We start from the raw sequence: 54,550 nt of genomic DNA on the forward strand, positions 1-54,550 counted from the left end.
ATCGATCACTTTGGCGCAGGGTTTGCCGGGCTGCAGCTGCTGGCGCAGTTCCAGCCGGACAGAATTAAGATTAATCGGGATTTGATAGCCAACGTGCACAAAAGCGGCCCGCGCCAGGCGATTGTACAAGCCATCATCAAATGCTGCGCGTCCCTGGAAATCCAGTTCTGCGCGGTGGGGGTAGAGCTGGCTGAGGAGTGGATGTGGCTGGAATCCGCCGGGATTTCGCAGTTTCAGGGGCATCTGTTCGCCAGCCCGCGTCTGGGCGGGATCCCGGCTGTTGCCTGGCCTGAGAAAAAGAACGATTTCTAAAACCTGTACATGACTTAAAGAGTTAACTGTACGAAGAGAGAAATTTGGACAACAATAGATTAACAAGTGAAAGGATTTGACCCCTTTCACTTGTCTCATAACGGGGAGTTGGTTATACAAATGCGTTGTACAATCTGATAAGGTTGGTGCGGTTAGGTATGAAGGTTTTGAGCGTGAGGGAGTTAATGGCCTATTACAGTATCGGCGAAGTCGCCGAACGATGCGGTATCAACCCCGTTACGCTGCGTGCCTGGCAACGCCGTTATGGTTTGTTGAAGCCGCAACGCAGCGAAGGGGGCCATCGTCAGTTTGACGATGAGGATATCCTGCGTATCGAAGAGATCAAGCGCCTGATGAAAACCGGCGTCTCGGTCGGAAAAGTCAAAGCGTTACTGGAAAACAAAGAAGAGCTGACGCAGGGCAACTGGATCTCTTTCCAGGAAGAGATGATGACGGTTCTGCGTTACGCCAGCCCAAGTAAACTGCGCGCCAAAATCGGCGAGTTCCGCCGCGATCACGCGATGGATGCGCTGATCGATAACATTATTTCTCCGGTCAGACAGCGAATGAACCAGGACCAAAACACCGTGCGTCACATGGCGAGTCTTTTTGACGGCGTACTGATCGAATTCGCGGTTGCGAGCCTCGCGGAATCCCGCAAGAAAGCCGGTAAAGATGCTCTCCTGATCGGCTGGGAATGCGACGACCGAACGCATCTTTGGCTTGAAGCCGCGCGTCTGGCACAGAAGGGCTGGCATATTGACGTGCTGGCTGAACCCATCGATTCACCGCGTCCTGAACTGTTCCCGGGGCAAAAAATCTTCGTCTGGACGGGGAAATCCCCCACACCTCGCCAGCAGGAACAACTCGATCACTGGCGTGAACAGGGATTTGCTGTTTCATTTCATCACCGATCGTAAGAGGCCTTGAGGGCCTTTTTTGTTTTTGTCACTTCCTGAGCAAAAGTTAACTGTGCCTGTTTAATGGACAGAGGCTTCATCAGGAGCGTGAAAGCATGAGCACCATTACCAGATAATTCACAAAAGAATAGGCGGCGGTGCTCCTTATTATTACTCAGCTTGTATGGCGCTCATTCCATGCATCTGAAAATTGAATATTACCGTCAATAATTCTCCAGGTGATTTTTTCATATTGAATGCTGACACTTTCAATATGATTCATTTTATCGTTGCCCGCCAGCTTAACATTTGGAACACTACAGTGGACGCCCGTTAATTTCACATTCTCCATAAGAACGGTGTAGTAGCAAACCTCCTGACCTGCATCATTGATGTGATAAAACCTGATTTCTGCGCTTTTCAACGTCTGCCCGGTTGCTGCAGCCTTGTAAAGATATGGTGTAGAGCTATCAACTTCTTTTTCAATCATCATGGATGAGTGCTGGCGGGTGCCGGTGATTTTGCCGTTTGCGCTGTCAACGGGCAAGTTTATGCCGTGGCTAAGGCCGATAATTTCATTACTTCCTTCACGATCTTTTATGTCAACAGATCCTTTGATATCTGCACCGCCATCGTCTTTAAGCCACATATAGGGAGGTATAGGCATTTATTTGTTCCTTATTTTTTTGATTAAATTCATTGTTATAATATAAAAAGGGATGATGATAATTAGCATTATAAGCCAGTCAATAAATGAGTAGGCGTCATACATTGATTCCGCACTCTCATTTCCGGTGATAATCATTGCTGTTGTTCTGGCTAAATCATAGTTAATATATATCTCAGGGCCTGGTAGCATATGACCTACAGTGAGTAATAAAATGAGAAAATAAATAATTTTACATGCCCTACGAGCAAGGTTTTTTAATGTAGCCACCCGCTACGACCTCCACCCATCCCCGCGCCATTAATGACCGCATGCATGGGACCTGAATAAGCGATGTATTCATTAGCGCGTTATGAATCATCGCAAAATCAGACATGTTGGCGATAGTTATGCAACCTTTTGAAACCGTGCCTGGATGGAGCCGGAAATTCCCACGTTTTACGCTTTCTACCCATGTGTAATCATCAATACCCCAGTCATCACGCCACAAAGCAAACCAGTCCGATTTACCAAAAGCATTTCTGCCAATAAATCTGTTAGCTCCATCGTGAATTTCCTCTTTTTTTTGCGAAAACCAGTTACCCTCCCTGCGATCTACAATCCAGTATTTCCCTAAGGGAATAGGACCCGTGTTGGCGACATGTCCGCAACTGGCATTGTTTCTGCTGGCCCCCAACCCGGAGTGCGCCATGAACACGCCCACCCCATACAAATCGAAAGGCGCGTAATCTGCGCCGTTCAGAATCATCTTTCCCTGTAACGCCATATGACACCTATTTTCCATTAAATGTGTATGGTTAATGCTACAGCGATTGATAATGTGATCCAGAGGGACTGCATGATTTTCAGAAAAAGACTCTGATTATCCGGTTGTTTGCGGCTGGGGTAGCACTTGTTTCTGTGCGCCTAAGCGCATTCGTTTGACTATGTTTACGACTATTAAAGAAGCTATCTTAAAAATAGGCATTTCCGATGCATATTTTACTTTTCTCCTGTCCGCCACAAATGCCGCGGAGAAATACATTATTTATCAATGTATTGAACAATTAAATCCATCCTGCCTGCATCCTTCCACAGGGTCTATGCTTAATAAAAGTAACCAAAAAGGGCGGTTTACCCAGATGCCCCTACTGACAGGGGGTTGAAGTGATAATCGTTATCACTAACATGGTGTTATGCCCTGATGGCTATTCAGACGAGGTGGACCTATGGAACTGCATTCAGAAACCTTTAATCCGGCCGATTTTGCCTGGCGTGGTTTAACGCTCACGCCAGCGGCGGCGGCACACATTCACGAGCTGGTGGCGAAAAAGCCCGAGATCCTCGGCGTGCGTTTAGGCGTCAAACAGACCGGATGCGCAGGTTTTGGTTACGTGCTTGATACCGTCACCGAACCCGAGAAAGATGACCTGGTCTTCGAAACCGATGGCGCGAAACTGTTCGTGGCGCTGCAGGCGATGCCCTTTATCGACGGCACCGAAGTGGACTACGTCCGCGAAGGCTTAAACCAGTTATTCAAATTTCATAACCCGAAAGCCCAGAACGAATGCGGCTGCGGCGAAAGCTTTGGGGTATAGGCGGTACTATGTCTCGTAATACTGAAGCAACGAGTGATGTGAACACCTGGAGCGGCGGACACCTGAATTATAAAGAAGGGTTCTTCACGCAGCTGCAGACCGATGAGCTGGCGAAAGGTATCAACGAAGATGTCGTGCGGGCGATCTCGGCCAAACGTAATGAACCTGAGTGGATGCTGGAATTTCGTCTGAGCGCCTTCCGCGCCTGGCTGGAAATGGAAGAGCCGCACTGGCTGAAAGCGCACTACGACAAGCTGAACTATCAGGATTACAGCTACTACTCCGCGCCCTCCTGCGGCAGCTGTGACGACACCTGCGCCTCGCAGCCGGGTGCGGTACAGCAAACCGGCGCAGAAAACAGCTTCCTGAGCAAAGAAGTTGAAGAAGCCTTTAATCAGCTTGGCGTGCCCGTTCGCGAAGGGAGAGAGGTGGCGGTGGACGCCATTTTCGACTCCGTCTCGGTGGCGACTACCTACCGCGAGAAGCTGGCAGAGCAGGGGATCATTTTCTGCTCCTTCGGCGAAGCGATTCACGACCACCCGGAACTGGTGAAAAAGTACATTGGGACAGTGGTGCCCTCTAACGATAATTTCTTCGCGGCGCTCAACGCGGCGGTGGCCTCCGACGGTACCTTTATTTACGTACCAAAAGGCGTACGTTGCCCGATGGAGTTGTCGACTTATTTCCGTATCAACGCGGAAAAAACCGGCCAGTTTGAACGTACCATTCTGGTGGCCGATGAAGGCAGCTACGTCAGCTATATCGAAGGCTGTTCCGCGCCGGTACGCGACAGCTATCAGCTGCACGCGGCGGTGGTGGAGGTCATTATCCACAAAGACGCTGAGGTGAAATACTCCACGGTGCAAAACTGGTTCCCGGGCGACGGCAACACCGGCGGTATTTTGAACTTTGTTACCAAGCGCGCGCTGTGCGAAGGCGAAAACAGCAAGATGTCCTGGACCCAGTCGGAAACCGGCTCGGCGATTACCTGGAAATACCCGAGCTGTATCCTGCGCGGGGATAACTCCATCGGTGAGTTTTACTCGGTGGCGCTGACCAGCGGCCATCAGCAGGCCGATACCGGCACCAAGATGATCCACATTGGTAAAAACACCAAATCCACCATTATCTCGAAAGGGATCTCCGCCGGGCACAGCCAGAACAGCTATCGCGGGCTGGTGAAAATCATGCCGACGGCCACCAACGCGCGTAACTTTACCCAGTGTGACTCGATGCTGATTGGCGCTGACTGCGGCGCGCATACCTTCCCGTACGTCGAGTGCCGTAATAACACGGCCCAGCTTGAGCACGAAGCGACCACGTCGCGCATCGGGGAAGACCAGCTCTTCTACTGCCTGCAGCGCGGGATCAGTGAAGAAGATGCCATTTCAATGATTGTGAACGGCTTCTGTAAGGACGTGTTCTCTGAACTGCCGCTGGAATTCGCCGTTGAAGCACAAAAACTCCTCGCCATTAGTCTTGAACACAGCGTCGGTTAAGGAAAGCACATGTTAAGCATTAAAGATTTACAGGTTAGCGTGGAAGAGAAAGCGATCCTGCGTGGCCTCAATTTTGACGTCAAGCCGGGTGAAGTTCACGCCATCATGGGGCCGAATGGCTCCGGGAAAAGTACGCTTTCCGCGACGCTGGCAGGACGCGAAGATTACGAAGTCACCCACGGCTCCGTCGAGTTTAACGGCAAAGATCTGCTGGAGATGTCGCCGGAAGAGCGGGCTGGGGAGGGCATCTTTATGGCCTTCCAGTACCCGGTAGAAATTCCGGGCGTCAGCAATCAGTTCTTCCTGCAGACGGCGCTGAACGCGGTGCGCAAATATCGCGGTCTCGACGCGCTGGACCGCTTCGACTTCCAGGATCTGATGGAAGAGAAGATCAAGCTGCTGAAAATGCCGGAAGACCTGCTGACCCGTTCGGTTAACGTCGGCTTCTCCGGCGGTGAGAAAAAGCGTAACGACATTCTGCAGATGGCGGTGCTCGAGCCCGAGCTGTGCATTCTTGATGAGACCGATTCAGGCCTGGACATCGACGCCCTGAAGATTGTCGCAGACGGGGTGAACTCGCTGCGTGACGGTAAGCGCTCGTTTATTATCGTCACTCACTACCAGCGCATTCTTGACTACATTAAACCAGACTACGTCCACGTCCTTTACCAGGGGCGCATTGTGAAATCCGGCGATTTCACGCTGGTTAAACAACTGGAGGAGCAGGGTTATGGCTGGCTTACCGAACAGCAGTAATGCACTCCAGCAGTGGCACCGGCTGTTTGAAACGCAGGGGCAATCGCGTTCTGAACAGGCCCAGCAGCACCTTCAGCAGATGCTGCGTCTGGGTCTGCCGACCCGTAAGCACGAAAACTGGAAATACACACCGCTTGATGGCCTGCTGAACGGCGAGTTTGTCACGCGCTCGGCGGACGTCACTCCGGCCCAGCGAGACGGGCTGGCGTTACCTGTGGATGCGTTGCGTCTGGTCTTTGTCGACGGCGTGTTTCACCCGGAACTCAGTGACGAGACGCGACACAGCGGCTTCGAAATCGCCGTGAATGACGTTCATCAGAGTCTGGCCGCACCGGTACAGCCGGAGGTCTTTCTGCATCTCACCGAAAGTCTGGCGCAGTCTGTGACGCATATCAGCGTAAAACGTAACCAGCGTCCGGCGAAGCCGCTGCTGCTGATGCACATCACTCAGGGGCTGGACGGTGACGAAATCAACACCGCGCACTATCGCCACCATCTTGAACTGGCGGAGGGGGCAGAGGCCACGGTGATTGAACATTACGTCAGCCTCAACGAGACGCGCCACTTTACCGGCTCGCGTCTGACGATGAATGTGGCGGCCAATGCCCAGCTTCACCACATCAAGCTGGCGTTTGAGAACCCGCAGAGCCACCACTTTGCCCATAACGACATTTTACTTGGGCAAGATGCCGCGGCCTACAGCCATAGCTTCCTGCTCGGCAGCGCGGTGCTGCGCCACAATACCAGCACCCAGCTTAACGGTGAAAATACCACGCTACGCATTAACAGCCTGGCGATGCCGGTCAAATCTGAAGTGTGCGACACGCGCACCTGGCTTGAGCACAACAAAGGCTATTGCAACAGCCGTCAGCTGCATAAAACTGTCGTCAGCGACAAAGGGCGCGCAGTGTTTAACGGCCTGATTAACGTGGCCCAGCACGCCATTAAAACCGACGGACAGATGACCAACAACAACCTGCTGCTGGGGCGTCTGGCGGAAGTGGACACCAAACCGCAGCTGGAGATCTACGCCGATGACGTGAAATGCAGCCACGGGGCGACGGTCGGGCGGATTGACGATGAGCAGATGTTCTACCTGCGCTCCCGCGGTATCGATCGGCAGGCGGCGCAGAAGATGATCATCTACGCGTTTGCCGCCGAGCTGACTGAAGCGCTGCACGATGGCGCGTTAAAACAGCAGGTGCTGGCCCGTATAGGTCAGCGTCTGCCTGGAGGCGAAGCATGAGTTTTCCCGTCGAGAAAGTACGGGCAGATTTTCCCGTTCTGACCCGTGAAGTGAACGGTCTACCGCTGGCCTATCTGGACAGCGCGGCCAGCGCGCAGAAACCGAATCAGGTGGTGGATGCAGAAGCCGAATTCTATCGTCACGGCTACGCCGCCGTGCATCGCGGTATTCATACCCTGAGCGCCGATGCGACCCAGCGCATGGAAAACGTGCGCACGCAGATTGCCGCCTTCCTCAACGCGCAATCGCCTGAAGAGCTGGTCTTCGTGCGCGGCACAACCGAAGGGATCAACCTAGTCGCCAACAGCTGGGGCAACGCGCAGGTGCATGCGGGCGATAACATCGTCATCACGCAAATGGAGCACCACGCCAATATCGTGCCGTGGCAAATGCTCTGTGAGCGCGTTGGCGCGCAGCTGCGGGTGATCCCGTTGAATGCCGACGGGACGCTTCAGCTTGAGCAGCTTGACGCGTTGCTGGATGAGCGCACGCGGCTGGTGGCGGTCACCCAGGTTTCTAACGTCCTGGGGACTGAGAACCCGGTGGCGGAGATTATCGCAAAGGCCCATCAGGCAGGGGCGAAGGTACTGATTGACGGCGCGCAGGCGGTGATGCACCACGCGGTTGATGTCCAGGCGCTGGACTGTGACTTCTACGTTTTTTCAGGCCATAAGCTCTATGGGCCGACCGGGATAGGCGTGCTGTACGTCAAAGAGGCGATCCTGCAGGCGATGCCGCCGTGGGAAGGGGGCGGGTCGATGATCGCCACCGTTAGCCTGTCGGAGGGCACCACCTATGCGCGCGCGCCGTGGCGCTTTGAGGCGGGCACGCCAAACACCGGCGGTATTATTGGTCTGGGGGCGGCCATCTCCTGGGTCTCCTCAATTGGCCTTGACGCCATTCAGGAATACGAACAGGTGCTGATGCACTATGCGCTTGCCCAGCTTGCCAGCGTACCGGATCTAACCTTATACGGCCCGGCTGACCGACAGGGTGTGATTGCGTTTAATCTGGGTAAACATCACGCCTATGACGTGGGCAGTTTTCTGGATAATTATGGCGTGGCGGTCCGTACCGGGCATCACTGCGCCATGCCCCTGATGGCGTTTTACCAGGTGCCGGCAATGTGCCGCGCGTCGCTGGTAATGTACAACACAACGGAAGAGGTCGACAGGCTGGTGGCGGGGCTTAAGCGCATTCACCAGTTGCTGGGCTAACGGAGAGGCGAAAGATGGCAGAACTGCCGGATAAAGATAAATTGCTGCGCAACTTCGGGCGTTGCGCTAACTGGGAAGAAAAATATCTCTATATTATTGAGTTGGGGCAGCGTTTAGCGCCGCTCAGCGAAGAGGCGCATAACCCGGATAATATTATTCAGGGCTGCCAGAGCCAGGTGTGGATTGTGATGAAGCAATCTGACGATGGCACTATCGAATTACACGGCGACAGCGACGCTGCGATTGTGAAAGGGCTTATTGCCGTCGTCTTTATCCTCTATCACCAGATGTCGGCGCAGGACATTGTCGCTTTTGATGTTCGTCCCTGGTTCGAAAAAATGGCGCTCACCCAACATCTCACCCCGTCCCGATCCCAGGGACTGGAAGCGATGATCCGCGGCATTCGCGCCAAAGCTGCAATCCTTAGCTAGACTTACAGAACAGCATTCATTCTGTTTCGCGAGGTGGTTCCCGCCTCGCTGGTTTTTCAGCTTTCTGGCGTTCTGTCAGTGAATAAGGAATCTCAGCATGAAGCGCGCGTCTCTAATAACTCTATTACTCCTTGGTTCGCTCGGTGTGCTTAATTCGGCCCGGGCGGTGGATTATCCGTTGCCGCCCGCAGGCAGCCGTCTGATTGGGCAAAATCAAACCTACACGATTCAGGAAGGCGACAATAAACTGCAGACCATTGCCCGCCGGTTTAATACGGCTGCCCAGCTTATTCTTGAAACCAATAATACCATTGCACCGGTGAACCCCGCGCCGGGGACGGTGATCACCATTCCTTCTCAAATGCTGCTGCCGGATACCCCGCGGGAAGGGATCGTGGTCAACCTGGCTGAGCTTCGGCTTTACTATTTCCCGCCGGGGGAGAATATTGTTCAGGTCTTCCCGCTCGGTATCGGGCAGCTGGGACTGGAAACGCCGGTGACGACCACCCGCGTGAGTCAGAAAATCCCTAATCCAACCTGGACACCGACAGCGGGCATCAGGGCGCGCTCTCTGGCGCAAGGAATTAAATTGCCGCCGGTCGTGCCAGCAGGGCCAAATAATCCGTTAGGACGCTTTGCGCTGCGTTTAGGCGTAGGGAATGGTGAATATCTTATCCACGGCACTAGCGCGCCGGATAGCGTCGGTTTACGGGTCAGTTCAGGCTGTATGCGGATGAACGCGCCGGATATCAAAGCGCTGTTTGGGCAGGTGCGTGTTGGCACGCGGGTCCAGATTATCAATGAGCCGGTGAAGTTTGCCGTCGAGCCGGACGGGAAACGCTACATCGAAGTACACCGTCCGTTAGCACAGGTTGAGGGGGAAAACCCACAGGTTGCGCCCATTAGCCACTCCGAAGATTTCGCGTCCTTCGTGTCTCAATCGGGGAGTGATAAAGCGCTTATCGATAAAGCCCTGTCACGTCGTGCGGGGATCCCGGTGGCAGTATCTGCCGGTAATGGCCCATCCGCCAGCAACAGCGTGTTGTCGGTGCAGAACAGTCGGGTGTCAGCTGCGGTAGCCGAAGAGGAAGGGGAGAGGGTGACGCAGTAGGGGTTTGACGAAGGCAAAAAAAATGGCGCACAATGTGCGCCATTTTATTAACAGGTACTATTACTTACGGTATTTAGTAGCCTGGTTGTCCAGACGCTGGTTAGCGCGAGCTGCGTCGTCTTTAGCAGCCTGAACGTCGGAACGGATTGCGTTCACGTCGTTGCTCAGCTGGTCAACTTTAGCGTTCAGAGTCTGAACGTCAGAAGACAGCTGATCGATTTTAGCGTTGCTGGAGCAACCTGCCAGCAGAGTAGAACCCAGGATTACCGCGCCCAGTACCAGTTTAGTACGATTCATTATTAATACCCTCTAGATTGAGTTAATCTCCATGTAGCGTTACAAGTATTACACAAAGTTTTTTGGGTTGAGAATATTTTTTTGATGGGAATACGCCTATTTTTGATCGTTCGCTCAAAGAAGCAACGAATTTGGCCTTTTTGTCGAAAAAGCCATGTTAAAAAAGGCATTTTTCATCGGATTCATCTTAGATAAATCGCAATTAAATAGAAAAACCCGATTTGCTTTTTGAATAGATAGGGCTAATGACAGGAATAAAAAAAGCGCCCCGAAGGACGCTTTCTATCAAAAAATAATTCGTTCGGGAATTATTACAGTACGTGAACAGATGCAGTGTTAGTGGTACCTGCTGGAACCAGGGCACCAGAAACCATCACCACAACGTCGCCTTTCTGTGCCAGACCGCTTTCCAGCGCCATCGCTTTACCCTGAATGTAGAAATCGTCGGTAGACGCGATCTCTTTCACCAGATGGGCAACCACGCCTTTGCTCAGCACCAGTTGACGCGCGGTGGTTTCATTGGTGGTCAGGGCCAGGATGGTGGCATCCGGGAAGTATTTACGCACTGCACGAGCAGATTTACCGCCCTGGGTCGCTACCACGATCAGCGGTGCGTCCAGTTTCTCAGCGGTTTCAACTGCACCGCGGCACACAGCTTCGGTGATGCGCAGTTTACGGCTGTCGTTGTTGAAGTCCAGACGGCTGGTCATCACGCGGTCAGTACGCTCGCAGATGGTCGCCATGATGCCGACCGCTTCCAGCGGGTATTTACCCTTCGCTGATTCACCGGACAGCATCACTGCATCGGTACCGTCGAGGATGGCGTTCGCCACGTCGCCTGCTTCAGCGCGGGTAGGGCGTGGGTTTTTGATCATGGAGTCCAGCATCTGCGTTGCAGTGATAACCACTTTACGCGCGCGAACGCATTTCTCGATCATCATCTTCTGCGCGAAGATCACTTCTTCAACCGGGATCTCAACACCCAGGTCGCCACGTGCAACCATGATGCCGTCAGACGCTTCGAGAATTTCGTCGAAGTTGTTCAGGCCTTCCTGGTTTTCGATTTTGGAGATGATCTGGATCTTCTCGCCGCCGTGCGCTTTCAGGTGCTCACGGATCTCAACCACGTCAGAACGCTTACGGATGAAGGATGCAGCAACGAAATCAACACCTTGCTCGCAACCAAAGATCAGGTCCTGTTTGTCTTTTTCAGCCAGTGCTGGCAGCGCGATAGAAACGCCCGGCAGGTTAACGCCTTTGTTCTCGCCCAGGTCGCCGTTGTTCAGCACTTTACAGATAACCTTGTTACCTTCGATAGCGGTAACTTCCATACCGATCAGGCCATCGTCCACCAGCACGGTGTTGCCGACGGACAGATCGCTGGTGAAGCCTTCGTAGGTCACTGCAACGATTTCGCTGTTACCAACAACGGATTTGTCGGTGGTGAAGGTGAAGGTCTGGCCCGCTTTCAGAGAAACGTCGTTACCGCCTTCCAGTTTGATGGTACGGATTTCCGGACCTTTGGTATCCAGCAGAATAGCGGCTTTTTTGCCGGTCTTGCTCATCACGTTGCGCAAGTTCTGGATACGCTGGCCGTGCTCTGCATAGTCGCCGTGGGAGAAGTTCAGACGCATCACGTTCATGCCGGCATCCAGCATTTTGCTCAGCATCTCTTCAGATTCGGTTTTCGGGCCGATAGTACAAACAATTTTCGTCTTTTTCATGACAGTCTTAGTCTTTAAGTTGGGAAGGATATGGAAATCTCGCTCCGGGGGCGCACCGCCGCGGAGTCAAACCTGTGTTGCAAAAGAGTATATGACACGCACTAAGGATAGGAGACATCAAATGAGCGTGCAGAAGAAAGTGTGCCTGAGTGTCAGCCCAACGAAGGAGAGGAGAAGTTGTACGTTGTTTTTTGTATTCCAAGCGCTGAAACCATTCACCAGGGATTTGGCGCGCATTATACGCTGATTTTAAGATAAAAGGAAAATGGAAACAGCGTTTCAAAAATAATCTGTGCAGATTCACATAAGTTTGTTATCAAGGCGTTAAGGCATAATGACAACTTATGGCGGCAGGTGCCTGACCTGCCGCGTTTTGCTTATTTTTGCAGCGCCTGGCTGAGGTCGGCAATCAGGTCTTTCGGATCTTCAATTCCGACTGACAGGCGGATCAACTGCGGCACAATACCGTTGGCCAGGCGTTGTTCCAGCGGAATTGACGCGTGGGTCATGCTGTAGGGCTGGCTCACCAGACTCTCCACGCCGCCCAGGCTTTCCGCGAGGGTGAACAACTTCAGGTTGCGGATCACCTCGGTGGCGCGTTGCGCGTTGCCTTTCACCACGACGGAAATCATCCCGCCTGGCAGCGCCATCTGCGTGCGGGCAAGCTGATATTGTGGATGCGATTCCAGACCGGGATAGAAAACGTTTTCCACCAGAGGATGCTGATCGAGCCATTGCGCAATCGCCAGCGCGTTGGTGCTGTGCTTTTCGACGCGCAGCGCAAGGGTGCGAATACCGCGCAGGGTCAGGAAGCTGCTGAACGGATCCAGTACGCCGCCCACCGCGTTTTGCAGATAACCCAGCTTATCCGCCAGTTCCTTGTTGTCCCCGACAATTGCCAGCCCGGCCACCACGTCTGAGTGGCCGTTCAGGTATTTGGTGGCGGAGTGCACCACGATATCGAAACCTGATTCCAGCGGACGGTGGATCACCGGCGACGCGAAGGTGTTATCCGCCACGCTGATGACGTTATGACGACGAGCAATTTGCGCAATGGCCGCCAGATCCGCCAGCTTCAGCAGCGGGTTGGTTGGCGTTTCAACCCACACCATGCGGGTTTCCGGACGAATGGCGGCCTCAAGCCCGGCCAGGTCGTCCGGTTTAACCCAGCTGACCTGCAGACCAGTGCTGCGCTTGCGCACGTTTTCAATCAAGCGATACGTCCCGCCGTAAACGTCATCAATGGCGACAATATGGCTGTCTTTATCCAGCAGTTCGAGCACCGTGGAGATGGCCGCCAGACCGGAGGCAAACGCGTAGCCGCGCGAGCCGCCTTCCAGTTCGGCGATGGCGGTTTCCAGCGCGTGGCGGGTGGGGTTGCCGCTGCGGGAATACTCATAGCCGGTATGCTCACCGGGTGACGGTTGCGCAAACGTCGAGGTAGCGTAAATCGGCGGCATGACGGCGCCGTGCTGGTCGTTGAACTCGCCGCTGTGAACGCTCAGGGTTGCCAGGTTTTTCATCTCTTATTCCTTTATTGTTGTAGACGGTTGCGCCAGGCGGTCAGGACGTCGCTGCGCGTGATCAGACCCAAAAAGCGGTCGTTGTCATTAATAACGGCCACCAGGCCACGGTCGAAAATAGCGTTCAGGGCGCTCTCAGGGGCGTGTTTATCAAGGAACTCCACCTGACGCGTCATGGCTGCCGTCACCGGAAGGGCGAAGCGATCGCCATCGCCGCCGATATGCCGCAGCAGATCCCACTCGTCGATGATGCCCACCACCTTGCCGTTCTCCAGCACCGGAAGCTGGGAGATGTCATACAAACGCATGCGCGCCAGTACGGTTGAAAGCGTGTCGTCTGGGGCGGCGGTGACGGTTGCACCTTCATCGTGACGCAGGGCAATATAGTCGGAGAGATCGCCAGCCTGAGGACGCGTGATGAGCCCTTGCTGACGCATCCAGTCATCGTTGAACATCTTCGAGAGGTATTTATTGCCGCTGTCGCAGGCGAAGGTGACCACGCGTTTCGGCGTGGTCTGCGCCTGACAATATTTCAGCGCCGCCGCCAGCAGCGTGCCGCTGGAGGAGCCTGCCAGAATGCCTTCCGTTTTCAGTAGTTCGCGTGCGGTGGTGAAGGCTTCCCGGTCGGTGATGCGCCAGGCGCGATTCACCCCTTCGATGTGGGCCAGCGGCGGAATAAAGTCTTCTCCAATCCCTTCAACCAGCCATGAGCCAGCATCGTGATAGCGTCCGGTTTCCACCTGGTCGGCCAGAACCGATCCGGCCGGGTCTGCCAGGACAAACTCCGTATCGGGGGAATGTTCCGCAAACCACGCCTGCAATCCCCCCAGCGTGCCGCCAGAGCCCACGCCGACAACAATGGCATCGATCCGCCCATCAAGCTGTTCAAACAGTTCCGGCGCCGTCGTGGTGCGGTGCGCAAGCGGGTTGGCTTCATTATTGAACTGGTCGATGTAAAACGCGCCGGGCAGCTCGTTGGCAAGACGCTGGGCGTAATCCTGGTAATAGGCCGGATGCCCCTTATTCACATCGGAGCGGGTCAACACCACCTGAGCCCCCAGCGCGCGCAGGTGGAAAATCTTTTCGCGGCTCATTTTGTCGGGTACTACCAGGATCAGCGAGTAGCCTTTCTGCGCGGCGATCAGGGCCAGGCCGAGGCCTGTATTGCCCGCCGTCGCTTCTATAATCGTGCCACCCGGCTGCAGCTGCCCGGTGCGCTCCGCTTCGTTGATCATCGACAGCGCAACGCGGTCTTTAATCGAGCCGCCGGGATTTTGGTTTTCCAGCTTCAGGAACAAGGAGCAGGGACCGGTATCCAGTTTGTGCAGCTGGATAAGCGGCGTGTGGCCAATCAGTTCGGTGACGGAGTGATAAATCGTCATGGTCTTTTTCCTTTAACGAGGTCATGACCGGATGATAGGACCATGAAAATTTCTCAATAAAGAACGTTTCACTGCCTTTTAGAACAGAAAGGAATATTCAGCATGTTTTCGGATGTAAGGACAGCAAGACGTAAAGTTGTCTGGATGTGAGGATGGCTATATCGGGATAAAATGCTGCAAAAATGACCATTTTGCAGCGGGTCAGCCATCGAATATGCGTATGGCAGATAATGATTGCTGAAAATGATCTAAATGCTTTCCAGCCGTTAAATTCACGGTTTATTTCCGAAAGTTATAACAAATTCTTTTTTGTTCATTTAAAACCTGATAACGCCTGTTTACTATCGTTTGGACATCCATACTGCTAAACCGCCATGAGCGGAACGGATAACGAATAAGAATGATTGTACTGAGCAATATTTCGAAGGTTTTTGACAACGGAAAGGTGGCACTGACGGCCGTTGATAATGTCAATTTGACGATAGCGCAGGGACAGATTTACGGGATTATCGGTTACAGCGGCGCCGGGAAAAGTACGCTTATCCGCCTGCTGAACGGTCTGGAAAAACCCAGTACCGGCAGCGTAACCATCAACGGGCAGAATATTTCTGCCGCTAAGGGCGAAGCCTTACGCCAGGCGCGACTGAAGATCAGCATGGTGTTCCAGCATTTCAACCTGCTCTGGTCGCGAACGGTTAACGAGAACATCGCCTTCTCGATGCAAATCGCGGGCGTGCCAAAAGCCAATATCAAGGCGCGCGTTGCTGAGCTGGTGGATTTGGTCGGCCTGAAAGGGCGCGAGAATGCGTACCCGTCCCAGCTGAGCGGCGGGCAAAAACAGCGCGTGGGCATTGCGCGCGCGCTGGCCAATAACCCGGACGTGCTGCTCTGCGACGAAGCCACGTCGGCTCTTGACCCACAGACCACCGATCAGATCCTCGATCTGCTGCTGGATATTAACCGTCGTTTCAAACTCACCATCGTGCTGATCACTCACGAGATGCACGTGGTGCGCAAAATCTGCGACCGCGTGGCGGTGATGGAGAATGGCAAGGTGGTGGAAGAGGGCGACGTCCTGAGCGTCTTTACCCATCCGCAACAGCCCATCACGCAGCAGTTTGTTCGTCAGGTGAGCCAGTACGCCGAGGAAGAGACCTTCAACGCTGAGCTGGCAAATGAACTGGAAGGCACTGTTATCAAGCTGACCTTTACCGGACATAGCACGCATAAGCCTGTCGTCGGTGAATTAACGCTGCGCTATGGCCTGCCGTTTAACATCCTGCACGGAAAAATGACGCAAACCGCCCACGGTGTTTTCGGGCAACTCTGGGTGCACGTAGTGGCATCTGATGAACAACTGAACAATATCCTCGCCGACCTGCAGCACAGCGATATTGAAGGCGAGGTGATTAAACATGGCTGAGGATCTCTTTCCGCATCTGAAGTGGGACCAGCTGTGGGCAGCAACCCAGGAGACGCTGTACATGACCGCGCTCTCCGGCGTGGCGACCTTTGTTCTGGGGCTCGTGCTCGGTCTGGCGCTGTTTTTAACCGCGCGCGGCGGGCTGTTCCATAACCGCACGGTCTACAGCGTGATTTCGATTGTGGTGAACGTTTTCCGCTCCATTCCGTTCATCATCCTGATTGTATTGCTGATCCCGTTCACGAAAACCATCGTGGGGACCATCCTTGGCGCCAACGCGGCACTCCCGGCGCTGATTGTGGGCGCAGCACCGTTCTACGCACGCCTGGTGGAAATCGCCCTGCGTGAAGTGGATAAAGGCGTTATAGAAGCAACGCGCTCGATGGGCGCACGACTGAGCACGTTAGTGTTTCGGGTTTTACTGCCGGAATCATCCCCTGCACTGGTTTCAGGTATTACGGTGACGCTGATTGCGCTGGTGAGCTACAGCGCAATGGCGGGGGTGATTGGTGCCGGCGGTTTGGGAAATCTGGCTTATCTGGAAGGATTCCAGCGCAACCATGGTGACGTCACGCTGGTGGCAACGGTGACCATTTTAATCATCGTTTTCATTATCCAGTTCTGCGGCGACATCATTACTTCACTGTTAGATAAAAGATAAACACGAATAACACACAGGAACCATCATCATGAAAAAGACACTGACACTGATCGCCGCAGCAACCCTGAGCGCCCTGAGCTTCGCCTCCTGGGCTGACACGCTGACCGTAGGCGCGTCCAACACGCCGCACGCCGAAATTCTGGAGCAGGCGAAGCCAATTCTGGCGAAGCAGGGTATCGACCTGGAGATTAAACCGTTCCAGGACTACATTCTGCCTAACACCGCGCTGGCGGGACGTGACATCGATGCGAACTATTTCCAGCACATTCCTTACCTGAACAGCGTGCTGAAAGATCATGCGGGCGATAAGGACTACGATTTTGTCAGCGCAGGCGCGATCCACATTGAGCCAATCGGCATCTACTCTAAAAAATACAAGTCGCTGAAAGACCTGCCGGAAGGCGGCAAGATCATTATGCGTGACGCGGTTTCCGAAGAGGGCCGCATTCTCTCTATCTTCGAGAAAGAGGGCGTGATCAAGCTGAAGCCGGGCATTGATAAAGTGACCGCGCGCATCAGCGATATCGTCGAAAACCCGAAAAAACTGCAGTTCACACCTAACGTCGAAGCGTCTCTGCTGCCGCAGATGTACAACAACGACGAAGGCGCTGCGGTGGTGATCAACGCCAACTACGCGATTGATGCAGGTCTGGACCCGGTTCACGATCCGATTGCGGTAGAGAGTGGTGAAAATAACCCGTACGCCAACATCATTACCGTACACCGCGGTGATGAGAAGAAAAAAGACATCGTCGCGCTGGTGAACGTCCTGCACTCCAAAGAGATTCAGGACTGGATCCGCACCAAATACAAAGGCGCGGTCATTCCCGTAAACAACTAATTAGCTGATTTTACAGATGAAGCCCGGCGAGTCTCTCGTCGGGCTTCTTTTTTGTATCCGGCAGGAGAATCATTTAAGCTCAACGTTTAAAAGGCAATGGAGTGATGACGATGGGTAACGTGACCAAAGATGAAGCGCTTTACCAGGAGATGTGCCGGGTGGTCGGGAAGGTCGTGCTTGAGATGCGTGATTTAGGGCAGGAGCCAAAGCATATTGTGATTGCCGGCGTGCTGCGAACCGCGCTGGCGAACCAGCGCGTCAAACGCAGTGAATTGACAACCGAAGCGATGGAAACGGTGGTTAAAGCGCTGGCCGGGTAATGCGCCAGCGCTTCGCGAGTTGCTCAAGCGAGCAGCACAGCAGGTAGTAAACCACCCCCGTAAAGATAAAAATGGCCGCCGGGTAGATTTGCACCCGGTTGTTCACCTGGCCCGCCACGGTGGTCAGTTCAGGTACGTTCACAATAAACGCCAACGATGTATCCTTCAGCAGGCTGATAAATATCCCCACCAGAGACGGCAGAATATTGCGCATCACCTGCGGGAGCAGCACGCGCCACAAGGTTTGCCGCGTGCTGAATCCCTGAGTCAGTGCCGCTTCATATTGCCCGGCGGGCAACGCGTTTAGTCCGGCGAGTACCGAATGCATGACCGATGCCGCCGTGAACCAGGCCAGCGCCAGCGTCACGGTAAGAGCGCCGGGCAGATCGCCGCCGGTCATCAGGGGCAGCAGATACCACATCCAGAAAATCACAAAGATGAGTGGAATGCCGCGTATCAACTCTGCCCACAGGAACAGCGCCTTACGCACAAGCCCGGGATAGCGCCACGCGGCGCACGCCAGCGCAATTCCGCAGGGCAGAGCAAGTATGGCGGCTCCTGCGGCCATCAGCAGCGAGAGCAACACGCCGCCGGGTTCACCCGCAGCAGCACGCCCCCACAGCAGATAATCCAGGTTATCAACAATCACGTTAAATCCGGCAATCATGCTGAGTCCTCCCTGCGCGAGGGCCGAGTCGCGTCAGTAGCATACCCATTAGCACGCCGGTAAGCAGATACAGTGTGGTTCCCACGGTAAAGGCCTCCAGCGCGTGCGCGTTAAAGCTTTCAATCTGCCGCACCTGATAGGTGAGTTCGGCAAAGCCAATGCCGCTGGCGAGTGAGGAGAGCTTCATCAGGTTGAGATACTGACCGATGACAGGCTGCCAGGCATTCGCCAGTCCTTGCGGCAGCAGAATGTAGCGAAATAACCGCCACGCAGAAAACCCCTGCGCCAGCGCCGCCTCCCGCTGTCCATTGGGGATGGAACGCAGCCCGGACTCAATCTCCTCAATTAAAAAGGCCGAGGTGAACACGCCCAGCCCCCAGGCAGAACATAAAAATTCAGGCGTGAACCACCAGACGTCACCGGGCAAAATCGACCAGGCGTGATCGGCATTCACGACGTCCCGAAACCCGAGCGGCAGGCCGTTCCAGGCGGCGAAGTACCAGAACAGGAGCTGCACCAGCAGCGGCGTGTTGCGAAACAGCGACACCCAGCCGCTGACGACGGCATGACCGAACCGTCCTGCGGAGAGGCGAAGCAGCAGAAAAAACAACGCAAGCAGGGTGGCAAGTACCACGCCCGCGAGCGTGACCCACAGCGTGGTGAGAAAACCGGATACTATCCACTGCAGAGGTTGCCCGGTCAGCACTCCCTGCCAGTCGAGCGCGGCCATTACAGCGGCTCCTGGTGAAGCGGGTCGAGCACTTTTTGCAGGAACCGCTGGGCGCGTGGATGCGACGGTTGACTGAAAAATTGCGCAGGCGGGGCGGTTTCGAGAATGTGTCCGCCGTCGATAAAGACGATCCGGTCAGCAATCTCCCGGGCAAACTGCATCTCGTGCGTCACCACAATCATGGTGATCCCGCTGTGGGCGAGGGCTTTCATCACATATAACACTTCGCCAATCATCTCGGGATCTAGGGCTGACGTCGGTTCATCAAAGAGAATGATTTGCGGCGACGAGGCCAGCGCGCGAGCAATCGCCACGCGCTGCTGCTGGCCGCCGGAGAGCTGTGCGGGAAAATGATGGGCTTTTTCCAGCATCCCGACCTTTTCCAGCAGCGCCAGCGCGCGCTCCTGGGCGGGCTGCGGCTTCCAGCCGTGAACGTGCTCCAGCGCCAGAGTGATGTTCTGGCTGGCGGTGAGGTGGGCGTAAAGGTTAAATTGCTGGAACACAAAACCGACGCGGCTGCGTAACTGGCGCAGTGCCGCAGTGGCAAGCCGGGCGGTGGGTTTGTTATCAATCAGAATGTCGCCGTCACTGAGGGTTTCAAGCTGGTTGATAAGACGGATCAACGTCGATTTCCCTGAACCGGATGGACCGAGGATCGCCACCACTTCACCCGGAGAAATGCTGAGGTTAATGCCTTTTAATACCTCATGGTCGCCGTAACGTTTTACGACGTCACGAAACTCGACGCTGGCGTGTTCCAGATGTGAAAAATCCGCGGCACCGGCCGCGGAGTGTGAAAATAAACCTGAGAGCATATTACTGGGCTTCTATTTTAAAGGCGCGAGGCTGTGGAGCGGGCGTGTTTGGGCCAAACCAGACATCGTAGATTTTTGCCGCCTGACCGTTCTTCTCGAGATTAACCAGCTCATCGTTAACGGCCTTCAGCAGCGCGGTTTCACCTTTTTTCACCCCAACGCCAATCTCTTCCTTGCTGAGCAGATCGGGCAAGATTTTAAAGTTCGCTTTATCCGGGGCCTGTGCCAGCAGGCCTGCAAGAATAGTGCTGTCCTGGGTGATGGCCTGCACGTTGCCGTTGCGCAGCGCCGTCAGCGCCAGAGGAATGTCATCATAAGAGAGCACGCGAGACTGCGGGAAACGCTGGTGCAGCGCCTGCTCGCCCGTTGTCCCTTTCACCGCACCAATGCGTGCCCGGCTGTATTCATCCAGCTTATCGGGTGATTTGGCGGGGACCAGGAACTGTTGTCCGGTCACGAAATAGGGGGTGGAGAAATCAATCACCTGTGCGCGTTCCGGGGTGATGGTGATATCCGCCACGATCAGATCTGCTTTACCGGACTGAAGCAACGGAATTCGGTTCGCCGGATTGGTGGCAACCAGTTCAAGCTTCACGCCGAGTGATTTTGCCAGCGCTTTGGCAAAGTCCACGTCGTAACCCACGATGTCGTGCGTCTTTGCATCAATAGAGCCAAACGGCGGATTGGCGTCAAAGGTGGCGACTTTCACCACCCCTGCGGCCTTAATATCCGCCAACTGATCGGCCTGTACCTGCGCTGAAAGCAGGCTCCCGGCTGCCAGTAATCCCAGAACCAGTGTCCGTTTGTTAAACCCTTTCGTTTTTGCTGCCATAGTCATACGTCATCCCGTCGTTTTTTGTTTTGTCCCTTTACGCTCCCATAAGCGAAAGCTATCGCCAAATAAGAAATCGTTCTTTGCTATAAGCAAAAAAGCATTAGTGAACAGGGTGTTATGAACAGGTAAATGAAAGGGGACGCTATTTGCAGATACTGCACATGAACAGACGATATTGGTATTTCCCTCGCGCCGAAGTTGAGTGTTTAACTTAGGTCAGGCAAAGCGAAGAGGGGTAAAGACAATGAAAAAATGGATAAGCACGTTACGGCGGTTTTTTGCGACCCGGCAGGTCAATGCGGAGAACAGCGCGCAACGGGTTCTTGAGTCGATACTGCCTGTCGCCAGTCTGTATGGCGTGGACGTTGCCAACATCGATCCGGAGTGGTTCTATGATAAAACGTCACGCTGAATTGCGCCGGACGCGCGAAATGTACTGGAATGAGCTGTGCGCTTTTTTGTTATGACAATCGTTAACTGTTAATGTGACAGGATGTAAAACCTGCCAGTTAACGGAATGAAAAACACACTGTTCACGCGCGCCATCATTGTCTGGATCGCCGTCTGCTTTGTCAGCGGTATCCTGCTCTATGCCGAACAAATCCGCCGACAGTACTGGGAGCGCGATCGCGAGTATTCGGCGCTCTTTTCTGAGATTAGCGCCGTCCTTACGCAGAACGAGTCTGTATTGCCGCTACTGAGCGGTGATGAAGATATCACGGCACTGAATAAAAAATTCCCCCATCTTCTCGCGCTGGAGAAAACAACCGGACGCGCGCTGGACGCCGCCCGCGTTGAGCCCGCCAGCGATCGACAATACTGGCTGTACAATCCCTGGCGGCAAATCCGTGTACGGGTTGATCTTGCCCCACTACTCAATACGCATCATGCCTTTGAGCGCCTCGACGTCTATTATTCGAAGCGAAGCGAACCACACTCTTCAGATGCCTTCTGGCACTGGGCACGCGCCTTCCCGCAGGCAACGCAACCCTTCGTGCTTTCAGCCGATGCTCAGCCAGACTGGCTCGGTATTCAGTGGTTTATCTTCCTGGTAGTCTTTACTGGATGGGGTGTGGTCATTGCGGTGGGCAGCGTGGCGCTCTGGCAGCGCAAGGCTAGACGAGACGCAGAGCAGCGCGCCTTGTATTACCAGCATGCCCGACTCAACACGCTGGGGGAGATCACGGCGGGTATTGTCCATGAGATCAACCAGCCGCTCACGGCCGTGCAGACCTGGATCCAGGGCGCGCAGCGACAGCAAAAGCTGGACAATCCACAGGCGGTGTCCCAGGCACTGGCAGCCGCGCTGGTGCAAACACAGCGTATCAGCGCCCTGTTAACCCGTTTTCGTGAACACGTGGTGCAGGAGAAAGTAACGCTGCGCGAAACCGACCTGGCGCAATGCTGGCAGCAGGTTGTGAATTTACTGGAGCACGAGAGACGCGCTGAACATATCATCGTCACCCATGCGTTTGCACCGGAGGCAACGACGGTTCTTGCTGACAGACTCTGGCTTGAGCAGGTCCTACACAATCTGCTCAGCAATGCGATTCAGGCTCAACAGGCGAACGCGCAGGGTTGGGTGCGGATCGAAAGCCGGAAAGGCGCAAATGGCATTCAGGTAATCGTGACGGATGGCGGCCCCGGTTTTAGCCCGGAGGCGCTACAGAATGCCTTTATGCCGTTTTACAGCGGCAGAGAAGAGGGAATTGGCCTGGGGATGACCTTAACGGAGTCATTGATGACGCGCATGAACGGATCGATTACGCTGGGGAATTCGCCGGAGGGTGGGGCGCGAATCGTCCTGCAGCTGGCTAATGGAAAGGAGACGACGCATGGATAATATAATCTGGCTGATCGATGACGATGAATCCATCAGAGAGTCGATGGCATTTTTACTTTCAGGCATGGGCTGGGAGGTGAAGACATTCGGGAGTATCGACGCGTTTACCTCGGCCCATGTTAAGGACTCAACGCTCGTCGGCTGCCTGCTGCTGGATATGCGCATGCCGGGAAAAGGGGGGCTGACGTGGCTGGAAGAGGGCGAGTGGCCGTGGCCGCTGCTGCCGGTAATTATCATGACCGGGCACGGCAGCGTCGACGCCTGCCGCCGGGCGTTCCGTAACGGCGTCTTTGAGTTTTTCACCAAGCCGCTGGATGCGGACAAGCTTATCGAATCCGTGGGGCTGGCGTGCGAGGAGAGCCAGCGACGGTTCGCCGACTGGCAGGCGCTCTCACGAATAAAAGCGCGCTTTGAACAACTCACCGCACGGGAACATGAGGTATTGGCGGTGTTGATGGAAGGGCTCAGCAATAAAGAGGTGGCGGCGCGGCTTAACCTGTCGCCGCGCACGGTGGAAGCGCATCGTGCAGCCGCGTTTGCCAAGCTGGGCGTCACGAGCCTGGTTCAGGCAAGCCGCGAGTACGATAAATTGCAATCCGTATAATTACCAGGATGCGTGCGTAATCAACCGAATTACGCGTCGTTGCCTGACCCGGTATCCTCGAATGGTCTTCAGTTATTCTATTCGAGGTTATGCAATGAAAAAGTTAATGATGGCGGCAGCGCTGGTCGCGGGTAGCGTAAGTCTGACTGCGCAGGCAGATTCCGTGAGCCAGAAAAATCTCTCCCTGGCGCAGGCCAATGCGCTGGCAAACTCTGCCGTTCAGGCGTGTCTGGCGAAGAACTATCAGGTTTCGGTGACCGTGGTTGACCGTGCGGGTGTGGTGAAAGCGGTACAGCGCACCGATAATGCGGGCCCACATACGGTCAAAGCCAGTGAAATGAAAGCCTTCACGGCGCTCAGCTCGAAAAATGCCTCAGGCAAAGTGATGGAAGCGGCGCAGAACAACGCGGGTGCGCAGAATATGCGTGATATCCCAGGCTTCCTGCTGCTGGCGGGTGGCTTACCCGTTAAAGAGGGCGATGAGGTGATCGGGGCGATTGGTATCGGCGGGGCGCCGGGCGGTCATCTGGATGAGGCCTGTGCTCAGGCAGCCATTGACGGGCTGAAGAAGTAACATCAAAAAAAAGCACCGGCTTTACCGGTGCTTTGCAATCAGATCTTGCAGGCGTCGCCGCAGTCATCATCGGCAACCATCGCCTGCGCTTTTTTGTCTGCGTCGTCCAGACGTTCGGCGTTACGCTCTTCTGCTTCATCCAGTCCGTTAAAGACCAGGTTATCGAGATCAATTTCCATGTGGCACCTGCTATGTTCAGTTTTTGATACTGGCACAGTATAGGGCAAAAAAAACCAGGAATGTACCTCGCAGCACATAAGGATAATCCCTGCCATACTCAGTGCGTTGTCACTGAGGAAAGCACATGATTATACTCTGTAAAGCCTGCGGGACCTCGTATGCGTATCAACCCGACAGATGCCCTGTCTGCGAGGATGAACGCCAGTATGTTCCAGTTACCGGGCAGGCGTGGACCGAACTTGAAACCGTCACTGCCACGCATACCAACAAATGGCAGCAGCTTGAACCGCAACTCTTTAGCATCAAAACGGTGCCCGCCTTTGCCATCAATCAACGGGCACTGCTGCTGCGCACCCCACACGGCAATATTCTGTGGGATTGCATCGCCAACCTCGACCCGGCAACCCGAACGCTGATCGCCGCCCTCGGGGGTATCAGTGCCATCGCCATCTCACACCCTCACTATTACACCACCATGCAGGACTGGGCGGAGACGTTCGACGCGCCAGTGTATCTTCATGCGAGCGATCGGGAGTGGGTCATGCGCGACAGTCCGGCCATTCACTTCTGGCAAGGCGAAACGCTGGAGATTGTCCCCTCCGTGACGTTACTGCGTCTCGGCGGCCACTTTGCGGGCGGAACGGTGCTGCACTGGCAGGAGGGCGATGGGGTTTTGCTGGCGGGGGATATTCTGCAGGTCACGCCGGGGAAAGACGCCGTTTCGTTTATGTGGAGCTATCCGAATATGCTTCCGCTACCCGCCCACACCGTAGCGTCCGTCACCCATCGCCTTGAAGGCAGAAAATTTGAGCGTCTGTATGGCGCGTTCGAGGGGCAGAACATCCGGGCTTTCGCGGACGATATTGTGCAGCGGTCGGGCCAAAAATATATTGCTTGTCTGAAGTAAAGCACGGTGGGTAAACTTTACGAGTGTGATCGCGATCATACCTAAACTACAACAGATAAAAGAGAAATTGCTATGCAACATATCATTGAAGGTTTTCTCAGCTTTCAAAAAGAGATTTTCCCGCAACGTAAAGAGCTCTTCCGCAGTTTAGCGTCCAGCCAGAATCCCAAAGCGCTGTTCATCTCCTGCTCCGACAGCCGACTGGTGCCAGAACTGGTCACGCAACAAGAGCCAGGACAACTCTTTGTCATTCGTAATGCTGGCAATATTGTGCCTCCGTTCGGGCCAGAGCCAGGCGGCGTCTCAGCCACTATCGAATACGCGGTTGTCGCGCTGGGCGTGACCGATATCGTGATCTGTGGCCACTCTAACTGTGGTGCGATGAAAGCAATTGCCGACAATGCGAACCTGGAGCCGATGCCTGCGGTCTCCCACTGGCTGCGCTACTCTGATGCGGCTAAAGCCGTGGTGGAGAAGAAATCCTGGGACCAGCCAATCGATAAAGTGAATGCGATGGTGCAGGAGAACGTGTTTGCGCAGCTGAGCAACATTAAGACCCACCCGTCCGTCGCGGTGGGCCTGCGTAATAATTCCATCCGTCTGCACGGCTGGGTGTACGACATTGAAAGCGGCGACATTCGCGCGCTGGATAAAGCGACGAAAACCTTTATCTCTCTGTCTGAAAACCCGGAGGTTTTCTTCGAGTAATCAGACCGTTCAGGGCAGGGAGGCCCTGTCAGTTATCCATAAAAGGTAACTTTTTGCGCGTAACCGACGCAGGTTTATTTGCCGCTTTTGCCATTGCTTCCCCAATTTCTGCGCACTCTGCGAGCCCCTGGACAAAGGGACGGTCGTGCATCAGCCACGGTATCGCACCAAAGGCAATACGTCCGCGAAGCGTATCGGGCGCCAGCAGCGTGTAATCTTCACCAACATCGGGTATGTCATCGCCTGTCGTTTGTAGCAGTTTACGCAAGGACGGGAAGGGTAAATCTTCTGTCTTGAGGGGTTTCTGCCCGCGCGCATCAATAAAGACGTCGAAGCGGTAGCGGTGCTCTTTGGTGGTAATGACCGTTTCAGCACTACCGATATCCAGCGTGTAATCCTCACCCAATGCCACTACGCTTATGATCCCCGCTTCGCGCAGGGCAAGCAGCCTGCGAATAGACTGAGGGGGGATGGCGGCATAGTTATCAATAAACACGCGCTCCAGCCCGGCTTTGAACCGCGCTCTGTCCTTTTCGTTCAGGGCGGGTACGATTTCTGCAACGATCTCGTGCAGGCGAAGTACCGTATAGCGCCAGGCCACGGTGCGCCGTTCACGTTTGTTTCGCTCGACCTCTTTAAGATTCTCTTCTGCCCAGGTAAAGGGACCGTGCTGTTTACGCTCTTCAAACCACGCCTCGCGAAGGCTGTCTGCGTCCCGTTGCCTCAGCGATATGGCCTCGCACCACGCCGGGTCTGCAAGTTCAAGCTCTTTAACCATCAGGGAAAAGATGCGGTCCAGCAAGCCGTCTGCTCCTTTGGCAATCTCGGTTTGAACCACGCATTCGGTCAATATCGACAGCGGCTCGTAAGGGATCGGGCAGTAAAAATCGGCCTCTGGTAAAATGCCGGTCCGGGACATCAGGACAATTTTTAGCGCCTCGCTTCCTTTATCCAGAATGAACGCGTCGTCCACAAACTCACCGTGCTGCATCACCACCGCCATGGCCGCGTCCAGGCCGCTCAAAGACGTTCCCATAATGCCCACCTTGCAGGGGCGGATTTCGGCGTCCATGAGTCCTGACCACGGGCTTGGGAAGAACGTGCGCGTGGCTTCATCTTCGTCTGGCCAGACGTGACCGGTGGCGATAACCGCAAGGTCGAAGCGTTCAGGAAAGGCGTTGTCGTTGACGGAAAGTGTGACGCCTTCTTTCGTGGGCACGATATCGGTGACCTGGGCAGATTCATGGACATCAATCTGGAAACCCCTTTTTTTAGCCTCTTTTACGATTGACCGAAAGCTGTCGCGGAAATACTCACCCAGCAGGAGTCGGGGCAGGAACTGTCGGTCATGCAAACGGGCTTTATCAACCTTAAAGCGCGCCAGATGGGCTTCGCTCTGGCCCTTAAGCCAGTCGAGATAGGTCATAAAAATGGGCGGGATTTCAATGCTCGCAATGTTCGCCAGCATCAGACGAGAGTTTTCGTCGTCGTTATAGGGCATACCCACGCCAGCTTCCTCAGCTTGTTCAAAGACGGAGATCGAAAGCGGCTGCGGATTTTTAAGAAGTGCGTAAAAGGTGTAAATCCCTGTCGGGCCGGAGCCAATAATCGCGATTTTCTTCATCGGCGTTCTTCCTGCTTTTTTTGTCATGAGAAAAGCGTAGCAGGAGAATAATTAAGAAATCAGGAGATTGGGATAATTCAGAACATAAAGAGAGGATTTGCACCATTTCAGGACTGAAATGGTGCGTCCGAGTGGACTCGAACCACCGACCCCCACCATGTCAAGGTGGTGCTCTAACCAACTGAGCTACGGACGCAGAATGGTGCGTTCAATTGGACTCGAACCAACGACCCCCACCATGTCAAGGTGGTGCTCTAACCAACTGAGCTATGAACGCAACGTGTTGTAGGTGACAACGGGGACGAATATTAGCGGCACAGCATCGTTGAGGCAAGAGGGAAAACGCATTTTTCTCTCTGAATTCACGCGATTGCTTCATTACCGCGCAAAGTGAAGAGAAAGTAGCCGCCAGCTGGCGGCTACTGCCTGTTTAACGTGCGGCGCGTTGCAAAATGACCGTAGAAGGCTGGCGTTGCAGAAAACGCATACGCAGCATCATCATGATGGCCGCAGAGGTCAGACCGATGATAAAGCCCATCCAGAACCCTGCCGGACCCATGCGATCCACCACCAGGTCGGTAAGCGCCAGGATGTAGCCTGTCGGCAGTCCCAACACCCAATAGGCGATGAAGGTAATAAAGAAAATTGAGCGCGTATCTTTATATCCGCGCAGCACGCCGCTGCCAATCACCTGGATGGAGTCAGAAATCTGGTAAATCGCGGCCAGCAGCATCAGGTGCGACGCCAGCGTGACGACTTCCGGATTGTCGTTGTAGAGCAGCGCAATCTGCTCGCGTAATGCAACGGTAAAGAGCGCCGTACAGACGGCCATGCAGACGCCGACGCCCAGCCCGGTCCGGGCGGCCGTTTGCGCATCCAGCGTTGACCCCTGGCCCAGACGGAAGCCTACGCGAATCGTCACCGCCGCGGCCAGCGACATCGGCAGGACGAACATCAGGGAACTGAAGTTCAGCGCAATCTGGTGGCCCGCGACATCAATAATGCCCAGCGGGGAGACCAGCAGGGCGACCACGGCAAACAGGGTCACTTCGAAGAACAGCGCCAGCGCGATAGGCAGCCCTAACTGCACCAGGCGCGTCATGATGTTCCAGTCCGGCGTGCTAAATTTGTTCTCGTTGCGAATATCGCGCATGGAACGGGCGCGTTTTACAAAGGTGATCATTGAGAAGAACATCACCCAGTAAACGGCTGCCGTCGCCACGCCGCACCCGACGCCGCCCAGTTCCGGCATGCCGAAGTGGCCGTAAATAAAGATGTAGTTCACCGGGATATTGACCAGCAGACCGATAAAGCCCATCACCATACCGGGCTTGGTTTTTGCCAGACCTTCACACTGGTTACGCGCGACCTGGAAAAAGAGGTAGCCAGGCGCGCCCCAGAGCAGCGCGCGCAGATAGCCCACGGCTTTATCCGCCAGCGCCGGGTCGATGTTATGCATCGCGCGGATGATATGCCCGGCGTTCCAGAGCACCATCATAATCAGCACGGAGACAAACCCTGCCAGCCAAAAACCCTGGCGAACCTGGTGGGCAATGCGCTCGCGGCGGCCCGAGCCGTTCAGCTGTGCGATAACTGGCGTGAGCGCGAGCAGTAAACCATGACCAAACAGGATGGCCGGTAGCCAGATAGATGTGCCGATTGCCACGGCAGCCATATCGGTGGCGCTGTAGCCACCTGCCATTACCGTATCCACAAATCCCATTGCGGTTTGGGCCACTTGCGCGATGATCACTGGTATAGCCAGTGCCAATAACTGGCGCGCTTCATTCATGTACTTCTGCACGTGAACACCTTTATTTTGTAGTTATTTGAGAGACTAAAAAAGCCGCCGTAACTGGCAGCAAGAAGAAAATGCAGGGGGGTGCCAGCTATTGTAGCGGGCTTTAACTATTTATCTAGTGAAAAAATCGCCAGAAAATGCGCTCCACTGGCAACCTGTTTTTCCAACTGTTATTGTGATGGGATTAAACGGTGTCACCACCGTCCGGAAAAAACAGGAGTTGTAAGCATGTTTACTGGTATTGTGCAGGGCACCGCCAAAGTGGTGTCCATTGATGAAAAACCCAATTTCCGCACTCACGTGGTTGAGCTGCCGGAATATATGCTCGACGGCATAGAGACCGGCGCCTCGATTGCACATAACGGCTGCTGCCTGACGGTGACCGAAATTAACGGTAACCAGATTAGCTTTGATTTAATGAAAGAGACGCTGCGTATCACCAACCTGGGTGAACTGGTGGTGGGGGATACCGTCAACGTTGAGCGCGCGGCAAAGTTCAGCGACGAGATCGGCGGCCATCTGATGTCGGGGCACATCATGACCACCGCCGAGGTCGCAAAAATTGTGACATCGGAAAATAACCGTCAAATCTGGTTTAAAGTTCAGGATCCCGCATTAATGAAATACATCCTGTATAAAGGATTTATTGGTATTGATGGGATTAGTCTGACGGTCGGAGAAGTGACGCCGACGCGCTTTTGCGTGCATTTAATTCCCGAAACGCTGCAGCGCACAACGCTGGGCGCAAAAAAACTGGGGCATCGCGTGAATATCGAAATCGATCCGCAAACCCAGGCGGTTGTGGATACCGTTGAACGCGTCCTGGCGGCAAAAGAGGCGGCGATAATAAAAGCCGTTGAGGAAGAATAAAAAATAACCCCGGATATCCGGGGTTATTTTTTTAGCGGGCGACACGTAATCCGTGTTCAATGCCGCGACTGAAAACAACCTGCCAGAGCTGAATATCCCGCGCACGGAACGCACCCGCACAGGCATTCAGATAATAGCTAAACATGCGTTTGAACCGTTCGGAATAGTTGTCTGCAATCTCAGGCCAGGCTTCCTGAAAACGGGAGTGCCATGCCATCAATGTGGTGTCGTAATCCGCGCCGAAGTTATGCCAGTCTTCCACAATGAAGTGGGGCTCGCTGGCGTTAGCAATCTGGCGCACGGACGGTAAACAGCCATTCGGAAAGATGTATTTATTGATCCACGGGTCCACGTTATTGTCGGTGCGCTTAGAACCAATGGTATGGAGCAGGAAAATACCGTCAGGCTTCAGGTTTCGGTCGGCAACGTCAAAATAGGTTCTGTAGTTTTTCGGACCCACGTGCTCGAACATGCCAACGGAAACGATGCGGTCGAACTGTTCGTTCAGGTCGCGGTAGTCCTGAAGCCGAATATCGACATCCAGCTCCTGGCAACGTGTCTGAGCCATTTTTTGTTGCTCAGCTGAAATCGTCACGCCCACAACGCTGGCACCGTAATGCTTCGCCATGAAATACGCCAGACCGCCCCAGCCGCAGCCGATATCCAGCACGCGCATACCCGGTTTTAACTGCAGCTTCTCGCAGATTAGACGCAGTTTATCTTGCTGCGCCTCTTCAAGCGTTGTGGCCTTTTTCCAGTAGCCGCAGGAATATTGCATTAAGGGATCGAGCATACGACTGAACAGGTCATTACCGAGATCGTAGTGCTCTTTACCGACGATCCATGCCCGCTTTTTACTTTGCAGATTGAACAGTCGAGCGGAGGCGATACGCAGCGTGTCTTTGAAGTGGCGAGGGAGCTGATTTTCAAGACCGGCGCGCAATACGCTGGAGAAAAACATGTCCAGCCGTTCACACTCCCACCAGCCGTCCATATAGCTTTCGCCCAGGCCTAACGATCCCTCCTGCAAGACGCGTTTAAAAAAATCGGGATGTTTGACCTGCGGATCGGCGGGGGAAGACCCATTAATCGTGATGCCCGCACGTCCCAACAGTTCACTGACGATCCGGGACCAGTTATCGTCCGGAACGCTGACTTCTTCTATACACGATGAACTCATAGCTTCTCCATCACCTTGCTGTGATCAGAACCTTAAAACAGCGTAGACGCTTTTTGGGGTTTGTGAGAAATCTCACGGTAAATGCCCGCGAGGCTAATATCCGACGTAGAACAGAGGAAGGGAGATAACCCTTGCCGAAAAGCCTTCCATGGTAAAACGGGAGCACTCCGGCTCCCGTTAACACTTAATATTTATCGTATTTAATCGAACCAAATTTAGTATAGGCCTCAAAATTTGGTGATTCAATAGAAAATTCTTAGCAACCTAATCACTAGGTCTTAACATAATTTCTGGCGCGATTATGCGTGCGACGTTTCCACCTTCTGACGCGCATTCTGCTCGCGCTGAGCGGAAGACTGCATACGGTAGCCAAGGGCAGCTAGCGCAACGGTCACCAGCATCACACTGGTGGTGGTCAGGAGCGGCGTGGCAATCAACGCAGAGACCACCAGACTTGCCAGGAAGCACAGACCCAGCTGTAACGTGTTCTGCAGCGCGGCGGCGCGTCCCGTCGCCTGTGGGAACGGACGTAACGCCTGCGCTACCACGATTGGGTAAATAGCACCGTTAGCGACCGCCATGACGCAGAACGGAATCAAAATTTCGGTCAGGCCCGTACCCGGAATAAACCCGACGGCCCATGTGCCGAAAACGCTTAACGCGAACAGCACCAGTAGCCAGGGCAGCATTTGCTGGCCTTCCCACTTCTGCAGCGCTGCACGACAGCCGTAGCCGCCGACCAGGAAAGCGATGGTCTGTGGAACATAACTCAGGCCGATTGCCGCCGGGCTGTATCCCATATCGTGCAGAATGAACGGCGAGCCAGTCAGCCACGCGAAGAAACTGGCGGAACAGGCCGCGTAAATCAGGACGTTGCCGCGATACGCTTTTGAACGCAGTAGCGAGGCAAAGGTAATCGGCTTCGCGTCAGGATGCGTCTCTTTTTTATGCGCAGGCTTGAGGAAAAACGCAGGCAGCATCAGTACCAGCGTGATGGCAAAGAGCGTGGCGAAGATCGCCTGCCAGTCGAAATGGGCCAGGATCCAGCTTCCGAGCAACGGTGCGAGGGCAGGCGAGAGACCGACCAGCGGCATAATGGTGGCGAAAATTCGGTTAGTGCGGGATGCCGGATAATAATCGGTCACCAGCGCCTGCCAGGTCACCGCTGCAGCACAGACGCCAACGGCCTGAATGAATCGCAGTACCAGCAGCCAGGTGGCATCGCGTACCCACAGCATGCCCAGGCAGCCCACGGCAAAAATAGCCAGACCCAGCAGCAGCACCGGTTTACGACCAAAGCGATCGGAGAGTGGCCCCCAGAGGAGTTGTGCGAAGGCAAAACCGGCGAGGAACAGGCTCAGGCTGGCGCTGATAGCGGCTGCGGGGGTTTGCAGATCTTCCTGCATCGCGGCAAATGCGGGCAGATACATGTCGGTCGCTAAAAAGCCCAGCACGCTTAAGCCGCCGAGCCAGACTAAAAATCCTTTCCTGGGTTGCATTGTTTTATTCTCCTGAGGAGGCAGGTGTACGTTGGCGCAGAGTGTAGGGAGTGCAAAGCGGCTTGTGAAACGCTAATATTTGCAGAGTGCATTCAAATTTTTTGCAGGCAGAACATGTGGTCAGATTATTCTCTTGAAGTTGTGGATGCTGTTGCCCGTAACGGCAGTTTCACCGGTGCCGCGCAGGAGTTACACCGCGTACCCTCGGCGATCAGTTACACCGTGCGTCAGCTGGAAGAGTGGCTGGCGGTTCCGCTGTTCGAGCGGCGTCATCGCGACGTGGAATTAACGCCTGCAGGCGCGTGGTTTTTGAAGGAAGGGCGTTCTGTTATCAAAAAAATGCAGATCACCCGCGAGCAGTGTCAGCAGATCGCTAACGGCTGGCGAGGCCATCTCTCCATCGCGGTGGATAATATCGTTAAGCCGGAACGGACCCGGCAAATGATCGTGGATTTCTATCGTCATTTTTCTGATGTCGAACTGCGGGTCTCCCAAGAGGTGTTCAACGGCGTCTGGGATGCGCTGGCGGATGGCAGGGTGGAGATGGCGATTGGTGCAACGCAGGCGATCCCCGTTGGGGGACGCTATGCGTTTCGCGATATGGGGATGCTGAGCTGGACCTGCGTTGTCTCCAGCGAACATCCGCTGGCGGCAATGGAAGGCCCTCTCAGCGATGACACGCTGCGCAACTGGCCGTCGCTGGTGCTGGAAGATACCTCGCGCTCGCTGCCCAAGCGCATCACCTGGCTACTGGACAACCAGCGCCGCGTGGTGGCCCCTGACTGGGAATCGTCGGCAACCTGTCTTTCTGCGGGGCTGTGCGTGGCGATGGTGCCCGTTCACTTCGCGCGTCCGCGCATCGATACCGGAGAGTGGACAGCGCTGACGCTGGAAAATCCGTTCCCGGATGCGGCCTGCTGTCTGACCTGGCAGCAAAACGACGTATCGCCTGCGATGGCCTGGCTTCTGGATTATCTGGGAGACAGTGAAACGTTGAATCGGGAGTGGCTACGGGAGCCAGCATAACTGGCTCCGTAAGCGATTAACGGCGATAGTCGCGGAAAGGACCGTCCGCCACGGAGCGGCGCTCGATGAGGCGTGGGTGAACTTCAATCGACTGGGATTCTTCACGCTTGTTGACGATCCTGTCCATCAGCATGTTGAAAGCCGTTTCGCCCAGCGAGTCTTTTGGCTGGTGAATAGTGGTCAGCGCCGGGGTGAAGAAGCGCGCGTTACGCACGTTGTCATACCCGATCACGGAAATATCCTGCGGCACCCGCAGGCCCAGCTCGTCGGCGGCGCAGAGTGCGCCCATCGCCATAATATCGCCACCACAGAAAACAGCCGTTGGGCGATGCGGTTGGGAGACAATCTGCTGCATTGCGCGGTAACCAGATTCCGGCTCAAAGTCGCCTTGAACGATCCAGTTTTCCGGCACGGTGATGAGTGCCTCTTCCATTGCCTTCATAAACCCGGCCAGACGGCCCGCACCGGTGTTGCGCTCCAGCGGACCCGGGATCACGCCAATCTCGCGGTGACCGCGTTCGATCAGATAACGACCGGCCATATAGCCGCCTTCAAAGGCATTATCGATAACGGAATCGGTGAAGTCCGCGCGTGCTTCGCCCCAGTCCATCACCACCATCGGGATGTGGCGGTACTCTTCCAGCATGGAAAGTACGGACTCTGGGTATTCAGAACACATTACCAGCAGGCCATCGACGCGCTTTTGCGCCATCATCGACAGGTAGGCGCGCTGCTTCTCAATGCTGTTCCACGCGTTGCCCAGAATCAGCGTATAGCCTTTCTGGAAGCAGTTTTTCTCAACGGCTTCGATGATTTCGGCAAAGTAGGCCGCTTCACTGCTGGTCGCCAGCAAGCCAATCGACTTGGTGTGATTCACCTTCAGGCTGCGCGCAACCGCACTTGGGGAGTAATGTAACTCCTTGATCGCCGCCCAGACGGCGTTGCGCGTCTCTTCCGCGACGAAGCGGGTTTTGTTAATTACATGTGATACGGTTGTAGTGGAAACGTTTGCGCGTTTTGCTACGTCTTTTATTGTTGCCATTCAATGTCACTCCAGACCATATCCTAAACTCCTGAAAAACTTGAAGGTAAACGTTTGCCTTCTCTCACCCTTATTACGCAATCTTGAGTTGCGACACGCCGGGAAAACGACACAGGACGTCAGGAGGGGGTCAATGGCCGGTACGCTAATAAATTTAGCGTGGAATTTTGTCCTATCTTGATGAAAAGGGGAAGAGCTAAAGTGGATATCAGTTTAAATCCAGGAAGATTTTTGACGTAAACTGTGTAAAAATGAGCAAGCTCACTTTTCGTGGGGTGATTAAAAGGAGAAAAATTGATGAGTTCCGATCTGAAGTTTTCGCTGGTGACCACCTTTATCGTGCTGGCATTGATTGTTGCCGGTGGTTTGACGGCTGCGCTGCACTGATTTACGCGGGGGGAGAGTCCTCTCCCTCCTCATTTGCTTCCTATTGTTACCTCTCCGGCAAAAATCTTTTGCCAAAATGTTAACTTCTCAAATTTTGTGATTGATGTCATGCTTTTGACTTCTTAGTTCTGTGTCGCGTGATGACACGGCATCCGGAGTTGACTCATGAAAATCAATTTTCCTCTGCTGGCCCTGGCGATTGGCGCCTTTGGGATTGGCACCACTGAATTCTCCCCAATGGGGTTACTGCCTGTTATCGCACGCGGTGTAGACGTCTCTATTCCTGCGGCCGGGATGTTAATCAGCGCCTATGCCATCGGCGTGATGGTCGGGGCTCCGCTGATGACGCTGCTGCTGTCGCACCGCGCGCGTCGCAATGCGCTGATATTTTTGATGGCGATCTTTACGCTGGGCAACGTGCTCTCCGCGATTGCGCCGGATTACACCACTCTGATGCTGTCGCGTATTCTGACCAGTTTGAACCATGGCGCATTTTTCGGTCTGGGCTCGGTTGTTGCGGCAAGCGTGGTTCCGAAGCACAAGCAGGCCAGCGCGGTGGCGACCATGTTTATGGGGCTGACGATCGCCAACATAGGCGGTGTGCCTGCGGCCACCTGGCTGGGTGAAGTCATTGGCTGGCGAATGTCTTTCCTGGCGACAGCAGGGCTGGGCGTGGTGGCGATGGTGGCGCTGTTCTTCTCCTTACCGAAGGGGAGCGCCGGGGAACGTCCTGACGTGCGCAAAGAGCTGTCGGTGCTGATGCGTCCTCAGGTGCTTTCCGCGCTGCTGACCACGGTGCTGGGGGCCGGTGCGATGTTTACCCTCTACACCTATATTTCACCGGTGCTGCACGATATTACCCACGCGACGCCGATCTTTATTACCGCGATGCTGGTGCTGATAGGCGTGGGCTTCTCTATCGGTAACTATCTGGGCGGAAAACTGGCCGATCGCTCCGTGAGCGGTACGCTGAAAGGCTTTTTAACCCTGCTGATTGTCATCATGATTGCGATCCCGTGGCTGGCACGCAACGAATGGGGTGCTGCGATCGCAATGGTCGTGTGGGGTGCTGCCACCTTTGCCGTGGTACCACCGCTTCAGATGCGGGTGATGCGTGTCGCCCATGAAGCGCCAGGTCTCTCTTCTTCCGTGAATATCGGTGCGTTTAACCTGGGTAATGCGCTGGGGGCTGCAGCGGGCGGGGCGGTGATTTCCGGTGGGCTGGGATACAGTTTTGTGCCGGTGATGGGGGCAATTATTGCCGCACTCGGCCTGCTGTTAGTGCTGATGTCCGGTCGTAAACAGCCAGAAGCTGCCTGCGCGGCGGAATAAACAAAAACGCAGAAGGGGCGAACCCTTCTGCGTGTCTCTTACGCGGCGAAGTTCTTCGCCACAAAGTCCCAGTTAGCCAGTGCCCAGAAGTGCTCCAGATAGTTAGGACGCGCGTTACGGTAATCAATGTAGTAAGCGTGTTCCCATACGTCCACGGTCATCAGCGGTTTAGCGCTGGTGGTCAGCGGGGTGCCCGCATTAGAGGTGGAAACGATAGCCAGCTTGCCATCCGCTTCTTTGACCAGCCACGTCCAGCCGGAACCGAAGTTTTTGATGGCCGCATCGGTAAACTTCGCCTTGAAGTCCGCGAAGCTGCCAAAAGCGGCGTTAATGGCGCTCGCCAGTTCACCGTCAGGTTCACCACCGGCATTTGGCGCCAGGCAGTGCCAGTAGAAGGTGTGGTTCCACACCTGAGCCGCGTTGTTAAACACGCCACCCTCTGAGCTACGGACGATCTCTTCCAGCGTTTTGCCTTCGAAATCGGTACCTTTAATGAGGTTGTTCAGATTGGTGACATAGGTTTGATGATGTTTGCCGTAATGGTACTCCAGCGTTTCCGCAGAAATGTGTGGTGCCAGGGCGTCTTTTGCATACGGTAGTGCAGGTAATTCGAACGACATTGCTTCTCTCCTTATTTTATTTGTACGTTGTCAATAACCCTACAGACAACAGGGAAAGGATAGCAAATTGAAAGAGTATGCAAAAGAGGAACTTACCCTGCCACGCGAGCGACAGGGCAGGGGTTAGCGAATGGTTTTTGGCGTCATCACACGGCGCGCGCCAACGTAATGACGCACCCAGTAGTCTTCACTGAGTGAGGTAATCTGGATGTCCTGGCCGCTACGCGGTGACTGAATGAATTTTCCGTTGCCGACATAGACCCCGACATGGTCAGCCGTGCCGCGACCCTGGGTACGGAAGAACACCAGGTCACCGTTCTCCAGCTCACCACGATTGACCGGTGCGGCGTCGCGCAGGTGGTACATTTCATTGGCGGTACGCGGAATACGGAACTTCACCAGATCTTTATATGCGTAATACACCAGGCCACTGCAATCGAAACCCGTTCGTGGAGAAGTGCCACCCCAGTGATACGGTTTACCTATTTGCCCCATTAATTTATTCATCGCCGTTTTTTGCGCTTTCTGCATACGGACTTTATGCACTTCGGCTAATTTCGTGACTTTCGTGCACTTCGCTTTGTGACCTTTACGGGTAGTGCATTTTTCTGTCACGAGGTTGGCGGCCGTTTGCGAGGCTTTACGTCGGCTGGAATGTGCGGTGTGGATTGGGGATGTTTTCGTCTTACTGGAGGCGGTCTTTTTGGTCTGTGTGGGGGTTTTTTTCTTTACGGTCTTGCTGGTGGTTTTTTTCTTACGTTCTGTGGACTTAACCAGATGCGATTTTTGTACAGCAGAATGCCGCGCCTGTTCAGAGGCGTTCGCCGCTGGCGTGAAAGTGAGTGATGTAAACAGTAAAGCACAGAGCGTGATCGAGATTTTATTTATCCGCGCCACTGGGCAGTCCCCTGATTAATGCAGGCCATCAATAATACCCGCGTATGATTTACAAAGCCTGTCGATTCTAATCCATAAAAACCCGAGAAGTTAATAGCATTTTTCATTCTAAAATCATGTTTCGTTAGCAAGTGCAAAAAAATTCATCGTTCTGTCGCACTATTGTTCACTCCCTAAGCAAAACCGTACGGCAAACAGGGATAAACGTCATTTGCAATGCATCTTTTAGCATTAGCCGTTAAAATAGTAAGACGTGACAAAAATGTTATTTTCCGATGTCTGTCTGAACCGCTACAATGTCAGACTAATGCCGTAACAGAAGTTAAAGGAAGCAAGACATGAGCACCACTATTGATAAAATTCAGCAACAAATCGCTGAAAACCCGATTCTCCTGTACATGAAAGGTTCTCCGAAGCTGCCAAGCTGCGGTTTCTCCGCGCAAGCGGTTCAGGCGTTATCTGCCTGTGGTGAGCGTTTTGCTTACGTTGATATCCTGCAGAACCCGGACATCCGCGCTGAGCTGCCAAAATACGCAAACTGGCCGACTTTCCCACAGCTGTGGGTTGACGGTGAGCTGGTGGGCGGTTGCGACATCCTGATTGAAATGTATCAGCGTGGCGAGCTGCAGCAGCTGATCAAAGAGACGGCGGCGAAGTACAAAACGGAAGAACCAGACGCAGAGTAAGTTTCTGCGTTAATAAAAAAGCGACCCGCTTAGTGTGGTCGCTTTTTTTTTACCGGGTGGCGCTGCGCTTACCCGGCCTACGATTGGCGATCGGCCTCATTATCCATCGGCAGCGGCCAGCCGCCCAGACGTTTCCAGCGGTTCACAATTTCACAGAACAGTTCTGCCGTACGCTCTGTATCGTAGAGCGCCGAGTGCGCCTGGGTGCCGTCAAACTCAATCCCTGCCGTGATGCAGGCTTTAGACAAGACCGTTTGCCCCAGCGCCAGACCGCTTAGCGCTGCGGTGTCAAAGGTCACAAACGGATGGAACGGGTTGCGTTTCAGCGAGGCGCGCTCTGCAGCGGCCATCGTAAAGCTGTGGTCGAACGTCGCGTTGTGAGCCACCATAATGGCGCGGCTACAGTCATTCTCTTTCATGCCTTTGCGCACCATTTTAAAAATGGCGTGCAGCGCGTCATATTCGCTGACCGCGCCACGTAACGGGTTTTTCGGATCGATACCGTTAAAGGCCAGCGCCTCTGGCTGCAGGTTTGCCCCTTCGAAAGGTTCAACATGGAAATGCAGCGTGGTGTCCGGTGTAAGCCAGCCCTGTTCATCCATCTTCAGCGTGATGGCGGCAATTTCAAGCAGCGCATCGGTTTTAGCGTTAAATCCGGCTGTTTCTACATCAATGACAACGGGATAAAAACCACGAAAACGGTCGCACAGACCGGTAAATTGAGCGTTATCGGACATCAGGGTCTCTTACAAGGGGAAAAAAGCAGTGCGCATTATGGCAAATTTTGAGAGGGGATGCAGTAAAACTACGGGCGCATAGTGCGCCCTGCGGGATCAGTTGCCCAGACCGCGGCCAGCATCTTTGGCTTCGATCAGTTCGATTTTATAACCGTCGGGATCTTCAACAAACGCAATCACGGTGGTGCCGCCTTTTACCGGGCCCGCTTCACGCGTAACGTTGCCGCCGTTGCTGCGGATACGCTCGCAGGCTTCCGCTGCGTTGTCCACTTCCAGCGCGATATGACCGTATGCGGTGCCCAGCTCATAGCTGTCCACGCCCCAGTTATAGGTCAACTCGATGACGGCTTCATCGGTTTCCGGGCCGTAACCCACGAACGCCAGCGAGTATTTGTATTCAGGGTTTTCGCTGGTACGCAGCAGCGTCATGCCCAGAACGTTAGTGTAGAAATTGATGGAACGTTGCAGGTCGCCAACGCGTAGCATGGTGTGAAGTAGGCGCATAATTTCCTCATTAACCAAAAGAATGGAGTAACTTTTTGAACAGAAACGATGTTTTAGTATAGCGGCGAAATGTCGCCGCTATCAATGCACAATGGAGGATTACAGCGAAGGGTAGTCGGTATAGCCTTCCGCGCCGCCGCCGTAGAAGCTTTCAGGGCGCTGTGGGTTCAGCTCCGCTTTCTTCTGCAGACGGGCAACCAGATCCGGGTTCGCAATAAAGTCACGGCCAAACGCGACCGCGTCGATCAGACCTTTGCCGATCAGATCTTCCGCTTTTTCTGGGGTATACGCACCCGCACCGATGATCACACCGTGGAAGCGCTCGCGCACTTTCTGGCGGAATGCTTCTGTGTAAGGCTGGCCGCCTGCCCAGTCCGGCTCGGACATGTGCAGATAAGCAATACCGCGTTTCGCCAGCTCTTCAATCAGATACAGCGCGTCCGCTTCTTCGTTCGGACCGTTGTCGACGTTCTGGAAAGAACCAATTGGGGAGACGCGAATACCAATACGGTCTGCGCTCCACTCTTTACAAACCGCATCCACCACTTCCAGGACCAGACGCGCGCGGTTTTCGACGCTGCCGCCGTACTGGTCCGTGCGGTGGTTAGAGGACGGTGACAGGAACTGGTGCAGCAGGTAACCGTGTGCAGAGTGCAGCTCAACCAGGTCGAAACCGGCTTCACGGGCGTTCGCCACTGCCTGACGGAAATCGTTCACGATGCCAGGGATCTCGTTCAGCTCCAGCGCGCGCGGCATGGAGGTATCGACGCGGATTGCATTGCCGTTTTCATCGCGCAGGGACGTTCGGGTATTTGCGCTCAGGGCAGAAGCGGACACCGGAGCCTGACCGCCAGGCTGGATGCTGCTGTGCGAGATACGGCCGGTGTGCCACAGCTGAACCGCAATGCGGCCATCTTCTGCGTGCACGCCTGCGGTGATTTTCTTCCACGCGGCAATCTGTTCCGGGCTGTGCAGACCGGGCGCACCGGCATAGCCTTTCGCCTGGGCTGAAATCTGCGTGGCTTCTGAGATGATAAGGCCTGAGCTTGCGCGCTGACGGTAATATTCACCCATCAGAGGCGTTGGGATGTCACCCGGCTCGATGCTGCGAAGACGGGTCAGCGGGGCCATAAACACACGGTTTGGCGCGGTAACGGCGCCCACTTTCAGTGGGGTAAATAACTTTTCAGCGGACATAACGACTCCTGAGTAGACCAGTCGACTAGTAATAATGTAAATAAAAACGCCTGCTAAGCGCCAGGCGCAGTAATACTGCTTTTTACATGTGCCAGCGCGCTTTCGAGCGGCACGGCACTGCGAGAAATCTTGGCCTGCAGGTTGGCTCCTAACCAGAGGGAGTATAAAACCTGAGCCTGTGTTAGCGGGTCACCGGGGAAGGAGAGCGTGTTTTCATCACGCCCCTTCTCCAGCGCCTGCGCGAGCAGGGCGATAACCCCGCTGGCACCTTTATCCATCGCCGCGCGCATATCTTCGGAGAGATCGCACACTTCCGCAGAGAGTTTTACCGTCAGGCAACCGCTGATGATGCCCTGCTGACAGAACTGCGTCAGCGTTTCCTGATAGTAGTTCAGAACACGATCGCGGTAGTTACCTGCACCGCTGGCGAAGTGGGTGGCAAGGCGCTGATGGTAGCTGGCGTAGTGCCGCTCCAGCATGGCCACGCCGAAGGCTTCTTTGGAGCGAAAGTAGTGATAAAACGACCCCTTCGGCACCTCAGCGGTTTTCAGTAACTCACTCAACCCCATACCGGTAAACCCGCGGTGCATGCAAAGACGCTCGCCGGTTGCCAGTAAATGTTCGCGTGTATCGTGTTCAGTGTGTCTGCTCATGGATGCACTCTAATAGACCGTTCGGTCTAATGCAAGCCTGTTCAATGACGACATGGCGACAAAATATCCATCTGTTGCTGATAAACCGTTGATTTCACGTCCATCATACCCAGTACGGTGGCGAACAAATTATCCTGCGATACCGCATCTTTTGCTGCATGGTCACGCAAACACTGCTCGTTGACGCCATAATTTTTCGCGTAGTCAGGGGAGAGCCAGAACATAAAGGGAATATGCGTTTGCTGTTCTGGCGCCAGCATGTACGGCGTACCGTGCAGATAAATCCCGCTTTCACCCAGTGATTCACCGTGATCGGAAAGATAAATCAGCGCCGTGTTCATGTTGGCCTGACGGGCTTTTAAGGCGTCAATCGTTTTACTGACCACACTGTCGGTATAGAGGATGGTGTTGTCATAGGTATTCATCAGCGCCTGATGATCGCAGTCCTGAATTTCGTTGGTATCACAGGTTGGCGTAAATTTTCGGAAACTGTCCGGATAGCGTTTGCTATACGCCGGACCGTGACTACCCATCAGATGGATAACCAATACCGTGTCTTGCTTCAGACCGTCCAGTACATTATCCAGACGATAGAGATCCACATCATCAATGCAGCTTTTGTCTTTGCAGAATTGATCAAGCTTCCACTGTGTCATGTCCGTGTGCGGCACACGGTCGCAGGCACCTTTACAGCCGCCGTCGTTATCGCGCCACAGCAGATTGACACCTGCATGGTTAAGCACGTCGAGCAGACCTTCCTGGTGACGCGCGAGGTCGGCATCGTATTTTTTCCGGGTCATGCCGGAAAACATACAAGGGACAGAAACGGCGGTTTCGGTACCACAGGATGAGGCCTGCGGGAAGTAAATGACGTCTTGCTTTTTCAGTTCCGGGTTAGTTTCGCGCCCGTAACCGTTGAGCGAGTAGTTTGCCGCGCGTGAGGCTTCACCGACGACCAGCACCAGCACGGTTTTTTTCTGCTGCCCGGCAATCAGTGGGCCTTTATGGGCATCTTCACCGATGCGTACCAGCGTTTGGTCGCCCGCAAACCAGCGCATTTTGCTGTATTTCACGACGGCGCTGACGTAGTTTGCCGGCGTGACCATTTTGACAATGCTTTTATTATTCCGAAACAGCGAGGCGTAATCTTTATAAAAGACGGCAGCCACCAGAATAATGACCAAAAGTGCCCCCAGCATTGCTGCAAAGCGCATCAGGAGGGCATACCACCATTTCCCGGTACGGATCCGCGTCAGGGCGAGTATGACGGAAGGGACAATACCGGCAACGGCAATCCACAAGATCATCTGCGGCGTGAGCAGTGCCGTGGCTTCCTGAGAATTGGTTTCAAACACGTTCACAATCATGTTCTGATCGATAACCGCGCCGTAGGTGTACATAAACCAGGTCGCGGCAGCACATCCCATGGTCAGGACAATCAGCAGCGGCTTACGAATAAAGGGAATATTAAGTAGGCTAAAGACAATCACCCAGCCGCAAAACAGCACCAGCGGTACGGAAGCGGCGAAGAGGATATCGTGCAGATGTGCAGGGGCGATAATGGCCCAGCTGCGCTGAATAAAAAGTGCATTTAGCGCAGTGAAGAAAAGCGCACAACCCAGAGTGAATTTAATATCGTTACAGTGTAACTTTTTTGCAAACCACATCATAAGCAAACCATTCTTTATAGTGATGCGGCGAGTATAGAGAGGGAAGATTAGTGAAACCTTAATGCCACAAAACGGTGGTAAATCTCTTGCACAGTAGGCGCATAACGTCTTCACTGTAAGTGATGGTCGGTTTGTGGAGGTGAGTGTGGCAGAGCAACTGGAATTTTTCCCCATCCAGAGCCCGTGCCGGGGGATTTGTCAGGTTGATGAACGCGGCTATTGCCGTGGGTGTATGCGTACCCGTGACGAGCGGTTTAACTGGCAAAACTTTAGCGATACACAAAAGCAGGACGTGCTTCGCCTCTGCCGACAGCGTCTGCTGCGCAAAATTCGCGCAAACAAAGCGGGGGAAACCGAAGAACCCCAGCAACCTTCACTGTTTTAACACGGTAATTGCGTATACTCATGACATCACGTTCTTGAGGAAAATGTTATGGTTCAGCGTATTACCCTTGCCCCGCAGGGCCCGGAATTCTCCCGTTTTGTCATGGGCTACTGGCGTTTGATGGACTGGAATATGTCCCCGCTTCAGCTGGCAAGCTTCATTGAAGAGCATCTCGACTTAGGCATCACCACCGTCGATCATGCCGACATCTATGGCGGCTATCAGTGTGAATCCGCCTTCGGTGAGGCGCTAAAGCTGGTGCCAGCCCTGCGTCAGCGGATGGAGATCGTCACCAAGTGCGGGATCGCCACCACCGCGAAACCTGAAAACGCGCTCGGCCACTATATTACCGACAGCGCACACATTATTAAGAGTGCCGAGCAATCTCTGGTGAATCTGGCAACCGATCATATCGATCTGCTGCTGATCCATCGTCCGGACCCGTTGATGGATGCCGATGAGGTGGCGGAAGCGTTTTTGAATCTGCACCAGAGTGGCAAAGTCCGACACTTTGGCGTGTCTAACTTCACCCCGGCGCAGTTTGCGCTCCTGCAATCGCGTCTGCCGTTTACCCTGGCCACTAATCAGGTCGAGATTTCTCCAGTACACCAGCCGCTGCTGCTGGATGGTACGCTCGATCAGCTGCAGCAGCTGCGCATCCGTCCTATGGCGTGGTCGTGCCTGGGCGGCGGTCGTTTGTTCAATGACGATGAATTCCAGCCCCTGCGTGACGAACTGGAAACCGTTGCCCGCGAACTGAATGCCGAAAGCATTGAGCAGGTGGTCTATGCGTGGATCCTGCGTCTGCCGTCTAAACCACTGCCGATTATCGGTTCGGGTAAAATTGAGCGTGTGCGGTCCGCGTTGGCGGCCGAAGAGCTGCAGATGAGCCGTCAGCAGTGGTTCCGCATCCGCAAGGCCGCGCTGGGTTACGACGTGCCATAAACCGCCATAAGGTGACTTTCCGGTGAAATCATTGCCTCTGGTATACACTTAAGGGGCAAAAAATAACCAGCGGAGGTCATATGAAGCGTTTTGCTCTGGCATTGGTCACGCTGGTTGTTTGCGCAGGGGCGCAGGCAGCCAGCGACGAAGTAGAAATGAATCTCGTCACCTCACAGGGGGTAGGTCAGTCCATCGGTACGGTGAAGATCACGGAGACCGATAAAGGGCTGGAGTTCGCCCCCAACCTCAAAGCACTTCCTCCCGGTGAACATGGTTTCCATGTCCATGCTAAAGGCAGCTGTCAGCCCGCTTTAAAAGAAGGCAAACCGTCGGCGGCAGAAGCTGCAGGGGGTCACCTCGATCCGCAGCATTCCGGCAAGCATGAAGGCCCGGAGGGAATGGGGCATTTAGGCGATTTGCCTGTGCTGGTGGTGAACAATGACGGTAAAGCGACGGATCCGGTGGTGGCGCCTCGTCTGAAAAAGCTGGATGAGGTGAAAGGGAAAGCGCTGATGATCCATGTCGGTGGCGATAACATGTCCGATCAACCTAAACCCCTCGGGGGTGGCGGAGCACGCTATGCCTGTGGTGTGATCTGATCCCCAATCGTTCCCGGTGGAGGTGCCTGTTCCAGCTGCGACAGCGAGCAGTGCAGGCGCCAGATTATCGAGGCCAAATCACGAGCCGCGGGCAGATGATGCCGCGCAAGGGTATCGCAGATCCGTTGCAGTTCAGCCAGCGTGGTTTCCAGCGGCCGCTGCTGGACGCCGCGCTCGCTCATTACATCGCGTAGCAGGGAGAGGCAGACATCGCGCACCTGCGACAGCGGGTCGGAACGCGTTTCCCACGCACGAAGCTGCCAGACGACGTGTGAACAGTTCAGCAGTACCACGCCCCAGCGTAACAGCCAGCGGCGGGAAAGAGAGTCCTGGCTATTATTGAGCTGGCTGACATGGTGATAAACCAGCGATTCATACTCGCTTTCACGCAGATGCGGTTTACGGCTAAGCTGGTCGACAAAACCCCGTCTTAGTTCACGGATATGTCTACGGCTTTTACGCGCATCAGAACCTGGCCGCAGTACGGCGAACGCCAGCCACGCCAGACCCACGCCGAGGATCTTCGCCAGATTGTCATTGAGAAAGTCGGCGTAATCATACACCGGTGGATTCGTCACTGAGATAAACGACCCCATAAAGACTATCAGCTGCCCCCAAAGACCGGCCAGCCTGGGCATTTGCAGCTTCAGCAGCTGCATGGTGGTTAACAGCGGGAACAGGAACAGCAGGAACTGCCACAGGTCGCTTATCTGAACCATCAATCCAAACTTCACCACAAAACTGAACAGCGACAGCAACAGCAGCGTGCGTAACAGCAGCGTAAGCGAGTTAAACGGTGACGCGGCAACGGAATAGAGCACGCAGCTGATGGCGGCAAGCGTCAAGGCCGCAGAGCCGGATTCCCACTGCGTGGTGATGCTCCACGCGCCAACGAGGGTAAGAGCGCAAAAGGTGCGAAAACCGCTCCACAGCGCTTCCATATAGTCGGTGTGGCGCGCCAGCACCGGGCTGCTGGGGACGGTGAATTCCGTTATTGGAGTGGCATTTTCGACCGCGTTGATCCAGCGACTGCTTCGCAGATACAGCCGACAAAAATAGTTCAGGCGCTGCCAGAACGCGCGGTGACGGTAATCGTATTCATCGACGGGAGCGAGCGGGGCGATGATCCTTGCCACGGTGTAGATGTCCGTATCCGGGCGGGCGAGGGCAGCGAGCAAGGTATCAATGACGGCGCGCGCGTTGGCAGGCGGCGCGGGCCAGTTGAGCAGCATTCGACGCAGGCTGGAGATAGCGCTGGTCATCCGCAACTGCTGATGCAGCAAATAGTTGAGGAGTTTGTTCTGCCGACGAAAGCGATAGTGGCTCCAGAAGGCCTGAATGCGCAGAAGATTCATGGTCAGGATCTGCCCGATGACCTTTTCGTGGGCCAGACGGATTTCATCGTTGGTATCTGGCTGCCAGAGAAGGCTTGCATGCTCCAGTAGGCGGGCATGCATGGTCTTCAGGGCGGTGATAAGCGCTGTACCGTCGGAGGTACTGGGCAGGATCATCATCATAAACCCACCGCTAAGAATGCCGACAATCACTTCACAGACGCGCGCCTGGGCGATGTCCCATAGCTCGGTGGTGTCGAGTACATTCACTACGGGAAAGGCAATAATGGCGGCGGTATAACCCGCCAGCTGGAATGCGTAGGCAACGTTATTGGTAAAATGGGCGCAGGCCCAGGTACAAAACCCCAGCCAGGCCGCCATGCTCAGTAAAAAGAGCCACGGATCGTTTAGCGTATGCCCCGCAATGATTAACGCCGCGGTGGCTCCCAGCAGGCTTCCGGCCACGCGCCCCAGACTTTTGCTGATGACCCCACCGACGGTCGGGAAGCTTACCACCGCCGCAGAGGTCATTGCCCAATAGGGTTCATCCAGATTCAGATAATAGGCGACGGTCAGCGCAAGGCACATGGCAATGCCGTTTCGCAGCGCGTAACGCCACTGAGGATGCGATGCTTTTACCCACGGAAGGTTTTGCCAGGAGAGCACCCGCAGGTTCATCTGCGCGTTCCGATAGAAACAGTACAGGTCGTGCCTGAAACCAGCGTGAGATTCCGGGGCAGGTTATCAAATTCTACGCGAACCGGAACGCGCTGTGCCAGACGAACCCACGGAACGTTAGGTTTAATATCGGGTACCAGGCCGGAATCCGTCTCAACGCTTTGATCGTAAATGGCGCGTCCAATGCTGGAAACGTGACCCTGTAACCTGTTCGAACCGCTGTAGAGGGTGATGGTCGCAGGCGCACCTTCCTGAATATGCCGAAGCTTGGTCTCTTCAAAATAGCCCACGACATAAAAAGAGTGGCTGTCGACTAAGGCAAAAACAGGTTGACCGGTAGTGGCATAGTTCCCCACGCGGGCAGAGAGGTTAGTCACCCAGCCATCGACCGGTGCTTCCACCACCGTTTGCGTTAGCGCCCACTGCGCCTGCTTGAGCGTAGCTTCCGCCACGTTAACGCTGGCTTGCATAGCCTTAACGTTTATGTTGGCAGTGTCTAAATCTTCGGCAGAGATATAGTTTTGCGACAAATGCCGACGGCGGGTCGCTTCGTTATTGGCTTTCGCGAGATCGGACTGCGCTTTCGCTAGCTGTGCCTGGGCGTTGAGGATGGCGATATGAAAGGGCGTATCATCAATACGGAATAAAACGTCTCCCTTTTTGACGAACTGGTTATCCTTAACAAGAAGCGTCGTGATGCTTCCAGACACCTGCGGTGTGATGCTGACCTGCTCAGCCCGAATTTTACCGTCGCGTGTCCAGGGGGACTGCATGTAATAGTTCCACATCCACCAACCGGCAATCAGCGCCAGCGCCAGAACAAGAAGAGTGGAAAAGTATTTCAGCGTTTTCAGAGACATATTCACCACACGGTCAACACAGCAAGGCCCAGGCATACGGAGAGGGCAAACAGGGAGAGATCCATCAGCATTGGGTGCCAGATCTCGCCGGAATACATCCAGTCTCGCAGGAGCCGGTGTGCGACAAGCCAGATAGCAAAGCCCACCAGTACGGCTTTAAACAGGGGAGGAAAATAGACTGATGCACCAAAGATCAGGTCCTGGAGGGGTAACCCCGTGGAGTTTAACGAGAACGTCACGAGCAGTGGTCCTTTGCAGTGAACTGAGTGCCACGATGGCCTGTCTTACAATGAAGTAACATCTGTATTCAGTGTAAATCATACTTTTATTAATGTTGAATGCAGTAATGCATTTGTTTTGGCAATATAAATACTGCACACTATTCTAAAATCAGTATAATAACTTAGCAAGCTAATTATAAGGAGATGAAATTGGAATCGCCATTAGGTTCTGATCTGGCAAGGTTGGTACGCGTCTGGCGTGCTCTGATTGACCATCGCCTGAAACCTCTGGAATTGACACAGACGCATTGGGTCACGCTGCATAACATTCATCAGCTACCGCCCGAGCAGTCCCAAATTCAACTGGCAAAAGCGATCGGTATTGAGCAACCGTCACTGGTGCGCACGCTCGATCAGCTGGAAGAGAAAGGACTCATCTCCCGGCAAACCTGTGCCAGCGATCGTCGCGCGAAGCGGATTAAACTGACGGAAAAAGCGGCGCCTATCATTACTGAGATGGAGGCCGTTATCAGTAAAACGCGAGGTGAAATCCTGTCCGGGGTATCACCTGAAGAACTGGAAATGCTCATCAGCCTCATTGGACGCCTTGAGCAAAACATTCATGAGTTGCAGTCACGCGACTGAGAAGTAAAAAAAGGCCTTGCATGAGCAAGGCCTTTCTCTTTTTACTGGAAAATCACCACGCGGTTTCGGCCAGTCTCTTTGGCCTCGTACATCGCCTTATCCGCACTTTCCACGCACTTCTCGGCGGTTATGTCCGGCGATGTTGCCGTGAAGACGCCCATACTGATCGTAATCGGCTCGGGCAGCTGCCCCTCACTGCTGGCTTTATCAAAATTGCTTAACTTTATACGGATGCGTTCAGCGACCTGGCGTGCCTCTTCTGAAGAGGTATTTTCCAGCATCAGGACAAACTCCTCGCCGCCGATACGTGCCGCGATATCTTGCGGTCGCACGGAATCCATCAGCAGGTTAGAGACAAACTGCAGCACCTTGTCGCCCTGCAAGTGCCCGTAGTTGTCGTTAATACGTTTGAAGCGATCGAGATCGCTGACAATCACCGAAACCGGACGGTTGGCTTTGGCGATAGCCAGCGCCTGATTTAATGAATCATAAAAATAACTGCGGTTATAAAGACGCGTCAGCGGATCGCGAATCGAGTTCTGATAAGACTGCTGATACTTTAAATGTGATTCACGATACAAATTGAAAACGTCGTAAAGCAGGACAAAAATAATAAGCAGCGTCGCGACAGTTTCAAATAAACGGGCGCGATACCAGGAGATATCTTCGGCATGCCCACCCACTAACAGCATTGACAGCGTGACCACATAACAGACGCAGAGGAAATTCCCCCCGACCCAGAAAAGGTTGCGTACGCGCGTAATAAACATCAGCGTTGCTAATGTCACTATCCACAGGACAATTAATGAAATATTAATGCACTGGCTCCAGAGAACCATAAACTGGCGGGTTTCATTATCCACCAGGTCAATTGATAACAAATCTGAATGGCTTGAATAGACCCAGGCCAGAAACACGGCACAAAAGGTAAAGACAAATAACCCGCTAATAATTGACACATGCGCCAGCCGTGACAGTGGCCGACTCCGCGTGGTGTAGAGTAATGCCGAGACGATGATCAGTATCGCCATTAACAGATGGCGGAACATGTAGTAAATCATCGCATCGTTATAGTTGACGACATTGAATTGATAGAGATCCAGCCAGGCCGGGAAACTCGACAGCGTGCCAATCATCAACAATGCCGAACCGGCAAAGGCGAAGGCGATCGCTACCAGATACAACCGTTTCCTGTCACACCAGTATTTCATTGCCATAAAACAGGCAATAAAGAGGTGAAATACCAGCAGGAATATGGTGAGTGTCGGGAACAGAAACGGTGAAAAGGAGGGGATCCATTCCACCAGTTTGATAAATAACGTTTGTAATATCCCGATGACAACAATGCAACCGAGACAGAACGAGATATAACGACCTTTTACAAAACGGCTCATCGCAAGCATATAATTTTTAACAAAGTTATAATGAATTAAAAGAGGTAAGTGCGATGAGTCTAATCTATTAATTCAATAAATACTTTGCGCAGAAACAATATCAGATAACATTAATAATAAATGCAATAAATATATATTGTAAATATATTCATTCAAATGATGTTTTTTGTAAATGGATGTGGCCCGAGAGCCACATCCGTTATCAGATTAACGCGGGGAAACCGTCACCTGACGGCCATTGCTCGCCAGAACAACACGCTGGCCAGCGGAGAAACGGGTGTTGCCTTGTTTCTGAACGACCATAATGGTGCTACCGTCATCTTTGCGGATTTCCAGCTCCACGCCCTGGGTTTTGTTCATTGCACCCTGAACGCCCTGGCCTGCGACACCACCGGCAACGGCACCTGCTGCTGTCGCCAGCGAACGGCCCGTACCACCGCCTACGGTGTTACCGAGGAAGCCGCCCAGAACCGCACCGCCGATAGCACCCATTACGTTGTTTTCATCGCCGCCCTGAATTTGAACAGGACGCGCATTAACAATGGTACCGTAAGTCACGTTCTGAACTTGTTTAGCTTCAGAAGCGCTATAGACGTCGCCAGAAAGTGAACTGTCATTCACACAACCAGCGAGTGTTAAACCAATCAGCGAAACGCCCAGTACACGTAAAATCATTTGAATCTCCTGTTCACCCAAAACGCCCGGTTCGGGCATCCATTATGGCTAAATTATATGGCATTACGGGCCATACTTCATATCTTTGCACTAACTATCAGAAAATTGTACTTGAATTTGGCTTAACGGAAGATAAACGGACTTCCCGCGTGCCACCTGTCTGACATTGTTAAAAAATATTATCTCCGCATAGCAAAGCACCGCTGTTTATGGTGGAGTGGATATCCTTAGCCCACTCAACGTAAGGAAAGCGCATGAAATCGGGTCGCTATATCGGTGTGATGTCTGGAACCAGTCTTGACGGTGTCGATGTCGTTCTGGCCGCCATTGATGAAAACATGGTGGCGCAGCAGGCGAGTCTGACCTGGCCTATCCCCGTTTCGCTCAAAGAAGACATTTTGAGCATATGCCAGGGTCAACAACTGACGCTTTCGCAGCTGGGACAGCTCGATGTGCGGCTGGGGGCGCTGTTTGCAGAGGCTGTTTTAGCCCTGATGCGCAAAGAGAATCTGCAACCGCAGGATGTGGTCGCCATTGGTTGTCACGGTCAGACCGTCTGGCATGAGCCCACCGGCGACGCGCCGCACACGTTGCAAATCGGTGATAATAATCAGATTGTGGCAAAAACAGGTGTCACCGTGGTGGGGGATTTTCGTCGCCGCGATATTGCGCTGGGTGGGCAGGGAGCGCCGCTGGTGCCAGCGTTCCATCACGCGTTGCTGGCACATCCGGTTGAGCGCCGTATGGTGCTTAATATCGGCGGGATTGCAAACCTGTCGATGCTGATCCCCGGTCAGCCCGTGCGCGGGTACGATACGGGGCCGGGCAATATGTTAATGGATGCCTGGATCTGGCGTCAGTGCGGAAAGCCCTATGATAAAGACGCGGAGTGGGCCAGCGAAGGCAAAGTCATTCTACCGCTGCTGCAGTCCATGCTAAGCGATCCCTGGTTTGCGCTGCCTGCGCCGAAGAGTACGGGGCGCGAGTATTTCAACTACGGCTGGCTTGAACGCCAGCTGGCGCAGTTCCCTGCGCTGGCACCACAGGATGTTCAGGCCACGCTCACCGAATTGACCGCAGTGTCGATATCCGAACAGGTTCTCCTCAGCGGAGGGTGCGAACGCCTGCTGGTGTGTGGCGGAGGGAGCCGGAATCCGCTGGTGATGGCGCGTCTGGCGGGGCTACTGCCGGGTACTGAAGTCACCACAACGGATGAAGCCGGGATCAGCGGTGATGATATGGAAGCGCTGGCTTTCGCCTGGCTTGCCTGGCGTACCGTTGCCGGTTTGCCCGGTAATTTACCTTCTGTCACCGGCGCGCGGGAGGCGAGCGTCCTCGGGGCGATTTTCCCGGCAAATCCGCGTCATAATCAGAGTTAACTGAAATTCATCGTGGCGTGTCGTCGTTAGAATGGAACGAAACAGGAGGGCAGCGATGCCCTCCAGGACCAGGAAAGTCTTCGGAATACGCCCATGAAAAAACTTCTTCTTATTGCCGCGCCTTTATTGCTGTCAGGATGCAGCGTCTATAACCAGCTCCTTGAGCGCATGCAGACTGATACGCTGGAATATCGCTGCGATGAAAAGCCGCTGACCGTTAAGCTGAATAATCCGCGTCAGGAAGCCAGTTTTGTCTATGACAACAAACTGCTGACCCTGAAACAGGGGATGTCGGCTTCCGGGGCGCGTTATACCGACGGGATTTACGTGTTCTGGTCGAAAGGTGACAGCGCAACGGTCTACAAACGTGACCGCATTGTGCTGAACAATTGCCAGCTCGAAAATCCGAAGCGTTGAGATTTTTACAGGGGCGGCGCACAATAGCGCCTCCCACTCTCAATGTCAGCTAACGCCATGTCAGATAACGACGAACTGCAGCAAATTGCGCATCTGCGCCGTGAATACACCAAAGGCGGCCTGCGTCGCCAGGATCTTCCCGCTGAACCCCTTGTGCTTTTCGAACGCTGGCTGAAACAGGCCTGCGAAGCGAAACTGGCCGACCCCACCGCCATGGTTGTCGCGACGGTTGATGAAAACGGTCAACCGTATCAGCGCATCGTATTGCTCAAGCATTATGACGAGAAAGGGCTGGTGTTCTATACCAACCTGGGCAGCCGCAAAGCGCACCACCTGGAAAACAATCCTCGCATCAGCCTGCTGTTTCCGTGGCACATGCTAGAGCGTCAGGTGATGGTGACAGGCAAAGCGGAACGTCTTTCGACGCTGGAAGTGGTGAAGTATTTCCACAGCCGCCCGCGCGACAGCCAGATTGGCGCCTGGGTTTCAAAACAGTCCAGCCGTATTTCTGCCCGCGGCGTGCTGGAAAGCAAATTCCTCGAACTCAAACAGAAGTTCCAGCAGGGTGAAGTGCCGCTGCCAAGCTTCTGGGGCGGTTTCCGCATCCCCATTGAGCAGATGGAATTCTGGCAGGGGGGTGAACACCGCCTGCACGACCGCTTTTTATACCAGCGCGACAACGGCGGCTGGAAAATCGACAGACTGGCACCGTAATCCCCGAAATTTGTTGATTTAAGCGCTAGCGCGCACCGCGCTTGCGCTTTATTCTATGGTCCTTTCGCATCAGGCGAAAAGTCGTGTACCGGCAAAGGTGCAGTCGTTTATACATGGAGAATTTGATGGCAAGCAGTAACTTGATTAAACAATTGCAAGAGCGGGGCCTCGTGGCCCAGGTGACGGACGAGGAAGCGTTAGCAGAGCGACTGGCGCAAGGCCCGATCGCGCTCTATTGCGGCTTCGATCCCACCGCTGACAGCTTGCATTTGGGGCATCTTGTTCCATTGTTATGCCTGAAACGCTTCCAGATGGCGGGCCATAAGCCTGTTGCCCTGGTGGGCGGCGCGACCGGTCTGATTGGTGACCCAAGCTTCAAAGCCGCTGAGCGTAAACTGAACACAGAAGACACTGTGCAGGAGTGGGTGGATAAAATCCGCAAACAGGTGGCACCGTTCCTCGACTTCAACTGTGGCGACAACTCCGCAATTGCTGCTAACAACTACGACTGGTTTGGTGGCATGAACGTGCTGACCTTCCTGCGTGATATCGGCAAACACTTCTCTGTTAACCAGATGATTAACAAAGAAGCCGTGAAGCAGCGTCTGAACCGTGACGACCAGGGCATCTCCTTCACCGAGTTCTCCTACAACCTGCTGCAGGGCTATGACTTTGCCTGCCTGAACAAACTGCACGGCGTTTCCCTGCAGATTGGCGGTTCTGACCAGTGGGGTAACATTACCTCCGGTATCGATCTGACTCGTCGCCTGCATCAGAACCAGGTCTTTGGTCTGACCGTTCCGCTGATCACCAAAGCCGACGGCACCAAA

61 protein-coding genes and 2 tRNA genes (2 of these 63 only partly in view) are annotated in these 54,550 nt (G+C 54.2%); 32 read left to right on the forward strand and 31 right to left on the reverse strand.

Features of this window, described 5'->3' with window-relative positions; translation table 11 throughout:
* Positions 1-312 carry the 3' end of a diguanylate phosphodiesterase gene (locus ACOQH0_RS09455; RefSeq protein WP_420986624.1) on the forward strand. 909 nt of this gene lie to the left of the window's left edge, so 312 of the gene's 1,221 nt are visible here — the last part of the coding sequence; its start codon lies beyond the left edge, outside the window; it ends in the stop codon at positions 310-312.
* Between the two features lie 185 nt (positions 313-497).
* Positions 498-1,232 carry a MerR family transcriptional regulator gene (locus ACOQH0_RS09460; RefSeq protein WP_421512103.1) on the forward strand — a complete coding sequence of 245 codons (735 nt, stop codon included), beginning with the start codon at positions 498-500 and terminating at the stop codon, positions 1,230-1,232.
* A gap of 154 nt (positions 1,233-1,386) precedes the next feature.
* Here ACOQH0_RS09460 and ACOQH0_RS09465 read toward each other — a convergent pair whose 3' ends face one another.
* Both ACOQH0_RS09465 and ACOQH0_RS09470 read right to left on the reverse strand, forming a co-directional pair.
* Complete coding sequence (locus ACOQH0_RS09465; RefSeq protein WP_421512104.1) at positions 1,387-1,878, reverse strand: Hcp family type VI secretion system effector; 492 nt, start codon at positions 1,876-1,878, stop codon at positions 1,387-1,389.
* Positions 1,879-2,119: 241 nt separating this feature from the next.
* Positions 2,120-2,644 carry a DUF2778 domain-containing protein gene (locus ACOQH0_RS09470; protein ID WP_214594116.1) on the reverse strand — a complete coding sequence of 175 codons (525 nt, stop codon included), beginning with the start codon at positions 2,642-2,644 and terminating at the stop codon, positions 2,120-2,122.
* Positions 2,645-3,086: 442 nt separating this feature from the next.
* Between ACOQH0_RS09470 and sufA the strand changes: the two genes are divergently transcribed.
* The 7 genes from sufA to ldtE all read left to right on the forward strand — a co-directional run bounded on the left by sufA (position 3,087) and on the right by ldtE (position 9,715).
* Positions 3,087-3,455, forward strand: a complete 369-nt coding sequence (sufA, locus tag ACOQH0_RS09475; RefSeq protein ID WP_010430228.1) for a Fe-S cluster assembly scaffold SufA — start codon at positions 3,087-3,089, stop codon at positions 3,453-3,455.
* Positions 3,456-3,463: 8 nt separating this feature from the next.
* On the forward strand, positions 3,464-4,954 hold the full coding sequence (gene sufB, locus ACOQH0_RS09480; RefSeq protein WP_010430231.1) for a Fe-S cluster assembly protein SufB: 1,491 nt from the start codon (positions 3,464-3,466) through the stop codon (positions 4,952-4,954).
* Between the two features lie 9 nt (positions 4,955-4,963).
* Entirely contained in the window at positions 4,964-5,710 is a 747-nt protein-coding gene (gene sufC / locus ACOQH0_RS09485; RefSeq protein WP_238460212.1) for a Fe-S cluster assembly ATPase SufC, read from the forward strand.
* Positions 5,685-6,956 (forward strand): Fe-S cluster assembly protein SufD, encoded by a 1,272-nt coding sequence (gene sufD / locus ACOQH0_RS09490; RefSeq protein ID WP_421512105.1) that lies wholly within the window; start codon positions 5,685-5,687, stop codon positions 6,954-6,956. Before sufC ends, sufD begins: the two co-directional genes overlap by 26 nt.
* The gene (sufS, locus tag ACOQH0_RS09495) at positions 6,953-8,173 is read left to right on the forward strand and encodes a cysteine desulfurase SufS (protein ID WP_421512106.1); all 1,221 of its coding nucleotides are present in this window, start codon (positions 6,953-6,955) and stop codon (positions 8,171-8,173) included. Before sufD ends, sufS begins: the two co-directional genes overlap by 4 nt.
* 14 nt (positions 8,174-8,187) lie before the next feature.
* A complete protein-coding gene (gene sufE / locus ACOQH0_RS09500; RefSeq protein WP_100166932.1) occupies positions 8,188-8,604 on the forward strand; it encodes a cysteine desulfuration protein SufE in 417 nt (138 codons plus the stop codon).
* A 97-nt stretch (positions 8,605-8,701) separates the two neighbouring features.
* Positions 8,702-9,715 carry a L,D-transpeptidase LdtE gene (ldtE, locus tag ACOQH0_RS09505; protein ID WP_421512107.1) on the forward strand — a complete coding sequence of 338 codons (1,014 nt, stop codon included), beginning with the start codon at positions 8,702-8,704 and terminating at the stop codon, positions 9,713-9,715.
* A 60-nt stretch (positions 9,716-9,775) separates the two neighbouring features.
* Here ldtE and lpp read toward each other — a convergent pair whose 3' ends face one another.
* From lpp to ACOQH0_RS09530, 5 genes are all read right to left on the reverse strand, one after another.
* The gene (gene lpp, locus ACOQH0_RS09510) at positions 9,776-10,012 is read right to left on the reverse strand and encodes a murein lipoprotein Lpp (RefSeq protein WP_010430241.1); all 237 of its coding nucleotides are present in this window, start codon (positions 10,010-10,012) and stop codon (positions 9,776-9,778) included.
* Positions 10,013-10,323: 311 nt separating this feature from the next.
* On the reverse strand, positions 10,324-11,736 hold the full coding sequence (gene pykF, locus ACOQH0_RS09515; RefSeq protein WP_010430242.1) for a pyruvate kinase PykF: 1,413 nt from the start codon (positions 11,734-11,736) through the stop codon (positions 10,324-10,326).
* Positions 11,737-11,743: 7 nt separating this feature from the next.
* Positions 11,744-12,040, reverse strand: coding sequence for a hypothetical protein (locus ACOQH0_RS09520; protein WP_419716694.1), 297 nt, complete (start codon positions 12,038-12,040; stop codon positions 11,744-11,746).
* 73 nt (positions 12,041-12,113) lie between these two features.
* A complete protein-coding gene (locus ACOQH0_RS09525) occupies positions 12,114-13,259 on the reverse strand; it encodes a trans-sulfuration enzyme family protein (protein ID WP_421512108.1) in 1,146 nt (381 codons plus the stop codon).
* An 11-nt stretch (positions 13,260-13,270) separates the two neighbouring features.
* Positions 13,271-14,641 carry a pyridoxal-phosphate dependent enzyme gene (locus ACOQH0_RS09530; protein ID WP_421512109.1) on the reverse strand — a complete coding sequence of 457 codons (1,371 nt, stop codon included), beginning with the start codon at positions 14,639-14,641 and terminating at the stop codon, positions 13,271-13,273.
* A gap of 400 nt (positions 14,642-15,041) precedes the next feature.
* Here ACOQH0_RS09530 and ACOQH0_RS09535 point away from each other — a divergent pair, with 400 nt between their 5' ends.
* The 4 genes from ACOQH0_RS09535 to fumD all read left to right on the forward strand — a co-directional run bounded on the left by ACOQH0_RS09535 (position 15,042) and on the right by fumD (position 17,886).
* Positions 15,042-16,064: a methionine ABC transporter ATP-binding protein gene (locus tag ACOQH0_RS09535; RefSeq protein WP_089599778.1), complete on the forward strand. Its 1,023-nt coding sequence runs from the start codon at positions 15,042-15,044 to the stop codon at positions 16,062-16,064.
* The gene (locus ACOQH0_RS09540) at positions 16,057-16,725 is read left to right on the forward strand and encodes a methionine ABC transporter permease (RefSeq protein WP_010430251.1); all 669 of its coding nucleotides are present in this window, start codon (positions 16,057-16,059) and stop codon (positions 16,723-16,725) included. Before ACOQH0_RS09535 ends, ACOQH0_RS09540 begins: the two co-directional genes overlap by 8 nt.
* A gap of 28 nt (positions 16,726-16,753) precedes the next feature.
* Positions 16,754-17,566: a MetQ/NlpA family ABC transporter substrate-binding protein gene (locus ACOQH0_RS09545; RefSeq protein WP_010430254.1), complete on the forward strand. Its 813-nt coding sequence runs from the start codon at positions 16,754-16,756 to the stop codon at positions 17,564-17,566.
* A gap of 110 nt (positions 17,567-17,676) precedes the next feature.
* On the forward strand, positions 17,677-17,886 hold the full coding sequence (gene fumD, locus ACOQH0_RS09550; protein ID WP_008500615.1) for a fumarate hydratase FumD: 210 nt from the start codon (positions 17,677-17,679) through the stop codon (positions 17,884-17,886).
* Here the strand turns inward: fumD and ACOQH0_RS09555 are convergent.
* From ACOQH0_RS09555 to ACOQH0_RS09570, 4 genes are read right to left on the reverse strand one after another with little or no spacing between them, the layout of a single operon-like run.
* Positions 17,867-18,553, reverse strand: coding sequence for an amino acid ABC transporter permease (locus tag ACOQH0_RS09555; protein WP_010430258.1), 687 nt, complete (start codon positions 18,551-18,553; stop codon positions 17,867-17,869). The genes fumD and ACOQH0_RS09555 overlap by 20 nt on opposite strands.
* The gene (locus ACOQH0_RS09560; protein ID WP_421512110.1) at positions 18,537-19,283 is read right to left on the reverse strand and encodes an amino acid ABC transporter permease; all 747 of its coding nucleotides are present in this window, start codon (positions 19,281-19,283) and stop codon (positions 18,537-18,539) included. The genes ACOQH0_RS09555 and ACOQH0_RS09560 overlap by 17 nt, the downstream gene beginning before the upstream one ends.
* A complete protein-coding gene (locus ACOQH0_RS09565; protein ID WP_010430263.1) occupies positions 19,283-20,098 on the reverse strand; it encodes an amino acid ABC transporter ATP-binding protein in 816 nt (271 codons plus the stop codon). Before ACOQH0_RS09565 ends, ACOQH0_RS09560 begins: the two co-directional genes overlap by 1 nt.
* Position 20,099: 1 nt before the next feature.
* Positions 20,100-20,930, reverse strand: a complete 831-nt coding sequence (locus tag ACOQH0_RS09570; RefSeq protein WP_029485049.1) for an ABC transporter substrate-binding protein — start codon at positions 20,928-20,930, stop codon at positions 20,100-20,102.
* Positions 20,931-21,177: 247 nt separating this feature from the next.
* Between ACOQH0_RS09570 and ACOQH0_RS09575 the strand changes: the two genes are divergently transcribed.
* The 4 genes from ACOQH0_RS09575 (at position 21,178) to ACOQH0_RS09590 (ending at position 23,954) form a co-directional block, all read left to right on the forward strand.
* Entirely contained in the window at positions 21,178-21,345 is a 168-nt protein-coding gene (locus ACOQH0_RS09575) for a hypothetical protein (RefSeq protein WP_042713742.1), read from the forward strand.
* Positions 21,346-21,450: 105 nt separating this feature from the next.
* A complete protein-coding gene (locus ACOQH0_RS09580; RefSeq protein WP_421512111.1) occupies positions 21,451-22,776 on the forward strand; it encodes a sensor histidine kinase in 1,326 nt (441 codons plus the stop codon).
* A complete protein-coding gene (locus ACOQH0_RS09585) occupies positions 22,769-23,380 on the forward strand; it encodes a response regulator transcription factor (protein ID WP_421512112.1) in 612 nt (203 codons plus the stop codon). The genes ACOQH0_RS09580 and ACOQH0_RS09585 overlap by 8 nt, the downstream gene beginning before the upstream one ends.
* 94 nt (positions 23,381-23,474) lie before the next feature.
* Positions 23,475-23,954 carry a GlcG/HbpS family heme-binding protein gene (locus tag ACOQH0_RS09590; protein WP_218308098.1) on the forward strand — a complete coding sequence of 160 codons (480 nt, stop codon included), beginning with the start codon at positions 23,475-23,477 and terminating at the stop codon, positions 23,952-23,954.
* Between the two features lie 38 nt (positions 23,955-23,992).
* Here the strand turns inward: ACOQH0_RS09590 and ACOQH0_RS09595 are convergent, their stop codons facing one another.
* Positions 23,993-24,133 (reverse strand): hypothetical protein, encoded by a 141-nt coding sequence (locus ACOQH0_RS09595; RefSeq protein ID WP_010430278.1) that lies wholly within the window; start codon positions 24,131-24,133, stop codon positions 23,993-23,995.
* A 125-nt stretch (positions 24,134-24,258) separates the two neighbouring features.
* Here ACOQH0_RS09595 and ACOQH0_RS09600 point away from each other — a divergent pair, with 125 nt between their 5' ends.
* Both ACOQH0_RS09600 and ACOQH0_RS09605 read left to right on the forward strand, forming a co-directional pair.
* Entirely contained in the window at positions 24,259-25,041 is a 783-nt protein-coding gene (locus ACOQH0_RS09600; RefSeq protein ID WP_421512113.1) for an MBL fold metallo-hydrolase, read from the forward strand.
* 72 nt (positions 25,042-25,113) lie between these two features.
* A complete protein-coding gene (locus ACOQH0_RS09605; protein ID WP_010430283.1) occupies positions 25,114-25,749 on the forward strand; it encodes a carbonic anhydrase in 636 nt (211 codons plus the stop codon).
* Positions 25,750-25,777: 28 nt separating this feature from the next.
* On the opposite strand, the gene ACOQH0_RS09610 is transcribed toward ACOQH0_RS09605, so the two are convergent.
* The 4 genes from ACOQH0_RS09610 to mdtK form a co-directional block, all read right to left on the reverse strand.
* Entirely contained in the window at positions 25,778-27,373 is a 1,596-nt protein-coding gene (locus tag ACOQH0_RS09610; protein WP_421512114.1) for an FAD-NAD(P)-binding protein, read from the reverse strand.
* A 119-nt stretch (positions 27,374-27,492) separates the two neighbouring features.
* Positions 27,493-27,569, reverse strand: a tRNA-Val gene (locus ACOQH0_RS09615).
* Between the two features lie 4 nt (positions 27,570-27,573).
* Positions 27,574-27,650 (reverse strand) — tRNA-Val (locus ACOQH0_RS09620).
* 153 nt (positions 27,651-27,803) lie between these two features.
* Positions 27,804-29,177 (reverse strand): MdtK family multidrug efflux MATE transporter, encoded by a 1,374-nt coding sequence (mdtK, locus tag ACOQH0_RS09625; protein WP_421512115.1) that lies wholly within the window; start codon positions 29,175-29,177, stop codon positions 27,804-27,806.
* A 225-nt stretch (positions 29,178-29,402) separates the two neighbouring features.
* Here mdtK and ACOQH0_RS09630 point away from each other — a divergent pair, with 225 nt between their 5' ends.
* Positions 29,403-30,044 carry a riboflavin synthase gene (locus ACOQH0_RS09630; RefSeq protein ID WP_010430291.1) on the forward strand — a complete coding sequence of 214 codons (642 nt, stop codon included), beginning with the start codon at positions 29,403-29,405 and terminating at the stop codon, positions 30,042-30,044.
* 31 nt (positions 30,045-30,075) lie between these two features.
* On the opposite strand, the gene cfa is transcribed toward ACOQH0_RS09630, so the two are convergent.
* Both cfa and punC read right to left on the reverse strand, forming a co-directional pair.
* Positions 30,076-31,224, reverse strand: a complete 1,149-nt coding sequence (gene cfa / locus ACOQH0_RS09635; protein ID WP_010430293.1) for a cyclopropane fatty acyl phospholipid synthase — start codon at positions 31,222-31,224, stop codon at positions 30,076-30,078.
* A 299-nt stretch (positions 31,225-31,523) separates the two neighbouring features.
* Entirely contained in the window at positions 31,524-32,723 is a 1,200-nt protein-coding gene (gene punC, locus ACOQH0_RS09640) for a purine nucleoside transporter PunC (RefSeq protein ID WP_174339409.1), read from the reverse strand.
* A gap of 114 nt (positions 32,724-32,837) precedes the next feature.
* On the opposite strand from punC, the gene punR reads away from it, so the two are divergent.
* The gene (gene punR / locus ACOQH0_RS09645; protein WP_421512116.1) at positions 32,838-33,749 is read left to right on the forward strand and encodes a DNA-binding transcriptional activator PunR; all 912 of its coding nucleotides are present in this window, start codon (positions 32,838-32,840) and stop codon (positions 33,747-33,749) included.
* A gap of 16 nt (positions 33,750-33,765) precedes the next feature.
* Here the strand turns inward: punR and purR are convergent, their stop codons facing one another.
* Positions 33,766-34,791, reverse strand: coding sequence for an HTH-type transcriptional repressor PurR (gene purR / locus ACOQH0_RS09650; RefSeq protein WP_010430302.1), 1,026 nt, complete (start codon positions 34,789-34,791; stop codon positions 33,766-33,768).
* Positions 34,792-35,088: 297 nt separating this feature from the next.
* On the opposite strand from purR, the gene ACOQH0_RS09655 reads away from it, so the two are divergent.
* Together ACOQH0_RS09655 and ACOQH0_RS09660 are read left to right on the forward strand one after the other, a co-directional pair.
* Entirely contained in the window at positions 35,089-35,178 is a 90-nt protein-coding gene (locus ACOQH0_RS09655) for a YnhF family membrane protein (protein WP_042717882.1), read from the forward strand.
* Positions 35,179-35,343: 165 nt separating this feature from the next.
* Entirely contained in the window at positions 35,344-36,510 is a 1,167-nt protein-coding gene (locus ACOQH0_RS09660) for an MFS transporter (protein WP_010430305.1), read from the forward strand.
* Positions 36,511-36,548: 38 nt separating this feature from the next.
* Here ACOQH0_RS09660 and sodB read toward each other — a convergent pair whose 3' ends face one another.
* Both sodB and ACOQH0_RS09670 read right to left on the reverse strand, forming a co-directional pair.
* Positions 36,549-37,130 (reverse strand): superoxide dismutase [Fe], encoded by a 582-nt coding sequence (gene sodB / locus ACOQH0_RS09665; RefSeq protein WP_089599797.1) that lies wholly within the window; start codon positions 37,128-37,130, stop codon positions 36,549-36,551.
* A 123-nt stretch (positions 37,131-37,253) separates the two neighbouring features.
* Positions 37,254-38,027, reverse strand: a complete 774-nt coding sequence (locus ACOQH0_RS09670) for a C40 family peptidase (RefSeq protein WP_089599800.1) — start codon at positions 38,025-38,027, stop codon at positions 37,254-37,256.
* A gap of 338 nt (positions 38,028-38,365) precedes the next feature.
* On the opposite strand from ACOQH0_RS09670, the gene grxD reads away from it, so the two are divergent.
* Positions 38,366-38,713 (forward strand): monothiol glutaredoxin 4, encoded by a 348-nt coding sequence (gene grxD / locus ACOQH0_RS09675; RefSeq protein WP_421512117.1) that lies wholly within the window; start codon positions 38,366-38,368, stop codon positions 38,711-38,713.
* A 77-nt stretch (positions 38,714-38,790) separates the two neighbouring features.
* On the opposite strand, the gene rnt is transcribed toward grxD, so the two are convergent.
* From rnt to eptA, 5 genes are all read right to left on the reverse strand, one after another.
* Positions 38,791-39,450 (reverse strand): ribonuclease T, encoded by a 660-nt coding sequence (gene rnt, locus ACOQH0_RS09680; RefSeq protein WP_421512118.1) that lies wholly within the window; start codon positions 39,448-39,450, stop codon positions 38,791-38,793.
* A 96-nt stretch (positions 39,451-39,546) separates the two neighbouring features.
* A complete protein-coding gene (gene gloA, locus ACOQH0_RS09685) occupies positions 39,547-39,954 on the reverse strand; it encodes a lactoylglutathione lyase (RefSeq protein ID WP_010430317.1) in 408 nt (135 codons plus the stop codon).
* 99 nt (positions 39,955-40,053) lie between these two features.
* On the reverse strand, positions 40,054-41,151 hold the full coding sequence (locus ACOQH0_RS09690) for an alkene reductase (RefSeq protein WP_010430318.1): 1,098 nt from the start codon (positions 41,149-41,151) through the stop codon (positions 40,054-40,056).
* 53 nt (positions 41,152-41,204) lie between these two features.
* Positions 41,205-41,804, reverse strand: a complete 600-nt coding sequence (locus ACOQH0_RS09695; RefSeq protein WP_421512119.1) for a TetR/AcrR family transcriptional regulator — start codon at positions 41,802-41,804, stop codon at positions 41,205-41,207.
* A 41-nt stretch (positions 41,805-41,845) separates the two neighbouring features.
* On the reverse strand, positions 41,846-43,471 hold the full coding sequence (gene eptA, locus ACOQH0_RS09700) for a phosphoethanolamine transferase EptA (RefSeq protein WP_421512339.1): 1,626 nt from the start codon (positions 43,469-43,471) through the stop codon (positions 41,846-41,848).
* Positions 43,472-43,619: 148 nt separating this feature from the next.
* On the opposite strand from eptA, the gene ACOQH0_RS09705 reads away from it, so the two are divergent.
* The 3 genes from ACOQH0_RS09705 to sodC all read left to right on the forward strand — a co-directional run bounded on the left by ACOQH0_RS09705 (position 43,620) and on the right by sodC (position 45,403).
* Entirely contained in the window at positions 43,620-43,859 is a 240-nt protein-coding gene (locus tag ACOQH0_RS09705; protein ID WP_010430327.1) for a DUF1289 domain-containing protein, read from the forward strand.
* Positions 43,860-43,907: 48 nt separating this feature from the next.
* On the forward strand, positions 43,908-44,804 hold the full coding sequence (locus ACOQH0_RS09710; RefSeq protein ID WP_089600251.1) for an aldo/keto reductase: 897 nt from the start codon (positions 43,908-43,910) through the stop codon (positions 44,802-44,804).
* Positions 44,805-44,884: 80 nt separating this feature from the next.
* Entirely contained in the window at positions 44,885-45,403 is a 519-nt protein-coding gene (sodC, locus tag ACOQH0_RS09715; RefSeq protein WP_010430333.1) for a superoxide dismutase [Cu-Zn] SodC, read from the forward strand.
* On the opposite strand, the gene ACOQH0_RS09720 is transcribed toward sodC, so the two are convergent.
* From ACOQH0_RS09720 to ACOQH0_RS09730, 3 genes are read right to left on the reverse strand one after another with little or no spacing between them, the layout of a single operon-like run.
* Entirely contained in the window at positions 45,382-47,415 is a 2,034-nt protein-coding gene (locus tag ACOQH0_RS09720; protein ID WP_421512120.1) for an FUSC family protein, read from the reverse strand. The genes sodC and ACOQH0_RS09720 overlap by 22 nt on opposite strands.
* Positions 47,412-48,275 (reverse strand): efflux RND transporter periplasmic adaptor subunit, encoded by an 864-nt coding sequence (locus ACOQH0_RS09725; RefSeq protein WP_421512121.1) that lies wholly within the window; start codon positions 48,273-48,275, stop codon positions 47,412-47,414. The genes ACOQH0_RS09720 and ACOQH0_RS09725 overlap by 4 nt, the downstream gene beginning before the upstream one ends.
* A gap of 2 nt (positions 48,276-48,277) precedes the next feature.
* A complete protein-coding gene (locus ACOQH0_RS09730; RefSeq protein WP_010430338.1) occupies positions 48,278-48,514 on the reverse strand; it encodes a DUF1656 domain-containing protein in 237 nt (78 codons plus the stop codon).
* Positions 48,515-48,700: 186 nt separating this feature from the next.
* On the opposite strand from ACOQH0_RS09730, the gene slyA reads away from it, so the two are divergent.
* Positions 48,701-49,141, forward strand: coding sequence for a transcriptional regulator SlyA (gene slyA / locus ACOQH0_RS09735; protein WP_029485052.1), 441 nt, complete (start codon positions 48,701-48,703; stop codon positions 49,139-49,141).
* Positions 49,142-49,182: 41 nt separating this feature from the next.
* On the opposite strand, the gene ACOQH0_RS09740 is transcribed toward slyA, so the two are convergent.
* Complete coding sequence (locus tag ACOQH0_RS09740) at positions 49,183-50,544, reverse strand: MASE4 domain-containing protein (protein WP_421512122.1); 1,362 nt, start codon at positions 50,542-50,544, stop codon at positions 49,183-49,185.
* Positions 50,545-50,742: 198 nt separating this feature from the next.
* Entirely contained in the window at positions 50,743-51,210 is a 468-nt protein-coding gene (gene slyB, locus ACOQH0_RS09745; RefSeq protein WP_010430343.1) for an outer membrane lipoprotein SlyB, read from the reverse strand.
* Positions 51,211-51,464: 254 nt separating this feature from the next.
* On the opposite strand from slyB, the gene anmK reads away from it, so the two are divergent.
* From anmK to tyrS, 4 genes are all read left to right on the forward strand, one after another.
* On the forward strand, positions 51,465-52,589 hold the full coding sequence (gene anmK / locus ACOQH0_RS09750) for an anhydro-N-acetylmuramic acid kinase (RefSeq protein ID WP_108416859.1): 1,125 nt from the start codon (positions 51,465-51,467) through the stop codon (positions 52,587-52,589).
* Between the two features lie 93 nt (positions 52,590-52,682).
* The gene (gene mliC / locus ACOQH0_RS09755; protein WP_023335447.1) at positions 52,683-53,006 is read left to right on the forward strand and encodes a C-type lysozyme inhibitor; all 324 of its coding nucleotides are present in this window, start codon (positions 52,683-52,685) and stop codon (positions 53,004-53,006) included.
* Between the two features lie 57 nt (positions 53,007-53,063).
* The gene (gene pdxH, locus ACOQH0_RS09760; protein ID WP_003857601.1) at positions 53,064-53,720 is read left to right on the forward strand and encodes a pyridoxamine 5'-phosphate oxidase; all 657 of its coding nucleotides are present in this window, start codon (positions 53,064-53,066) and stop codon (positions 53,718-53,720) included.
* Between the two features lie 125 nt (positions 53,721-53,845).
* Positions 53,846-54,550, forward strand: the 5' portion of a protein-coding gene (gene tyrS, locus ACOQH0_RS09765) for a tyrosine--tRNA ligase (protein ID WP_010430352.1). Its footprint extends 570 nt past the window's final position; only the first 705 of its 1,275 coding nucleotides appear in the window; it begins with the start codon at positions 53,846-53,848; its stop codon lies beyond the right edge, outside the window.

Source organism: Enterobacter sp. JS8-1, assembly GCF_049187015.1.
Taxonomy (GTDB): Bacteria; Pseudomonadota; Gammaproteobacteria; order Enterobacterales; family Enterobacteriaceae; genus Enterobacter; species Enterobacter mori.

What these genes read in the sequence shown, in the direction of transcription:
- ACOQH0_RS09460 (WP_421512103.1), top strand. Translation starts at nt 498, where the DNA reads ATGGCCTATTACAGTATCGGCGAAGTCGCCGAACGATGCGGTATCAAC.
- ACOQH0_RS09465 (WP_421512104.1), bottom strand. Translation starts at nt 1,878, where the DNA reads ATGCCTATACCTCCCTATATGTGGCTTAAAGACGATGGCGGTGCAGAT.
- ACOQH0_RS09470 (WP_214594116.1), bottom strand. Translation starts at nt 2,644, where the DNA reads ATGGCGTTACAGGGAAAGATGATTCTGAACGGCGCAGATTACGCGCCT.
- sufA (WP_010430228.1), top strand. Translation starts at nt 3,087, where the DNA reads ATGGAACTGCATTCAGAAACCTTTAATCCGGCCGATTTTGCCTGGCGT.
- sufB (WP_010430231.1), top strand. Translation starts at nt 3,464, where the DNA reads ATGTCTCGTAATACTGAAGCAACGAGTGATGTGAACACCTGGAGCGGC.
- sufC (WP_238460212.1), top strand. Translation starts at nt 4,964, where the DNA reads ATGTTAAGCATTAAAGATTTACAGGTTAGCGTGGAAGAGAAAGCGATC.
- sufD (WP_421512105.1), top strand. Translation starts at nt 5,685, where the DNA reads ATGGCTGGCTTACCGAACAGCAGTAATGCACTCCAGCAGTGGCACCGG.
- sufS (WP_421512106.1), top strand. Translation starts at nt 6,953, where the DNA reads ATGAGTTTTCCCGTCGAGAAAGTACGGGCAGATTTTCCCGTTCTGACC.
- sufE (WP_100166932.1), top strand. Translation starts at nt 8,188, where the DNA reads ATGGCAGAACTGCCGGATAAAGATAAATTGCTGCGCAACTTCGGGCGT.
- ldtE (WP_421512107.1), top strand. Translation starts at nt 8,702, where the DNA reads ATGAAGCGCGCGTCTCTAATAACTCTATTACTCCTTGGTTCGCTCGGT.
- lpp (WP_010430241.1), bottom strand. Translation starts at nt 10,012, where the DNA reads ATGAATCGTACTAAACTGGTACTGGGCGCGGTAATCCTGGGTTCTACT.
- pykF (WP_010430242.1), bottom strand. Translation starts at nt 11,736, where the DNA reads ATGAAAAAGACGAAAATTGTTTGTACTATCGGCCCGAAAACCGAATCT.
- ACOQH0_RS09525 (WP_421512108.1), bottom strand. Translation starts at nt 13,259, where the DNA reads ATGAAAAACCTGGCAACCCTGAGCGTTCACAGCGGCGAGTTCAACGAC.
- ACOQH0_RS09530 (WP_421512109.1), bottom strand. Translation starts at nt 14,641, where the DNA reads ATGACGATTTATCACTCCGTCACCGAACTGATTGGCCACACGCCGCTT.
- ACOQH0_RS09535 (WP_089599778.1), top strand. Translation starts at nt 15,042, where the DNA reads ATGATTGTACTGAGCAATATTTCGAAGGTTTTTGACAACGGAAAGGTG.
- ACOQH0_RS09540 (WP_010430251.1), top strand. Translation starts at nt 16,057, where the DNA reads ATGGCTGAGGATCTCTTTCCGCATCTGAAGTGGGACCAGCTGTGGGCA.
- ACOQH0_RS09545 (WP_010430254.1), top strand. Translation starts at nt 16,754, where the DNA reads ATGAAAAAGACACTGACACTGATCGCCGCAGCAACCCTGAGCGCCCTG.
- fumD (WP_008500615.1), top strand. Translation starts at nt 17,677, where the DNA reads ATGGGTAACGTGACCAAAGATGAAGCGCTTTACCAGGAGATGTGCCGG.
- ACOQH0_RS09555 (WP_010430258.1), bottom strand. Translation starts at nt 18,553, where the DNA reads ATGATTGCCGGATTTAACGTGATTGTTGATAACCTGGATTATCTGCTG.
- ACOQH0_RS09560 (WP_421512110.1), bottom strand. Translation starts at nt 19,283, where the DNA reads ATGGCCGCGCTCGACTGGCAGGGAGTGCTGACCGGGCAACCTCTGCAG.
- ACOQH0_RS09565 (WP_010430263.1), bottom strand. Translation starts at nt 20,098, where the DNA reads ATGCTCTCAGGTTTATTTTCACACTCCGCGGCCGGTGCCGCGGATTTT.
- ACOQH0_RS09570 (WP_029485049.1), bottom strand. Translation starts at nt 20,930, where the DNA reads ATGGCAGCAAAAACGAAAGGGTTTAACAAACGGACACTGGTTCTGGGA.
- ACOQH0_RS09575 (WP_042713742.1), top strand. Translation starts at nt 21,178, where the DNA reads ATGAAAAAATGGATAAGCACGTTACGGCGGTTTTTTGCGACCCGGCAG.
- ACOQH0_RS09580 (WP_421512111.1), top strand. Translation starts at nt 21,451, where the DNA reads ATGAAAAACACACTGTTCACGCGCGCCATCATTGTCTGGATCGCCGTC.
- ACOQH0_RS09585 (WP_421512112.1), top strand. Translation starts at nt 22,769, where the DNA reads ATGGATAATATAATCTGGCTGATCGATGACGATGAATCCATCAGAGAG.
- ACOQH0_RS09590 (WP_218308098.1), top strand. Translation starts at nt 23,475, where the DNA reads ATGAAAAAGTTAATGATGGCGGCAGCGCTGGTCGCGGGTAGCGTAAGT.
- ACOQH0_RS09595 (WP_010430278.1), bottom strand. Translation starts at nt 24,133, where the DNA reads ATGGAAATTGATCTCGATAACCTGGTCTTTAACGGACTGGATGAAGCA.
- ACOQH0_RS09600 (WP_421512113.1), top strand. Translation starts at nt 24,259, where the DNA reads ATGATTATACTCTGTAAAGCCTGCGGGACCTCGTATGCGTATCAACCC.
- ACOQH0_RS09605 (WP_010430283.1), top strand. Translation starts at nt 25,114, where the DNA reads ATGCAACATATCATTGAAGGTTTTCTCAGCTTTCAAAAAGAGATTTTC.
- ACOQH0_RS09610 (WP_421512114.1), bottom strand. Translation starts at nt 27,373, where the DNA reads ATGAAGAAAATCGCGATTATTGGCTCCGGCCCGACAGGGATTTACACC.
- ACOQH0_RS09630 (WP_010430291.1), top strand. Translation starts at nt 29,403, where the DNA reads ATGTTTACTGGTATTGTGCAGGGCACCGCCAAAGTGGTGTCCATTGAT.
- cfa (WP_010430293.1), bottom strand. Translation starts at nt 31,224, where the DNA reads ATGAGTTCATCGTGTATAGAAGAAGTCAGCGTTCCGGACGATAACTGG.
- punC (WP_174339409.1), bottom strand. Translation starts at nt 32,723, where the DNA reads ATGCAACCCAGGAAAGGATTTTTAGTCTGGCTCGGCGGCTTAAGCGTG.
- punR (WP_421512116.1), top strand. Translation starts at nt 32,838, where the DNA reads ATGTGGTCAGATTATTCTCTTGAAGTTGTGGATGCTGTTGCCCGTAAC.
- purR (WP_010430302.1), bottom strand. Translation starts at nt 34,791, where the DNA reads ATGGCAACAATAAAAGACGTAGCAAAACGCGCAAACGTTTCCACTACA.
- ACOQH0_RS09655 (WP_042717882.1), top strand. Translation starts at nt 35,089, where the DNA reads ATGAGTTCCGATCTGAAGTTTTCGCTGGTGACCACCTTTATCGTGCTG.
- ACOQH0_RS09660 (WP_010430305.1), top strand. Translation starts at nt 35,344, where the DNA reads ATGAAAATCAATTTTCCTCTGCTGGCCCTGGCGATTGGCGCCTTTGGG.
- sodB (WP_089599797.1), bottom strand. Translation starts at nt 37,130, where the DNA reads ATGTCGTTCGAATTACCTGCACTACCGTATGCAAAAGACGCCCTGGCA.
- grxD (WP_421512117.1), top strand. Translation starts at nt 38,366, where the DNA reads ATGAGCACCACTATTGATAAAATTCAGCAACAAATCGCTGAAAACCCG.
- rnt (WP_421512118.1), bottom strand. Translation starts at nt 39,450, where the DNA reads ATGTCCGATAACGCTCAATTTACCGGTCTGTGCGACCGTTTTCGTGGT.
- gloA (WP_010430317.1), bottom strand. Translation starts at nt 39,954, where the DNA reads ATGCGCCTACTTCACACCATGCTACGCGTTGGCGACCTGCAACGTTCC.
- ACOQH0_RS09690 (WP_010430318.1), bottom strand. Translation starts at nt 41,151, where the DNA reads ATGTCCGCTGAAAAGTTATTTACCCCACTGAAAGTGGGCGCCGTTACC.
- ACOQH0_RS09695 (WP_421512119.1), bottom strand. Translation starts at nt 41,804, where the DNA reads ATGAGCAGACACACTGAACACGATACACGCGAACATTTACTGGCAACC.
- eptA (WP_421512339.1), bottom strand. Translation starts at nt 43,471, where the DNA reads ATGTGGTTTGCAAAAAAGTTACACTGTAACGATATTAAATTCACTCTG.
- ACOQH0_RS09710 (WP_089600251.1), top strand. Translation starts at nt 43,908, where the DNA reads ATGGTTCAGCGTATTACCCTTGCCCCGCAGGGCCCGGAATTCTCCCGT.
- sodC (WP_010430333.1), top strand. Translation starts at nt 44,885, where the DNA reads ATGAAGCGTTTTGCTCTGGCATTGGTCACGCTGGTTGTTTGCGCAGGG.
- ACOQH0_RS09720 (WP_421512120.1), bottom strand. Translation starts at nt 47,415, where the DNA reads ATGAACCTGCGGGTGCTCTCCTGGCAAAACCTTCCGTGGGTAAAAGCA.
- ACOQH0_RS09725 (WP_421512121.1), bottom strand. Translation starts at nt 48,275, where the DNA reads ATGTCTCTGAAAACGCTGAAATACTTTTCCACTCTTCTTGTTCTGGCG.
- slyA (WP_029485052.1), top strand. Translation starts at nt 48,701, where the DNA reads ATGAAATTGGAATCGCCATTAGGTTCTGATCTGGCAAGGTTGGTACGC.
- ACOQH0_RS09740 (WP_421512122.1), bottom strand. Translation starts at nt 50,544, where the DNA reads ATGCTTGCGATGAGCCGTTTTGTAAAAGGTCGTTATATCTCGTTCTGT.
- slyB (WP_010430343.1), bottom strand. Translation starts at nt 51,210, where the DNA reads ATGATTTTACGTGTACTGGGCGTTTCGCTGATTGGTTTAACACTCGCT.
- anmK (WP_108416859.1), top strand. Translation starts at nt 51,465, where the DNA reads ATGAAATCGGGTCGCTATATCGGTGTGATGTCTGGAACCAGTCTTGAC.
- mliC (WP_023335447.1), top strand. Translation starts at nt 52,683, where the DNA reads ATGAAAAAACTTCTTCTTATTGCCGCGCCTTTATTGCTGTCAGGATGC.
- pdxH (WP_003857601.1), top strand. Translation starts at nt 53,064, where the DNA reads ATGTCAGATAACGACGAACTGCAGCAAATTGCGCATCTGCGCCGTGAA.